The organism is Chitinophaga filiformis, from assembly GCF_021646545.1.
GTDB lineage: Bacteria > Bacteroidota > Bacteroidia > Chitinophagales > Chitinophagaceae > Chitinophaga > Chitinophaga filiformis_A.
Genome location: NZ_JAKIRP010000001.1, coordinates 1441786 through 1499456, shown reverse-complemented (window position 1 = coordinate 1499456; position 57671 = coordinate 1441786). Strand labels below are relative to the sequence as shown.

Annotated in this window: 49 protein-coding genes, 2 tRNA genes and 1 pseudogene (2 of these 52 only partly in view); 25 read left to right on the top strand and 27 right to left on the bottom strand. The window is 45.7% G+C overall.

Translation table 11 applies throughout. The annotated features are described in order from the left end of the window. Window positions 1-660, bottom strand: the beginning of a protein-coding gene (locus L3C95_RS06260; protein ID WP_236385934.1) for a phosphocholine-specific phospholipase C. It extends 1875 nt beyond the left edge of the window; the window shows 660 of its 2535 coding nt (coding positions 1-660); the start codon lies at window positions 658-660; its stop codon lies beyond the left edge, outside the window. A gap of 133 nt (window positions 661-793) precedes the next feature. Here L3C95_RS06260 and L3C95_RS06255 point away from each other — a divergent pair, with 133 nt between their 5' ends. After that, complete coding sequence (locus L3C95_RS06255) at window positions 794-2227, top strand: cation:proton antiporter (RefSeq protein ID WP_236385932.1); 1434 nt, start codon at window positions 794-796, stop codon at window positions 2225-2227. Between the two features lie 315 nt (window positions 2228-2542). Here the strand turns inward: L3C95_RS06255 and L3C95_RS06250 are convergent, their stop codons facing one another. The 9 genes and pseudogenes from L3C95_RS06250 to L3C95_RS06210 form a co-directional block, all read right to left on the bottom strand. Beyond that, entirely contained in the window at window positions 2543-3868 is a 1326-nt protein-coding gene (locus tag L3C95_RS06250; RefSeq protein ID WP_236385930.1) for a lytic transglycosylase domain-containing protein, read from the bottom strand. Between the two features lie 13 nt (window positions 3869-3881). Continuing rightward, window positions 3882-5321, bottom strand: coding sequence for an Asp-tRNA(Asn)/Glu-tRNA(Gln) amidotransferase subunit GatA (gene gatA / locus L3C95_RS06245; protein ID WP_262915819.1), 1440 nt, complete (start codon window positions 5319-5321; stop codon window positions 3882-3884). Window positions 5322-5522: 201 nt separating this feature from the next. Next, entirely contained in the window at window positions 5523-5708 is a 186-nt protein-coding gene (locus L3C95_RS06240; protein WP_044220993.1) for a twin-arginine translocase TatA/TatE family subunit, read from the bottom strand. Window positions 5709-5949: 241 nt separating this feature from the next. Continuing rightward, window positions 5950-6297, bottom strand: coding sequence for a 50S ribosomal protein L19 (gene rplS / locus L3C95_RS06235; protein WP_089834278.1), 348 nt, complete (start codon window positions 6295-6297; stop codon window positions 5950-5952). A 110-nt stretch (window positions 6298-6407) separates the two neighbouring features. Continuing rightward, window positions 6408-7079, bottom strand: a complete 672-nt coding sequence (gene trmD / locus L3C95_RS06230; protein WP_236385926.1) for a tRNA (guanosine(37)-N1)-methyltransferase TrmD — start codon at window positions 7077-7079, stop codon at window positions 6408-6410. A gap of 56 nt (window positions 7080-7135) precedes the next feature. Continuing rightward, on the bottom strand, window positions 7136-7657 hold the full coding sequence (rimM, locus tag L3C95_RS06225) for a ribosome maturation factor RimM (protein WP_236385924.1): 522 nt from the start codon (window positions 7655-7657) through the stop codon (window positions 7136-7138). A 273-nt stretch (window positions 7658-7930) separates the two neighbouring features. Continuing rightward, a pseudogene (gene rpsP / locus L3C95_RS06220) lies at window positions 7931-8182 on the bottom strand (30S ribosomal protein S16); the annotation flags it as partial. Window positions 8183-8314: 132 nt separating this feature from the next. Further along, window positions 8315-9640 (bottom strand): signal recognition particle protein, encoded by a 1326-nt coding sequence (gene ffh, locus L3C95_RS06215; protein WP_236385923.1) that lies wholly within the window; start codon window positions 9638-9640, stop codon window positions 8315-8317. A 208-nt stretch (window positions 9641-9848) separates the two neighbouring features. Further along, complete coding sequence (locus tag L3C95_RS06210) at window positions 9849-10718, bottom strand: RNA polymerase sigma factor RpoD/SigA (protein ID WP_044218015.1); 870 nt, start codon at window positions 10716-10718, stop codon at window positions 9849-9851. A gap of 369 nt (window positions 10719-11087) precedes the next feature. Here L3C95_RS06210 and L3C95_RS06205 point away from each other — a divergent pair, with 369 nt between their 5' ends. Next, window positions 11088-11468: an START-like domain-containing protein gene (locus tag L3C95_RS06205; RefSeq protein WP_089834283.1), complete on the top strand. Its 381-nt coding sequence runs from the start codon at window positions 11088-11090 to the stop codon at window positions 11466-11468. Window positions 11469-11472: 4 nt separating this feature from the next. Here L3C95_RS06205 and L3C95_RS06200 read toward each other — a convergent pair whose 3' ends face one another. Continuing rightward, window positions 11473-12084, bottom strand: coding sequence for a hypothetical protein (locus tag L3C95_RS06200; protein ID WP_236385922.1), 612 nt, complete (start codon window positions 12082-12084; stop codon window positions 11473-11475). Window positions 12085-12237: 153 nt separating this feature from the next. On the opposite strand from L3C95_RS06200, the gene L3C95_RS06195 reads away from it, so the two are divergent. From L3C95_RS06195 to L3C95_RS06185, 3 genes are all read left to right on the top strand, one after another. After that, complete coding sequence (locus tag L3C95_RS06195) at window positions 12238-13680, top strand: LptF/LptG family permease (protein ID WP_236385921.1); 1443 nt, start codon at window positions 12238-12240, stop codon at window positions 13678-13680. A gap of 158 nt (window positions 13681-13838) precedes the next feature. Next, complete coding sequence (locus L3C95_RS06190) at window positions 13839-14501, top strand: phosphatase PAP2 family protein (RefSeq protein WP_236385920.1); 663 nt, start codon at window positions 13839-13841, stop codon at window positions 14499-14501. 31 nt (window positions 14502-14532) lie between these two features. After that, a complete protein-coding gene (locus L3C95_RS06185; protein WP_236385919.1) occupies window positions 14533-16158 on the top strand; it encodes an ArnT family glycosyltransferase in 1626 nt (541 codons plus the stop codon). A gap of 69 nt (window positions 16159-16227) precedes the next feature. On the opposite strand, the gene L3C95_RS06180 is transcribed toward L3C95_RS06185, so the two are convergent. Continuing rightward, on the bottom strand, window positions 16228-16965 hold the full coding sequence (locus L3C95_RS06180) for a superoxide dismutase (RefSeq protein WP_236385918.1): 738 nt from the start codon (window positions 16963-16965) through the stop codon (window positions 16228-16230). Window positions 16966-17388: 423 nt separating this feature from the next. Between L3C95_RS06180 and L3C95_RS06175 the strand changes: the two genes are divergently transcribed. The 5 genes from L3C95_RS06175 to L3C95_RS06155 all read left to right on the top strand — a co-directional run bounded on the left by L3C95_RS06175 (window position 17389) and on the right by L3C95_RS06155 (window position 23020). Next, window positions 17389-18492, top strand: coding sequence for a ThiF family adenylyltransferase (locus L3C95_RS06175; RefSeq protein WP_236385917.1), 1104 nt, complete (start codon window positions 17389-17391; stop codon window positions 18490-18492). Between the two features lie 106 nt (window positions 18493-18598). Continuing rightward, on the top strand, window positions 18599-19309 hold the full coding sequence (locus L3C95_RS06170) for a hypothetical protein (RefSeq protein WP_236385916.1): 711 nt from the start codon (window positions 18599-18601) through the stop codon (window positions 19307-19309). A 20-nt stretch (window positions 19310-19329) separates the two neighbouring features. Continuing rightward, window positions 19330-21456: a 7TM diverse intracellular signaling domain-containing protein gene (locus tag L3C95_RS06165; RefSeq protein ID WP_236385914.1), complete on the top strand. Its 2127-nt coding sequence runs from the start codon at window positions 19330-19332 to the stop codon at window positions 21454-21456. Window positions 21457-21522: 66 nt separating this feature from the next. Beyond that, entirely contained in the window at window positions 21523-22620 is a 1098-nt protein-coding gene (locus L3C95_RS06160) for a hybrid sensor histidine kinase/response regulator (RefSeq protein WP_236385913.1), read from the top strand. Further along, window positions 22604-23020, top strand: coding sequence for a two-component system response regulator (locus L3C95_RS06155; RefSeq protein WP_236385912.1), 417 nt, complete (start codon window positions 22604-22606; stop codon window positions 23018-23020). The genes L3C95_RS06160 and L3C95_RS06155 overlap by 17 nt, the downstream gene beginning before the upstream one ends. 57 nt (window positions 23021-23077) lie before the next feature. Here L3C95_RS06155 and L3C95_RS06150 read toward each other — a convergent pair whose 3' ends face one another. Beyond that, window positions 23078-23812, bottom strand: coding sequence for an SDR family NAD(P)-dependent oxidoreductase (locus L3C95_RS06150; RefSeq protein WP_236385911.1), 735 nt, complete (start codon window positions 23810-23812; stop codon window positions 23078-23080). Window positions 23813-23979: 167 nt separating this feature from the next. Here L3C95_RS06150 and L3C95_RS06145 point away from each other — a divergent pair, with 167 nt between their 5' ends. Continuing rightward, the gene (locus L3C95_RS06145; RefSeq protein ID WP_236385910.1) at window positions 23980-24342 is read left to right on the top strand and encodes a winged helix-turn-helix transcriptional regulator; all 363 of its coding nucleotides are present in this window, start codon (window positions 23980-23982) and stop codon (window positions 24340-24342) included. A gap of 45 nt (window positions 24343-24387) precedes the next feature. Here L3C95_RS06145 and L3C95_RS06140 read toward each other — a convergent pair whose 3' ends face one another. From L3C95_RS06140 to L3C95_RS06130, 3 genes are all read right to left on the bottom strand, one after another. Then, window positions 24388-26679 carry a histidine kinase dimerization/phosphoacceptor domain -containing protein gene (locus L3C95_RS06140; protein ID WP_236385909.1) on the bottom strand — a complete coding sequence of 764 codons (2292 nt, stop codon included), beginning with the start codon at window positions 26677-26679 and terminating at the stop codon, window positions 24388-24390. Window positions 26680-27376: 697 nt separating this feature from the next. Then, window positions 27377-29809: a CshA/CshB family fibrillar adhesin-related protein gene (locus L3C95_RS06135; protein ID WP_236385908.1), complete on the bottom strand. Its 2433-nt coding sequence runs from the start codon at window positions 29807-29809 to the stop codon at window positions 27377-27379. Between the two features lie 273 nt (window positions 29810-30082). Continuing rightward, window positions 30083-30156: transfer RNA gene (locus L3C95_RS06130), tRNA-Ala, on the bottom strand. A 154-nt stretch (window positions 30157-30310) separates the two neighbouring features. Here L3C95_RS06130 and L3C95_RS06125 point away from each other — a divergent pair. The 3 genes from L3C95_RS06125 (at window position 30311) to L3C95_RS06115 (ending at window position 35763) form a co-directional block, all read left to right on the top strand. Next, the gene (locus L3C95_RS06125) at window positions 30311-30868 is read left to right on the top strand and encodes a GNAT family N-acetyltransferase (protein ID WP_236385907.1); all 558 of its coding nucleotides are present in this window, start codon (window positions 30311-30313) and stop codon (window positions 30866-30868) included. A gap of 31 nt (window positions 30869-30899) precedes the next feature. Continuing rightward, entirely contained in the window at window positions 30900-32225 is a 1326-nt protein-coding gene (locus L3C95_RS06120) for an amino acid permease (RefSeq protein WP_236385906.1), read from the top strand. A 223-nt stretch (window positions 32226-32448) separates the two neighbouring features. Continuing rightward, entirely contained in the window at window positions 32449-35763 is a 3315-nt protein-coding gene (locus L3C95_RS06115) for a carboxypeptidase regulatory-like domain-containing protein (protein ID WP_236385905.1), read from the top strand. Between the two features lie 321 nt (window positions 35764-36084). Here L3C95_RS06115 and L3C95_RS06110 read toward each other — a convergent pair whose 3' ends face one another. Beyond that, window positions 36085-38016 carry a gamma-glutamyltransferase family protein gene (locus L3C95_RS06110; RefSeq protein WP_236385904.1) on the bottom strand — a complete coding sequence of 644 codons (1932 nt, stop codon included), beginning with the start codon at window positions 38014-38016 and terminating at the stop codon, window positions 36085-36087. A 183-nt stretch (window positions 38017-38199) separates the two neighbouring features. Between L3C95_RS06110 and L3C95_RS06105 the strand changes: the two genes are divergently transcribed. After that, window positions 38200-38682, top strand: a complete 483-nt coding sequence (locus L3C95_RS06105) for a DUF4240 domain-containing protein (RefSeq protein WP_236385903.1) — start codon at window positions 38200-38202, stop codon at window positions 38680-38682. A 115-nt stretch (window positions 38683-38797) separates the two neighbouring features. Here the strand turns inward: L3C95_RS06105 and L3C95_RS06100 are convergent, their stop codons facing one another. Further along, on the bottom strand, window positions 38798-39157 hold the full coding sequence (locus L3C95_RS06100; protein ID WP_236385902.1) for a SnoaL-like domain-containing protein: 360 nt from the start codon (window positions 39155-39157) through the stop codon (window positions 38798-38800). 518 nt (window positions 39158-39675) lie between these two features. Here L3C95_RS06100 and L3C95_RS06095 point away from each other — a divergent pair. The 9 genes from L3C95_RS06095 to L3C95_RS06055 all read left to right on the top strand — a co-directional run bounded on the left by L3C95_RS06095 (window position 39676) and on the right by L3C95_RS06055 (window position 48484). Further along, window positions 39676-40680, top strand: coding sequence for a helix-turn-helix domain-containing protein (locus tag L3C95_RS06095; RefSeq protein WP_236385901.1), 1005 nt, complete (start codon window positions 39676-39678; stop codon window positions 40678-40680). A 17-nt stretch (window positions 40681-40697) separates the two neighbouring features. Beyond that, window positions 40698-41867 carry a M20 family metallopeptidase gene (locus L3C95_RS06090; protein WP_236385900.1) on the top strand — a complete coding sequence of 390 codons (1170 nt, stop codon included), beginning with the start codon at window positions 40698-40700 and terminating at the stop codon, window positions 41865-41867. Window positions 41868-41902: 35 nt separating this feature from the next. After that, on the top strand, window positions 41903-43102 hold the full coding sequence (locus L3C95_RS06085) for an MFS transporter (protein WP_236385899.1): 1200 nt from the start codon (window positions 41903-41905) through the stop codon (window positions 43100-43102). Between the two features lie 402 nt (window positions 43103-43504). Further along, window positions 43505-44422, top strand: coding sequence for an arginase family protein (locus L3C95_RS06080; protein ID WP_236385898.1), 918 nt, complete (start codon window positions 43505-43507; stop codon window positions 44420-44422). Window positions 44423-44528: 106 nt separating this feature from the next. Further along, a tRNA-Leu gene (locus L3C95_RS06075) sits at window positions 44529-44610 on the top strand. A gap of 233 nt (window positions 44611-44843) precedes the next feature. Continuing rightward, the gene (locus L3C95_RS06070; protein ID WP_236385897.1) at window positions 44844-46220 is read left to right on the top strand and encodes a trigger factor; all 1377 of its coding nucleotides are present in this window, start codon (window positions 44844-44846) and stop codon (window positions 46218-46220) included. Beyond that, on the top strand, window positions 46210-46911 hold the full coding sequence (gene clpP / locus L3C95_RS06065) for an ATP-dependent Clp endopeptidase proteolytic subunit ClpP (RefSeq protein WP_236385896.1): 702 nt from the start codon (window positions 46210-46212) through the stop codon (window positions 46909-46911). Before L3C95_RS06070 ends, clpP begins: the two co-directional genes overlap by 11 nt. 106 nt (window positions 46912-47017) lie before the next feature. Next, the gene (gene clpX, locus L3C95_RS06060) at window positions 47018-48253 is read left to right on the top strand and encodes an ATP-dependent Clp protease ATP-binding subunit ClpX (RefSeq protein WP_236385895.1); all 1236 of its coding nucleotides are present in this window, start codon (window positions 47018-47020) and stop codon (window positions 48251-48253) included. A gap of 21 nt (window positions 48254-48274) precedes the next feature. Continuing rightward, window positions 48275-48484: a hypothetical protein gene (locus tag L3C95_RS06055; protein WP_236385894.1), complete on the top strand. Its 210-nt coding sequence runs from the start codon at window positions 48275-48277 to the stop codon at window positions 48482-48484. A gap of 405 nt (window positions 48485-48889) precedes the next feature. Here L3C95_RS06055 and L3C95_RS06050 read toward each other — a convergent pair whose 3' ends face one another. From L3C95_RS06050 to L3C95_RS06010, 9 genes are all read right to left on the bottom strand, one after another. Further along, window positions 48890-50515 (bottom strand): NADP-dependent glyceraldehyde-3-phosphate dehydrogenase, encoded by a 1626-nt coding sequence (locus L3C95_RS06050; RefSeq protein ID WP_236385893.1) that lies wholly within the window; start codon window positions 50513-50515, stop codon window positions 48890-48892. A gap of 269 nt (window positions 50516-50784) precedes the next feature. Beyond that, the gene (locus tag L3C95_RS06045; RefSeq protein WP_236385892.1) at window positions 50785-51924 is read right to left on the bottom strand and encodes an acyl-CoA dehydrogenase family protein; all 1140 of its coding nucleotides are present in this window, start codon (window positions 51922-51924) and stop codon (window positions 50785-50787) included. Then, window positions 51921-52871: a ComEA family DNA-binding protein gene (locus L3C95_RS06040; protein WP_236385890.1), complete on the bottom strand. Its 951-nt coding sequence runs from the start codon at window positions 52869-52871 to the stop codon at window positions 51921-51923. The genes L3C95_RS06045 and L3C95_RS06040 overlap by 4 nt, the downstream gene beginning before the upstream one ends. Before the next feature lie 72 nt (window positions 52872-52943). After that, window positions 52944-53306, bottom strand: coding sequence for a hypothetical protein (locus L3C95_RS06035; protein ID WP_236385888.1), 363 nt, complete (start codon window positions 53304-53306; stop codon window positions 52944-52946). An 18-nt stretch (window positions 53307-53324) separates the two neighbouring features. After that, complete coding sequence (locus L3C95_RS06030) at window positions 53325-53687, bottom strand: hypothetical protein (RefSeq protein ID WP_236385886.1); 363 nt, start codon at window positions 53685-53687, stop codon at window positions 53325-53327. Between the two features lie 17 nt (window positions 53688-53704). Next, entirely contained in the window at window positions 53705-54061 is a 357-nt protein-coding gene (locus L3C95_RS06025; protein WP_236385885.1) for a hypothetical protein, read from the bottom strand. Between the two features lie 41 nt (window positions 54062-54102). Beyond that, window positions 54103-54867 (bottom strand): MBL fold metallo-hydrolase, encoded by a 765-nt coding sequence (locus tag L3C95_RS06020; protein WP_236385884.1) that lies wholly within the window; start codon window positions 54865-54867, stop codon window positions 54103-54105. Continuing rightward, window positions 54864-55208: a hypothetical protein gene (locus L3C95_RS06015; protein WP_236385883.1), complete on the bottom strand. Its 345-nt coding sequence runs from the start codon at window positions 55206-55208 to the stop codon at window positions 54864-54866. The genes L3C95_RS06020 and L3C95_RS06015 overlap by 4 nt, the downstream gene beginning before the upstream one ends. A 31-nt stretch (window positions 55209-55239) precedes the next feature. After that, a complete protein-coding gene (locus L3C95_RS06010) occupies window positions 55240-56793 on the bottom strand; it encodes a response regulator (protein ID WP_236385882.1) in 1554 nt (517 codons plus the stop codon). Window positions 56794-57087: 294 nt separating this feature from the next. Between L3C95_RS06010 and L3C95_RS06005 the strand changes: the two genes are divergently transcribed. Continuing rightward, on the top strand, window positions 57088-57671 hold the beginning of the coding sequence (locus tag L3C95_RS06005; RefSeq protein WP_236385881.1) for an HD domain-containing protein. Its footprint extends 643 nt past the window's final position; 584 of the gene's 1227 nt are visible here — the first part of the coding sequence; it begins with the start codon at window positions 57088-57090; the stop codon falls past the right edge of the window.

The following is a 57671-nucleotide window of genomic DNA, read 5'->3' as shown; positions in this document are numbered from 1 at the left end:
CCAGCTGGCCGGAACAGGATAATCCACTTCCGAATTACGCACATTAGGCGCAGCATCCGGACTTTGCTTTTCACGAATAGTGCCTGTCCAGAAGTACAGCCTGTTGGGAGTTGTACCGGTCAGCGAAGAACAGAAGTTCTGATCGCACACAGTAAATGCATCTGCCAGTGCATAATAGAAGGGAATATCTTCCCTTGTGAAATACCCCATTGTAAGTGGCAGGTCTTTATATTCTTTATTGCCGGATTGTTTTACGTCCAGCCACCTATCATACTTACCATCATTACGGGCATCCACCTGATTTTCCCAGGAATGCGGAAGAGAACTCATCCAGGTAACCTTAGAGTCCTTAATATCCAAACGGAAAGGAGCATACGTTTCTCCTTCAGCATTTGACTGCAGCCATACAAGATTTTTATTGGGCAGTGTAATCGCACGCGGATCATTAAAGCCTCGTACCCCTCTTAGTGTCCCCAGCGTATGATCGAAGGATCTGTTTTCCTGCATCAGCAATACAATATGTTCCGCGTCCAGAAAGGTGCTTCCTGCATCAGGATCAATAGCCAGCGCTCTTTGAATAGATGCAGGCAATACGCCCGCCAGTCCCGTACCGCCTGATAATAAGGCGGCCTTTTTGATAAAGTCTCTCCTTGTATCCATAGTATCGACAAGATACATAACCTCTGTCAAGCTGAAGCTATATGCCGGTAACTTTCAAAGTAATTTAATACTACCCTGCAGTAACGCACCCGGATATTATTATTATCTTTCGTACAACCAACCGGTACTAATTATGAAGAAGAGACTGTTGCTTTATCCGCTGATCATCGGCTTTTTCGGATGCTTGATCTGGTTTATTATCAGGCAGGGTAATCATCTGAAAATAGATCCAACCTCACAAACAAATAAGGTTGCAGTTACAGCGACACCGGCGCCTGCTGCCTCAGCAGAAGGTGTATGGACCTCGCTTATACATAATGTGCAACATCCTTTAGCGCTGCTCTTGTTGCAGATCATCTTGATATTACTGACAGCCCGGTTATTTGGGTGGCTGGCCAATAAGATCGGTCAACCCTCGGTTGTTGGTGAGATAGTAGCCGGGATTTGTCTCGGACCTTCTCTATTTGGTATGATCTGGCCTGGTGGAAGCGCGTTCGTTTTTCCTGCAGAGGGTTTTAAGAACTTACAGTTCCTCAGCCAGATAGGTCTCGCTTTCTTCATGTTTGTAGTAGGTATGGAACTGGATACACATAAGATGAAGAACAAGGCCCACGATGCCGTGATGATCAGCCATGCCAGCATTATTTTCCCGTTCTTCCTGGGTGTATTACTGGCATATCACATATATCCACAGTTTTCACCTGCCAACGTAAACTTCCTGTCTTTCGCTTTATTTATGGGTATTGCCATGAGTATAACAGCGTTTCCGGTGTTAGCGCGTATCGTACAGGAAAGAAAACTGAGTGGTACGCCACTTGGCCTGTTGGCTATTACCTGTGCGGCTGCCGATGATGTGACGGCGTGGTGTATCCTCGCTGTAGTAATTGCCATCGTAAAAGCGGCTAGTTTGTGGAGTGCTGTGATCACGATGGTCATGGCGCTTATCTTCCTTGGCGGTATGTTGTATGTACTGAAACCGTGGCTGAACAGAAAGATCCTCAAATTACAATCAACGAGTAAAGAGAAATCAGTTGTAGCACTCTCCTTCATGACGCTGCTGTTCTCTGCCTGGGCCGCGGAAGTGATCGGCATTCATGCGTTGTTCGGAGCCTTTTTGGCAGGTGTGATCATGCCTGCCGAGGTATCTGTGCAAAAACTGCTGACAGATAAACTGGAAGATGTAAGCGTATTGTTATTGCTGCCTATTTTCTTTGTCTTTACCGGCTTACGCACCCAGATCGGCCTGTTAGGCCAGGGACACCTCTGGGCTGTATTTGGGCTGATTATGCTCGTGGCAGTAGGTGGAAAGCTGGGTGGTAGCATGTTGACAGCGAAACTGATGGGACAGTCCTGGAGCGATTCGCTCGGAATCGGTGCACTGATGAACACCCGTGGCCTGATGGAACTGGTGGTGCTGAACATCGGTTACGACCTGGGCATCCTTTCTCCTGAAATCTTTGCTATGCTGGTGTTGATGGCATTAGCTACCACCTTTATGACAGGCCCCTTGCTCGATGTGGTGAAAAAAGTGGAGGAGAACCGCTTACATGCCAGCCAGATAGGATAATGCGTTGTACCAATATAAATCAGGAAAGCCGTCATATGCCGACGGCTTTCTCATTTATATCATTGGTCCAGAGTGTTCCTTAGCCCCAGATAGCGGTTGGGGCGGGCATTATAAAACAGGTTTCCACAAATAGCAATAACCAGCATTATCAACTCATGTACGAATCCCAGGATATCCCGCCTGGTTTCATCTTTAATGGCTTTAAACACTACACTGTATTCATGATTATATATTTAGACAAGTATCTAAATACAGACGTAAAAAAGAAAAAGCCTGATCAAATGATCAGGCTTTTTCTTTTTTTGTGAATTATGTTTAACGAAGTGTTGTCTTCTTTAAAGTCGTTTTTTTAGTTACCGGCTTTTTAGCAGTTGTTTTCTTCGCTACTGTTTTCTTATTAGCTGCTTTGACTGTTTTACCTTTTGCTGTTGCTTTAACAGTCCTGGTACTTTTAGCCTTGGAAGCTGTCACAGTCTTTTTGGTCTTAGCCACTGAAGGAGCAGCAATTTTAGCTGGCGCCGGGAAGCGGGATTTATCCAAAGTGGTCGCTTTATCATCCAGCATCATCTGTAAGGATTCTTTCAGGATATCCTCTTTTTCGGCCTGGAATTCTTTCATTTTTTCTTTAGGAATTCTCAGGTCGTAGCTGTTTTCCGGGCCTGCCATCATTTTGGCGAAATCCGGATTCAGGTGCTCAAGTTCTGTCAGTTCCATGTTCAGTTTCTTTGCAATAGCATCCAGGCGATATTTGCCGGAGATATTGAATTCCACCGTATTGAACATTTCTTCTTCTGTCAGTTCGGTAGACGCGTAAGCGGCTGGTGCAGCAGCACTGTTTACAACAGTTTTATTCATATCATCGCCTACACCGAAGAAGTTATTGAACCTATCAAGGATATAACCGGTAGCGATGAATTTGTAAACGTGATTGCGGGATTCTGCGGGCAGGAAGTACTGCATACCCCAGAAATCTGTACGGCCACTGGCGTTCATAGCACGTTGTACGCCGCCGGGACCACAATTGTAAGCAGCTACTACGAGCAACCAATCGCCGAACTGATTATACAGTTCATTCAGGAACTTGGCAGCTGCTACAGTAGACTTATAGAAGTCTTTTCTTTCGTCCACTTTTTTACCCACACTGAGACCGAAGATACGCGCGGTACCAGACATAAACTGCCAGGCTCCTACGGCTCCTACACGGGAACGAGCGTTAGTATTAAAGCTGGATTCGATTACGGCGAGATATTTCATTTCTTCAGGAATGCCATGCTCCCGGAAGATTTTCTCCACCATTACAAAGTAAGGCTGGCCTTTGGACACCATCACCTGCAGATGTTGGCTATACCTGCTGGCAAAGTTATTGATGTATCCAGCTACGATGTTGTTGTTGATCTGTTCATAGACCTTTGGGCTGCTGATGCTGGACGGTAGACTCTGGGCATTCTTGCGCACAGTCTGTGACGTTTCCGAAGGCACAACTACCGTGTCCTTAGGTAAACGTATTTTGTGGTTCAGTACCGTAGTATCCGGTCCTCCATAGGGAGTAACCATCTCTTTAGGTACACCATTGCCACCAATCGCCTCAAAATTCCCTGCACCCAAAGTTGGCAACAGCAGTAGTAAAAAGATTTTCCTCATACACATATTTATTTTAAACAGGAGTAACCCTCCGTATCTGCATTACGTGTTCCGCAATGCTTAACAGGTTTGCTTCGCTAAATTGCTTTGTGATGATCTGTACACCATATGGCATTCCGTTTGAATGCCGCTGCAAAGGTACGGAAATTGCCGGTACCCCTGCCAGATTTGCCAGTACCGTGTAAATATCTGCCAGGTACATGGCTATTGGATCGTCCGCTTTTTCACCTATTTTAAATGCCGTTGAAGGCACTGTTGGTATCATAATCGCATCATACTGGGATAAGATCTCCGACAATTTATCTACCACCAGTCTTCTAACCTGTTGTGCCTTAGTGAAGTATGCATCGTAATACCCTGCACTAAGTACAAAAGTTCCTAGTAATATACGTCGTTTTACTTCTTTTCCAAAACCTTCAGACCTGCTTTTCTTATAAAAGTCGGCCAATTCCAGGTTTTTAAGAGATGTTCTGTGTCCGTATTTTACTCCATCAAACCGGGAAAGATTCGATGAAGCTTCTGCGGTAGTAAGCACGTAATATGCTGGCACTACATAATCGAGATAAGCGAAATCGGCTGCCGTAACAGTATCCCCGGCAGCTTCAAGTTCTTCAAATAAGCTGGTGTATCCTTCCTTCATTTCCTCATCGAGGCCGGGGTGGAACAACGCGTCTTTTAAATACGCGATTTTCCAGGATTTATTGTGCACGATCTGGTAATCAGGTACTTCTTCTTTGGAAGCAGTACTATCATAACCATCGGGCCCTGCGATTATCTGTAGGACCCTTGCCACATCTGCAATATTCCTGCCAAAAATTCCTATCTGATCAAAGGATGAGGCATAAGCAATTAATCCATAGCGGGATATACGGCCATAAGTTGGTTTTAATCCCACAATTCCACAGAAATCAGCCGGTTGTCTTACAGATCCTCCGGTATCACTCCCCAGGCTCACCATACAAAGATCTGCCTGTACTGCTACTGCCGAACCACCGGATGAGCCACCCGGTACACGGGTATTGTCCAATGCGTTCAACACTGGTCCATATGCTGAATTCTCATTGGTAGACCCCATTGCGAATTCATCACAGTTGAGATTGCCAATAATAATAGCATCTTCTGCCAGCAGCCTTTCTACAGCTGTAGCAGAATACAGGGAAGTGAATCCCTCCAGTATGCGAGAAGCAGCGCTTACTTTATGTCCTTTATAACAGATAACATCCTTAATGCCTATCACAATGCCCGCAAGCGCTCCCACAGGTTCCCCGTTCTTTATCCGGGTATCCAGTGCATGCGCTTTCGCAAGGGCTTCTTCCTCAAAAACTTCAAGAAAAGCATTCAGGTGTTTTGTCTGTTCAATTCGGTACAGGTAATACCGTACCATCTCCGTACAGGTTGTTCTGCCGGCGTATAATGCTTCTTGAAAAGCCGATATACTGCTGAATTCAGACAAAGCCAAACCAGTTAATTTCTTATAAAATAATTGCTCAGGTCAAACTTGAAAGCCGGAACCGAATGACGGTTCAGTTGGCATACTGGTATATAGCAGCTAATAGAGTGATTGATGCAATCCCTTTCACAGGCACACTATTCCACTTCACGTTTGAATCAAAGAAACGAGAAATTCTAACTTTCCTGCAAGGCAGGATACCAACTAGGCATTCTTGTGGTCAGTCGTAGCTGGCTGATCTTTCATACCATCTTCGATCTCTTTACGCACATTATTCTTTGCGTCGTTGAACTCACGGATACCTTTACCAAGGCCGCGCATCAGTTCTGGAATTTTTTTACCACCAAACAACAGCAATACAACCAAAGCGATCAAAAGTAATTCTGTCATACCTAATTCCTGGAATAATAAAAGAGGTGATTTAACTATAACGGCAGTCATTTTCTCAGTTTTAAACGTTAAGCAAACAAAGATAGGTAAATATATTCGGGATTTAGGCATACCCTGAATGACCTGCAAAGTTTTAATTCTATTTTAAGAGTCTCCCCTTACGTGGCATCCGGTTTTCATAGACATGAAAAAAACGGGAACCGGAACGGTCCCCGTTATCACTAATTTCCCTGTATTTATACTAAACCCTTTTCTCTTTGATACGGGCAGCTTTACCAGCACGCTCGCGCAGGTAGAACAGCTTAGCCCTTCTTACTTTACCAACCTTATTCAGGATGATCCCGTCAATGTGAGGAGAGAACAGAGGGAATACCCTTTCTACACCTACACCATCAGAGATTTTCCTTACTGTAAAGGATACGGTTGCACCAGTACCCTGTACTTTCAAAACATCACCTTTGAAGGACTGGATTCTTTCCTTGTTACCTTCAACAATTTTATAGTTAACAGTGACGTTGTCACCGGCTTTAAACTTCGGGTAGGATTTCTTACCTGTCAGTTGCTCGTGAACAAAAGAAATAGCGTTCATCTTTCAAATATTTATCGGAGTGCAAAGGTAACTGAGAAATACACAACTTCCAAATAACAACTCCTTTTATTAAAGAATATTTTTTCAACGGATTGACTGTCAACCCTATTTTATAACAGATCCGGACGGCGTTCCTTTGTGCGCTCCAGCGCCTGGTCATGCCGCCAGTTATCAATTTTCTTATGATCGCCGCTTAACAGCACTTCAGGCACCTTCCATCCCCTGAACTCCTCCGGTCGGGTATATACAGGAGGCGCCAGCAGATTGTCCTGAAATGAGTCCAGTAAGGCAGAGGTTTCATCATTCAGTACACCAGGTATCAACCTGCCAATAGCATCCACCAGTACAGCAGCGGCCAGTTCTCCGCCAGACAGTACGTAATCTCCTATAGAAATCTCTTTCGTGACAAAGTGAATACGGATGCGCTCGTCAATACCCTTGTAGTGCCCACATAACAATAGCAGATTCCCTTTCAGGGATAACTGATTGGCGATCCGCTGGTTCAGGGTTTCCCCGTCAGGCGTCAGGTAGATCACCTCATCGTATTTTACCTTCGCCTGCAAGCTCTCAATGGCATTCACCACCGGTTCCAGCATCATTACCATACCCGCTCCTCCGCCAAACTGGTAGTCATCTACCTGCTGGTGCTTGAGCGTGGAATAATCACGCAGATTATGTGTATGTACTTCCAGCAGCCCTTTTGTTTGTGCCCGCTTCAAAATGGAATGCGAAAAGGGACTCTCCAGCAACCCCGGTTGTACAGTAATGATATCAATTCTCATATTTAGTGACTCAAGCAGCCGTTTTTACAGGCCATAATGAACAATAAATGCATCTCCTATTCCAGATAGATATCCAGCAAGCCCTCAGGAAGGTCCACGTGCACGATCTGCTGCTTTTTATCCACCTTTACAAGCGATTGCTCATTGAGTGGTAAAAGCATCTCCTTCTCCCGGAAAGTGACCTTAACCAGCACCTGCATCGGCATTTCTATGACTTCTTCGATCACTCCCAGTTCCCCCTGCTGTTTGTCATGCACCGTATATCCGAGCATAGACAATGGCGAGGAAGAGGCGGCCTGCTTTTTGAAATCATCTTCGCCCAGATAAACAGGTACCTGTACCAGTTTTCGTGCTGCTTCTTTGGTGTCTATTCCTTCCAGCTTGACAAATACATGCTCATGATCCTTCACACTGGTCTTCTGAACAAAGTACGGAATGAAGCTGTTCTTGCGTTCTTCCAGGAACAGTGCTTCCACTCCAGGCAGAGATGTTTTTTTCCCAAGGCTGTGCTTAAGGATCAATTCACCCTGTAACCCAAATACCGATACCAGTTTCCCTATGCTGAAGTAATTATTCATATACGATACGCGTCCTTCCGGCTATGAAAAAGGGAAATATTTGCGTACAAATATTTCCCTTTCAATATGATTCAAAAGCTTAGATTATGCTTCACCACCTTCTGGCTGAGCAGGACTATCTTCTACTCTTCTTACGATTGGAGTTGCAACTCTAGCTTTTTTGTGACTGTCACGACGGGCAGCAACTTTCTGCTCGTGTTCAGCCTGCCATTGTTCGAATTTCTGGAAAGCGGTAGGCTCATCAAACAGACCCAGTTTCACACCTCTCAACAGGTGTTTCAGGTAAAGAACACCTTTGAATGACAGGATTCTTCTTACAGTGTCTGTAGGTTGTGCACCTTTCTGCAACCAACGCAGTGCCTTTTCTGTATCAATGTTGATAGAGGCAGGAACAGTCAGCGGATTGTAAGTACCGATTTTCTGGATGAATTTACCATCTCTTGGCGCGCGAGCATCGGCAACTACGATAAAATAAAAAGGTCTCTTCTTAGCGCCATGACGTTGTAGTCTGATTTTTACTGGCATAAATAATTCGAGTTATTTTTTTGCGAGTTATGAAAAAATATTTAATTGGGGCAGCAAAGGTATTTTTTAAACTTGACAGTTCAAAATATTTTCTGTTAAAAGTCTACAAATTGTAGAATTCCCACCGAATTTTTATCTGCCAAAAGCTCTTAGTCCTTTACCACCAGCTCCAAACTTGTTCATCATCTTCATCATCTGACGCATCTGGTCAAACTGCTTCATGAACTGGTTCACATCCTGGATATTCTTTCCGGAGCCTTTAGCAATACGCTTGCGGCGGCTGCCATCGATAATATCAGGGTTGTTCCGCTCGTACGGCGTCATCGAACCGATCATCGCTTCAATCCCCTTGAATGCGTCATCACTGATGTCGATATCTTTTATAGCTTTTCCGACCCCGGGAATCATTCCCATCAGGTCCTTCAAGTTACCCATTTTTTTGATCTGCTGTAGCTGTTCGCGGAAATCTTCAAAGTCGAACTGGTTCTGACGGATCTTCTTCTCCAGTTTCTTTGCCTGCTCTTCGTTGAACTGCTCCTGGGCGCGCTCTACCAGGGTGGTGATATCACCCATCCCCAGGATACGCTGTGCCATACGCTCAGGATAGAATACATCCAGCGTGTCCAGCTTTTCACCCATGCTCACGAACTTGATGGGCTTTTCCACTGTATACTTGATAGTCAGGGCCGCACCACCACGGGTATCACCGTCCAGTTTGGTAAGTACCACACCGCTGAAGTCCAGGCGATCATTGAAGGCTTTGGCTGTATTCACCGCATCCTGACCGGTCATGGAGTCTACCACAAACAGGATCTCATTCGGTTTCACGGCAGCCTTTACATTAGCTACTTCAGTCATCATCACTTCGTCAACAGCCAGACGGCCGGCAGTATCGATAATAATGATGTTGTTTCCCTGTTGCTTTGCATGCTGGATCGCATTCTGAGCAATCTTTACTGCATCCTTGTTCTCAGGTTCGTTATATACTTCTACCCCTATCTGCTCTCCCAGCACTTTCAGCTGATCGATCGCCGCCGGACGGTAGATGTCGGCCGCTACCAGCAGCGGCTTTTTACCTTTCTTTGTTTTAAGGAAATTGGCCAGTTTACCGGAAAAGGTTGTTTTACCGGAACCCTGCAAACCTGCAATCAGTATTACAGTAGGATTAGCCTTCGTGTCCAGTTCCGCTTCAGTGCCACCCATCAGTTCAGCCAGTTCATCCTTCACGATCTTCACCATCAGCTGTCCGGGAGAAATAGCAGTAATTACCTTTTCGCCCAGGGCTTTCTCCCTTACACGGTCTGTAAAATCCTTTGCAATTTTATAGTTAACATCAGCATCTACCAGCGCCCGGCGTATTTCTTTCACTGTAGAAGCTACATTGATCTCACTGATACGGCCTTCGCCTTTCAGTTGTTTAAACGCCGAGTCGAGCCGCTCTGATAATGATTCAAACATTTTTGTTCTTGTTTAATTTTTTGCCGTTCTGCTATCCGTCCTGTGCGGACTCATAGCTTCAGGGGTTGCAAAAATAATATAAAGTAACTTCTAAACCACCAGAAGGCCGCAAATAACGAAAAAAGGTGAATATCTGCCCGATATTCACCTTTCTCTTATATAAAGTTCTTAATTTTTTATGCTATCACTACCTTGAAAACGATTGTAATCAACTTCCCAGGTAATTCCTCAGCAGTTTACTGCGGGAAGTGGTACGCAGCTTTGTGATCGCCTTGTCTTTGATCTGACGTACCCTTTCACGTGTCAGGCCAAATTTCTCGCCGATATCTTCCAGTGACATAGGATGCTCAACAGCAATACCGAAGTACAGGATGATTACATCTTTCTGCCTGTCTGTAAGCGTAGACAAAGAACGTTCTATTTCGCGGCGCAGTGAATCGTGGTGGTCCAGCTCTTCATCTGCATTTACTGCATTCGGATTAGCGAGTACATCCAGCAGAGAGTTGTCTTCACCGTCAATGAACGGAGCATCCATGGATACGTGACGGGCAGCAACCCCTAAAGTGGCTTCTACTTCTTCCGTGTTGATCTCGAGGATGGTGGCCAGTTCGTCCGGAGACGGCTCTCTTTCAAATTCCTGTTCCAGTTGAGAATATGCCTTGCTGATCTTATTGCTCAAACCCACTTTGTTCAGCGGCAGACGTACGATACGGCTCTGTTCTGCCAATGCCTGCAGAATAGACTGGCGGATCCACCATACAGCATAGGAAATGAACTTAAACCCGCGGGTTTCGTCAAAACGCTGTGCAGCTTTGATGAGGCCCAGATTACCCTCATTGATCAGGTCACTGAGCGATAAACCCTGGTTCTGATACTGCTTTGCAACAGACACCACAAAACGGAGGTTAGCTTTGGTAAGCTTTTCCAGCGCTCTCTGATCCCCCTGCTTAATGCGGATAGCCAGGTTCACTTCTTCCTCCGGAGTAATTAAATCCACCTTCCCAATTTCCTGCAGATACTTTTCCAGGGACTGGGATTCCCTATTCGTGATGGATTTCGTGATTTTGAGTTGGCGCATTGACATAAAGAATCGGAACAGTTACAGGTTAATAAAATGTTACCCTATTTGATGAATGCCAGACAAAAATAAGTTTTTTTAGATAGCTCCCAAAAAAAATAATTGGTTATTAAACCATTTTCAAGCAAAAACGTTTCATCATTCACAACTTATTATTGGAACCTTCAAATTAGGATTTTCCTACAAAAAGCCGTGAAAACAAACCGTGCAGATTGCTAATGTATTCATTATTTTCCTAATAGAATTGTTATTTATAAAGTGTACAAGATTTTCGTCAATTATTAAAAAAAATTGCAAAATAATTTTGACAGAATAAATAATTTTCTATAATTGCAGCCAGATGCTATTGATTTACTAATTACTTGAGCGATGTCTAAGAAAGTGCAATATGAGTTGGAATATCCGGTACGGTGCTCACCAAGTATCTTATACGAATTCCTTTCCACCCCCGCAGGTCTACAGGAGTGGTTCGCAGATAAAGTAGATTACAGGGACAGCGTTTTCTCCTTTTCATGGAATGGTTCCACTGAAGAGGCAGAAGTGCTGGAACAGGAAGAAGATGAATTTATCCGTCTGCATTGGAAACATGCGCCCAAGGAAGAATTCTTTGAATTTCGCATACAGATCTCCGAAGTGACCAATGAAACAATACTGATCGTTAAAGATTTTGCAGAAAAGAAAGAGATAGCCGACCAGAGTCAATTGTGGGATTACCAGGTGAAAGACCTTTTCCACAGGATAGGTAACTAACCGGTCAGTCAGTATTGACAAGTACCTGTAGCAAAAGAGCATAATCTCTTACTACCTCCGGAACTATCTTTCCCCATTCTTCAAAACTATAAGGTTTAGCAAGTTTAATAAAAGAACGCCGGGCGATCAGCTGCTTGAATTCCAGTACCGGTATGGCTGATATTAATTTGTAATTCCCATTTTCTAAATCGTGATGCCAGGGGTCTTCCTGAAGGTAGACCTGAAACTGATGCTCTGCCAGCTGCTGCCAGGCCGATGCAATTGCGTCACTGTACTTCTCCTTCTCCTCCCCTGCCAGATGCAGGGTAGCAACGAAGTAATGTCCCCACCAGAACATGGTGCGGAATGCGAAAATATTGTCCCTGCTGAAAAACCGGGGATAATCCAGTATGATATAGGGCAATTCCTTGTACCGCTCTCCACGGGATATTTTACCTCCCGCCTGCAGCGTGTGCTCCGGAAAAGGAAATGTTTTTGTTTCAGGTTGCGCTTCCAACACCTGTTGTAACTGCCCCATCAAGGTCATTACTTTCTGTAAAACATTGTTTTTCAGATATAACCAATCCGCATTAACTACGAGCGCCTGTTCTGCTGCTGTCAGTGAAATTATTTCCATCCCATAAATTTACGCCGGCAGGTCCCATTCAGGCGAAATTTAACTGTAATTTTAATTCTTACTTGATATCACTTTCGTAAATGATATTAAATTTGTGCGCTTCATGTACGAATTAACGTCCATGTAGCATCGAACTAACTTTATACGCAGTAAGTGAAAAAACTGGATAAGCTCATCATTAAAACATTCATGGGGCCTTTCGTGGCTACCTTCTTTGTTACACTGTTTGTACTGGTGATGCAATTCCTGTGGAAGTATATCGATGACCTGGTAGGTAAGGGTCTCGATACACCGGTGATTATAGAACTGATCACCTATACGAGCGCCAACCTGGTATCGCTGGCCCTTCCGCTGGCTGTGCTGCTGTCATCCATCATGACCTTCGGTAACCTGGGAGAAAGCTTCGAACTGGTAGCATTGAAATCCTCCGGCATCTCCCTCACCCGCTTTATGCGTCCGCTGCTCATCGTTTGTGCCACCATCGCAGTCCTGGCGTTCCTCTTCAACAACTACGCCATGCCAGTGGCTAACCTCCGGGCAAAGTCATTGCTGTACGATATTACCAACTCAAAACCAGCCTTTAATATCAAAGCCGGTGTATTTTATACCGACATTCCTGACTACACTATCAAAGTGGCGCAGAAAGAGAGCGACAATAAAACCATCCACCAGGTAATGATCATCGACCACACTCCCGGAGGAGGTGATAAGGTCATACTGGCTGAAAAAGGTACTATGCTGCTTTCTGCTGACAAACGTTTCCTGTACTTTGTACTGGAAAAGGGATGGCGTTATGAAGAACGCAATAACCGCAGTTCCACCACTCCGGGAGAATTGATCCGTCTCGGTTTCAGAGAATACAAAAAAGCATTCGACCTCAGCTCCTTCGCTTTCAGCAGGCTGGACATGGGCCTTTTTGCCTCCAACCAGCAAATGCTGAATGTCAGACAGCTGGATAAGGCCATAGATTCCCTGTACAAAGAAGAAAAACTGTTTTCACGCACGGTCAATGCCTACATCACGACCCGTTATCCTTTCTATAAATGGGAAGATACCGGCTGGCTGGCCAAAGCGCCTGCTTTAGCCGCTAATACCACATCCTTTAAGGATGTTATTCCAGAGAAATCGCTCCGTTATGTAATGGAAAGAGCAGAACAGAATATCCGTGACGGACAGAATAACCTGGAAGGACCCGCCCGGGAATTTGGCGATAAGCACAGTACCCTGCTGCTTCACAAAGTGGAATGGCAGCGCAAATTCACACTGGCATTCTCCTGTATCGTGATGTTTCTGATAGGCGCCCCGCTGGGTTCCATCATCAGAAAAGGTGGTCTGGGCACGCCTTTAATATTTGCTGTTGTGTTTTTTGTAATTTTTAACATATTTTTCATGGTCGGAGAGAAGATGGCCAGAAAAGATGTGATGACCACCTGGAGTGGTATGTGGCTCTCCAACATAGTCCTTATGCCTATTGCTATGTTCCTGATATACAAAGCATTGAATGATTCTCAATTATTCAACAAAGAGTTCTATTTCAGGATATTCAGTAATATAAAAAAGCTCTTTCAAAGATTTAATACAAAGCCTACAACTTGACAGCCATAAGCCACTAGCTATCCGCTTCAAGATTTTCAGCGTGCATTTTCCGGGCAGACCTTGCTTGCCGGGCGGGACTTCTCTGTGCCTGCATTAAAAGGAAAATGCCTGGACGTCCTGTGCTCAGCTCTTTCTTATGGGCGGTCGCAACCTAAACTATGAAAACACTAATTACACTGTTAGGGAAGAATGCCAGCTTCTTCTTGCCATTCCTTTTATGGATCGTTGCCGGAGCCTTACTACAGGCCTATTTTACACACGAAGAACTATTCCTGGCCATCAACCATGCACATGCCTCATGGGCTGATGTGGCTATGACGGGTATTACCTACATAGGAGATGGTATTGCCTTTGCTGTTATGTTGGCCTTTATCCTGGCCTTCAGAAAATTCAAACTGTTCCTGAGCGCCGGCACAATTCTGTTGCTGGTTACACTCATCGTACAGGTGGCCAAGCATTATTACAACAAGCCAAGACCATCCCTCTATTTTGCTGATACGGCGGCACTGGTACACACCGTAAAATGGGTATCTGTACACGGCAGCTGCAGTTTCCCGTCAGGGCATACAACGACTGCTTTTGCCATGTTCACTTTTTTAACGCTGATCTGCAGGAATAAATTAGCAGGATTTGCGTTCTTAACACTGGCATTATTAGCCGCTTACTCAAGAATTTACCTGGCACAACACTTTTTCGTGGATGTGTACACAGGAAGCATTATCGGTACCACAAGCAGCCTGGTTGTTTATACACTGTTCCACCAGAGAAGGCTGAAGTCATCTGCTGAAGTGGCTGCAGAACCAGTCATTGGTCTGACCTGATTTAGTTATTTTTGTTGACTTGGAATGATTTATGAAACACCTGTTGATTGCTATAGCAGCTGCCATTCTTTTTATACCCTTCCTCGGGGCCGTGCATCTGTTTGACTGGGATGAGATTAATTTTGCCGAAGCGGCAAGAGAGATGATCGTGAGCCATAACTATTCACAGGTGCAGATCGATTTCCAGCCTTTCTGGGAAAAACCGCCTTTATTCATCTGGCTGCAGGCTATCAGTATGCACATCTTTGGTGTGAATGAGTTTGCAGCACGTTTCCCGAACGGCGTTCTTGGTATTGCTACCCTGGTAACGCTTTATGCTATGGGCAAAAAGCTGGCTGATGAAAAGCTTGGTTTATGGTGGGCACTGGCCTATGCCGGCTCCTGGTTGCCTCACTTCTATTTCAAATCAGGCATCATAGATCCTACTTTCAACTTTTTCATATTTCTGGCCATTTATTGCGCCTTCCGTATAGCCTACGCCGCTAAGCCATCGCGAATGGCTATCCTTAGTGGCGTCTTCCTTGGTCTGGCAGTAATGACCAAAGGGCCGGTAGCTATCCTGGTCAGTATACTAACGCTGTTATTCTATTGGATATACAAAAAAGGAAAGATCGGTATCAGCCTGGCCAGAGTCGGACTGATCGCTCTCTCAGCGTTCATCACCACCGCCCTGTGGTTCGGGTATGAGCTCATCGCACATGGCTGGTGGTTCATCAACGAATTCGTTACCTACCAGATAAGATTGCTTACTACTCCCGATGCCGGTCACGGCGGATCTTTCTTTTACCATTGGATAGTATTGCTGATTGGATGCTTCCCCGCCAGCCTTTTCCTGTTCACATACATCAGGGGGCGAAAAAACAAATCTATCTATGCCGGTTCAGCACCAACGGAAATAAAGGACTTTAAAACATGGATGTGGGTATTGTTCTGGGTAGTGCTGCTCCTCTTCTCCATCGTAGAGACCAAGATCGTCCACTATTCATCACTCTGCTACTTCCCCCTCAGTTTCCTGGCTGCCTGGCAGCTATACCGGATCGCTGAAAATAAACTACAGCTGCACGCCTGGAATATCGTACTAATGTTGCTAACCGGCCTTGTGATCGGTATCGCCATTGCGCTTCTGCCTGTGGTAGGTCTTTATAAGGATGTACTGATCCCACATATCGGCGACAGGTTCGCACGAGCGAATCTCCAGGCTCAGGTCCCCTGGTCCGCCTGGGAAATTGCCTACGGCGCAGGCTATATGCTGCTAATCGTTATCAGTTGCGTGCTTCTATTCCAGAAAAAGGTAAAGGCTGGGCTATTATGTATGTTCCTGAGCACCATAGCAGCTATACAGATCACCATCGTGCATTTTACCCCGAAGATAGAAAGGTACTCTCAGGGAGCAGCCATTGACTTTTTTAAGACTTTTGAAGGGAAAGACAGCTATGTTCAGGTGCTGAAGTATCACAGTTATGCACATCTGTTCTACACAAAAAAACTACCGCCGGCCAACAAGAACTATTATAATACAGACTGGTTACTTAGCGGCCCTGTAGACAAACCTACTTTTTTTGTCTGCCGTATCACCGACAGCGAGCCATGGAGAAAAGACCCGAACCTGGAGATAATCGGTGAAAAGAACGGTTTCGTGTTCTTTAAAAGAAAATAACATGCATATATAAAAGAAAGGGCGTCCATTATAGCGGACGCCCTTTCTTTTATATACAATGTATACCGGCTATTTTACAGCGGCCGCATATAATTTATCCACTTCATTCCAGTTCACAACATTCCAGAATGCAGTAATATAGTCAGCACGAACGTTGTGATATTTCAGGTAGTAAGCATGTTCCCATACATCTAGTGCCAGAATAGGCGTACCACGCTCTTTTACGATGTTTTCCATCAGAGGATTGTCCTGGTTAGGTGTGGACACAACGGACAACTTCTTGCCCGGAGTAACGATCAGCCATGCCCAGCCAGAGCCGAATACCCCTTTTGCAGCGGCATTGAAACTTTCCTGAAACTTCTCAAAAGAAGTAAAAGAACTGTTGATAGCGGTTTTCACTTTATCCGAAGGAGTTGTTTTCTGTGGCGACAACAGCTTCCAGAATAGTGAGTGGTTATAATGGCCACCACCGTTATTGCGTACAGCTTTATCCTCAGCTTTTACTTTTGCGAGGATCTCTTCAAGTGAAAGATTTTCGTAAGATGATCCCTTTACAGCATCATTCAGATTCTTAACATAGGCGCCATGGTGTTTGTCATGGTGGATCTCCATCGTTGCCTTATCGATATGCGGCTCTAAAGCGTCGAAGCCGTAAGGTAAAGGTGGTAATTCAAAAGGAGCTTTTGCGTTGCCCTCTAAAACGGACACTCCTCTACGGGCTGCAGGAGCAGCCACTATACCGGAGGGATTGCCCAAAGCCGCTACACCAGCCAACCCGGCCAGCTTAATAAATTCTCTCTTGTTCATATACTAAGGCATTAAAATAATGATGAATAAAGAACTTCAATGGTAATTGCCAGAGCAGCAAATTCTACACCAATATTATAGAAATTTATTTCATGAGTTGTGCCGGCCATCAAACAATTGTCATTAAAACACAGATTCTCACTAAAATAACAGCTTCATTTCGCAATCTTTTCAAATTAATTGTTATTTTACCATACGCTTTCATGTGAAACTTTAACTTTTTCTTTACTTGTGTACTTAAAAACAACATTTATCCCGAACTACATAGTGAGTATATGATATATGTAGTGAACTAACGAGCTTGCCTTTGTCATCAGGCCCTTACCATGCCAGAATACACGTAAACATACTAACTAACTAATTGACCATACATATACCATTTCGAATTGCCATCATTGTTCAAAAAATTATATGCCAGGCAAAATGACAGAACTAGAGCATTATATCAATAAGCAACGGACCGAGCCGGATAATTATACACCAGTATTTTATCGATTGCAGCACAAAGAACAATATGCCGATTTACTGGCTTTATTAGCGGCGAATCCACATATACGCGTATATGATCAGATACATTCGCAGCTCAGGGAGCTGATGAAGATCCGTAATCCTACCAAACGACTTACGGAAGAAGAATCTGAACAAAAGATCAGCGAATATGTTGGTACTACACCGCTTCATGCCTTTGGCGTATGGGTTTATTACCCCTGGTCTCACAGGGTGGTACATATCGTGGACGAAAAGGATTTCATAGAACTGCGTACCAGCCGGAATAAACAAAAGATCACCGATGAGGAGATCGCCATACTGAGCGGTAAGAAAATAGGCGTTATAGGGCTTTCCGTAGGCCAATCCATCGCGCTTACCCTGGCGATGGAAAGAGTATGCGGAGAACTCAGGCTGACCGACTTTGACAAGGTTGAGCTGACCAATATGAACAGGATCCGTACCGGTATTCATAGTATACAGGTCCACAAAGTGGTGATAGCAGCCCGTGAGATAGCAGAGCTGGACCCCTTTATCAAGGTTGTAATTTATACCGACGGCGCCACCGAGGAAAATCTGGATGACTTTTTTACCAAAGACGGTAACATCGATATCCTGGTGGAAGAATGTGACGGCATTGATATAAAAATATTGAGCAGGATGAAGGCCAAGTCCCTGGGCATACCTGTTGTAATGGATACTAATGACAGGGGCATGGTGGATGTAGAACGTTTCGACCTGGAACCCGATAGACCCTTATTGCACGGTTTTATACCCGATATAGATCTTAAGAGCCTTCGCGGGCTTACAGATGCAGAGAAACTGCCCATATTTCGCCCTATGGTTGCACTGGATGACATGTCCGAAAGAATGAAATACTCTTTAGGCCAGATAGGGAAAACGATTACTACCTGGCCTCAGCTGGCATCCTCCGTTGTACTGGGCGGAGCTGTAGTAACGGATACCTGCAGGAGAATACTGCTCGGTCAGTTCAAAAGCTCTGGCAGGTATTATGTGGATTTTGAACAAATAATTGTTTAATAATCCGGGGTGAGCGGGAAAGATGTCATTTGCAATCAACATCGCAACGGCCGGTCCGCTCATATTCCGGCCTGATCTTTTTTAAGGAGTACCCAGATGCAATATCATGATTACTGTAAGGGCTTTTAAAGCGCCAGATGATCCGGAGGCCTGTCTTCGTTTTTATAATGGCCATCTCCGGTTATTGGAAATATACTTTGGCATTGCTAAAATCACATCCGGCAGTGCGGACTGGATGCACCATGAAAATAGCATCGTGATTATTGTAGAGGATGAAACTCGCACCAAAACATACGGCGGCGCCCGCGTACAGCTGGCAGACGGTATATTGCCATTACCAATAGAAACTGCTATCGGCAAATACGATCCGAAAATATACGACGTTGTCAAAACCGGCAGTGCAGAGATCTGTGCCATGTGGAATTCAAAAGAAGTAGCCGGCATGGGTATAGGCAGTCAGGTACTGGCCCGCGCAGGCGTTGTACTGGCTGCCCAGATGCCTATTGACAATTTCCACGTTTTATGCGCCCCGATCACCACCCGTATAGGCAAGAGGGTCGGCTTCTCTATCGATGAATCATTGGGCGATAAAGGCACGTTCTTTTATCCCAAAGATGACTTCATCGCCACGGCAATGGTTATTAACGACGTTAATAAACTGGAAAATGCAGATCCAAAAGAACGGGAGCTGATCTACGACCTGCGCGAAAATCTGATCCAAACCAAAACAGAAGTTGGACCTAAAGGTTCTTATGAAGTGAGCTATAACCTCGAAATTGCTAATTTGCAGTATTCCAATGTGAAGAGTGAACGGTGAATTTTCTATAAATTTAACGCATGTTCCGATTTATCGTTCTATTGCTCCTTACTATCTTTGGTTTCCAGCAACTGGAGGCAGCCCCTCCTGTCGTGTTTCGAAACAATATGCCCCTGACGCGGATCGGCAAAAACCTCGAAATATACACCGACAAGACTAATAAGCTGGATATCAATGCGATCACCAAAGCACCTTTTACATCTCCGGATGAAAATGTCCCCAATCTCCAGATCACGCCCTACACGCATTGGGTAAGATTTACAATTACCAATGAATCTGACCTGCAGGAACTGCTGCTGGAAGTGGAATACCCTACTATTGACGATATTACCCTGTTTGAGATACAGCCCGACGGCAGCTATAAAACGACCCATCTGGGGGAATTTACCAGCTACTCCAACCGGCCTGTCGATCATCAGAACTATATATTTCCCCTCGCCCTGCGGCCTCATACCTCCAGGCAATACTACCTGAGAGTTGTGGCAGGAGAACAATTGCAGCTACCTATTTCCATAGGTACCCGGGACCAGATCATGGAGAAAAATGACTACCGGGAACTCATATTCGGTCTGTACATCGGGGTTATACTGGCCATGTCCTGTTATAACCTGTTCCTCTACATATCCACGAGAGACACCAGCTACCTGACCTACGTATCCTATAACGTATTCGTAGGCCTCACCCAGGCTACCCTGCAAGGGTATACTTTCCGGTTCCTTTATCCGGGCAGCCCCTGGATGGCCCAGCATGCCACGGTACTGATACCCATACTGAACGGATTGACAGCACTCTGGTTCATCCAGCAGTTCCTGTTGACCAAACAATACTATAAGCCCGGACACAGGCTCATTAATATACTTATCTACCTCTATATCGGCTGTTTTATTCCCTCTCTGCTGGATATGTATATTGTTGCACAGCTCTGGGTACAGGCGGTAGTAGGTATCGCTGCCCTCAGCGTACTATATATATCAGCACGCATGACCCTTATGGGATACAGCTCTGCTAAGTTCTTCCTTATCGCCTGGTCCATATTCCTGCTCAGTGTACTTGTATTTGTGCTCCGGAATATGAATGTGCTGCCGTACAATGAATTTACCTATTATGCCCTGCAGATAGGCTCAGCCATGGAAGCCCTCCTGCTGTCCTTCGCACTGGCCTATAAGATCAACCTCTTCAAGGCGGAAGCACTGCGCGCATCCCAGGAAAACGAACGCCTGGTAAGGGAACAAAATATCATACTGGAAGACAAGGTGCACAAACGTACCGAAGAACTGCAAACCAGTAACGAAGAACTCAATGTGGCCCTCAAGAACCTGAAAGATGCACAGACGCAACTGGTGGAAAGAGAAAAAATGGCTTCCCTCGGTCAGCTGACCGCCGGTATTGCCCATGAAATAAATAATCCGATCAATTTTGTCACGTCTAACATAAAACCACTGAAGCTGGATATCCAGGATATCAAAACGCTGCTGGAAAAATATGACGCGCTGCCACAGGCGAAAGACATTCATGGCGCACTCCAGGATATTGCAGCCTTTAAAGAGGAAATAGATATCGACTACATTCATGATGAAATATCTTCCCTCATCAAAGGAATTGAAGATGGTGCTACCAGGACCTCGGAAATTGTCAAGGGATTGCGTACCTTCAGCAGACTGGACGAAAGCGATCTTAAATCCGTAGATCTGCACGAAGGACTGGACAGTACACTGGTACTGCTGAAAAACAGTATACCACCTAATGTCAAAGTAGTAAAGGAATATGGCTCTTTACCCAAAATAGAGTGCTATGCAGGTAAAATGAACCAGGTGTTCATGAACATACTGACCAATGCCTTTAATGCCATAAAAACAAACAACAAAGACCGCGAAGAGATGGTAACCATTACGACCAAAGAGGATAACGGTCTTGCCCTCATCAGTATAAAAGACACAGGCCCCGGCATGACAGAAAAAGTGAAAGAAAAGATCTTCGACCCTTTCTTTACTACCAAAGATGTGGGCGAAGGCACCGGCCTTGGACTTTCAATTGTGTTCAGTATTATCGAAAAGCACAGCGGGCGCATAGAGGTAATCACTGCCCCTGACAAAGGTGCAGAATTTATTATATATTTACCCATGAGCGTTACTGCCCATGCGTCTTAGTATACCCACGCAGGAAAATCCATTTGATCAACCTTACAGTTGAACCTGCGGACAAAACGAAAATGGATGAAAGACAACCGTATCAGGATTTTGTACATTGACGATGAAGTTCATAACCTCAATGCTTTTAAAGCCGGGTTCCGCAGAAGTTATGAAATTTATACCGCCAATTCTGCCCAGGAAGGCAAACAGCTATTGAAAAGCATTGATGTCCATATCATCATTGCCGACCAGAAAATGCCCGTATCTACAGGGGTTGAATTCTTTAATGAAATAAAGGATACCCTCCCCGACCCCATGCGTATCCTCCTCACTGGTTACACGGATGTAGAAGATATAATCGACGCTATCAACAAAGGACATATCTTCTCCTACATCAAAAAACCATGGGATGAGCATGAACTGCACCGTACCATCAACAATGCATTCGAAATATATTCTACCCGCAAACAGCTGAAAGAAAAGATCCTGGAACTGGAAAAGATCAATGATGAGCTGAACCGCTTTATCTATTCCACTTCTCATGACCTCCGTTCTCCGCTGATGTCGGTACTCGGTATTATCAATCTGAGCCGTCTCGACAACTCAGTGACCGACCCCAACGGTTATCTCAATATGATCGAAGCGTGTATCCTCAAATTGGACGGATTCATACAGAAGATCATAGAATACTACCGCAATTCCAGGCTGGATGTGGAATATGAAAAAATCAACTTTGAACATCTCATCCAGGAGTGTATTGCGTCATTCCGCCATCAGAACACGGCCATCGAGTTCCAGGTGAATGTTGATCAGCCGGTAGATTTCAAAGGAGATACTTTCCGTATCAGTGTTATTTTGAATAACCTGATATCTAATGCGGTGAAATACCAGAAACCGGACGAGAGCAATCCGAAAGTGACACTCTCAGTGAAGGTAGAGCCGCATAAAGCCACCCTGTCCATCGAAGATAACGGGATAGGTATACTTAGTGAGCACCTTAACAACATCTTCAAGATGTTCTTCCGTTCAAAAAATAATAATAAACCAGGAAGTGGTATTGGTTTGTATATTGTAAAAGAAGCGCTGAATAAAATTGGCGGTACTATCAACGTTGAATCAAAATATGGAGAAGGTACACAATTTGAAATAAGCATTCCCAACAGAAATGATTTCGATTCCTGATTTACGTGTGATACTGATAGATGACAATGAAGTAGATCTGCTGCTGCATGAGCGACTTATTACGCTGCAACAGATCAGCAGAACTGTGCTTGCCTTTAACAACGCAAACAAAGCGCTTGAGTTCCTGTCTTCCAATATCACCCTGCCTAAAATACCGCCAACCGTATTGCTGCTCGACATACAAATGCCGGAGATGGATGGTTTTGAATTCCTGGAGGCATTTTACAGCTATCCTGCCAGGATTAAGTCACAATGCCATATTATCATGGTGTCGTCCTCTCTCGACTATGGTGACCTCAGCCGTACCTATGCCAACCCGATGGTGCTGAAACTATTAAAGAAGCCTTTGCTGGCTACAGAACTGAAAAACGCCATCACCGAAATTTTTAAGGATATGTAATACTTGTTTGAAAATAAAAAGCCCCTGCAGTGGCTTTTTATTTTCAAACAAGTATTACTACCAGGGCAGCGGCTTCCCGTCACGGAAAAATCCTCCCGTAGGGCCATTTGCCGGTAATGTAGCTGCCCATACAATGCTCTTTGCACTCTCTTCTACCGGTCTTGCACCTTGCTCTTTCAATCCTTCATAAGTGGCCGTAAAACCCGGGCATACCGCGTTCACTAATATCTTTTTGTCTTTCAGTTCTTTCGCAACTTTTACCGTCAACGCATTGAACGTAAGCTTCGCCAGTGCATATGTTGACAGTACACCAGGGAAATGATTTAATCCAAAATCAGGATCGTCATAAGAGCCCATACCACTGGTGACATTTACGATACGTGGTTGAGCACTCTTCCTGAGCAACGGCAGGAATGCCTGTGTTGTCTGCCAGGGACCAAACACATTACTGTCAAAACATGATTTTACCACGCCCAGGTCTGCCGTCGCGATAGTAGATGTAAGATCTGTCATGGCGCCTGCATTGTTGATCAGTACATCCAAATGGCCGAATTGCGCTGTTACCTGTTGCACACACTTCGCGATGCTGTCTGCATTGTTAATGTCCAATTCCATAGGTACAATATCTAACTGATCCCCTTGCATGATTGCCGCTAGCTGCGTTGCTTTCTGGTAATCCCTCGCAGTAATGATCACCTTATACCCCTGCTCTGCCAATTGTCTGGCAGTTTCATATCCCAGACCTTCTTTTCTGCTTACACCTGTAATTAAGACAATGTTCCTCGTTTCCATAATTAGATTTATTGAGGCGCAAACATAGAACAGCGCGATGGTTTGGGTAAGTACGCGGGAAATTGTTAATTACTTACTAAACAGTAAGAATTGAAAGCATCGGATACTTTATAGTTATCTTTGAAGAGCAGGATTAAAATTGTTAATTACTGACAAATAAGTTAGAAATGAAAAAGGAGTCTTCGACCAATACACTCAATGCGCAAGAGCTGTATGAAACATGTGGAATGGCTATCGCATTGCGGATACTCGGAGGTAGATGGAAACCAGGCATTATCTGGCACCTTGGTCACAGCAGAATGCGGTACAGTCAGCTAAAAGCCCTCATTCCGAATATTTCCGAGCGCATGCTGGTACAACAATTAAAAGAACTGGAGAAATATGGTTTCGTTGAACGCTTTGCTTTTCCGGAAGTGCCCCCGCGTGTAGAATACGCCCTGACTGACGAGGGGAAAACATTGATCCCTATCGTTCAATCACTGAACGAATGGGGGAACGGTCAACGTGAAAAAATAAAATTACCGGTATAATGATATACCGGTAACAAGTCTTTCATCTGTATTTCTTATATCCAATCACACATAAGTTGCCACCTTCTCATCGAACTCTACAGGCTTATCAAAAGTTTCCTTCTCCTCATATCTGAAGCTAACCGTGATAGTGACACCGCCACGGCTCTGAATCTGTAAGCTTCCATCTAATTGTTCCGCCAGTGTATGCATCAGCATCATACCCATTGAACCTCTCTGAGTAGGTATTTCACCTTCAGAAAAACCCTTTCCGTTATCGGCGATAACAAGCTTCAGATAGCCGGTATCTGCAGGTTGCAGGGAAACAATGATCGTTCCCTTGCCGGTAAACGCATACTTGATAGCGTTGGTGATGGCTTCATTCAGGATCAGTCCTACAGGAACAGACTGGGATACGTCAAGTCGCACCGGAGCTATCTGCAAATCGAAATTTATCCTGTTGACATCTGAGAATCCATCTTTCAGAAAGATCACCAACTCATTGATATAAGTGCGCATATCTATCCGCGCCATATTGTCTGACTGGTAAAGTTTCTGATGGATAAGGGAGATCGCCTGCATGCGGTAACGGCTTTCCCTGATTGCATTCAACGCGTCTTTATCATCAAGAAATGCGGCCTGTGTATTCAACAGGCTCATAACAATCTGAAGGTTGTTTTTAACGCGGTGATGAATCTCTTTCACCAGCCATTCCTTCTCACCGAGCAATTTATTCTGTGAGGAGATGAGCTCCTCCAGCGACTGATTTTTACGGTTAATCTCATCCTGCTGTTGTTTCAACTGCCGGTTGCTGCGCAATTTCAACTGATAACGGTTGTAGCCTAACAATAGCAGTGCCGTCAGCATACCAGCACCGCCAATGATCACATTCCTGGTAAATCGGGCTGCCTGTGCTTCCTGCGTGAGCAATTCAATGTTCCGCTCTTTCAGCGTCAGCGCCTGGTCTTTCTGCTCTGTTTCGAATTGCACCTGTAAATAGCCGATCTTCTGCATTTTGGCTATGTTAAATAAGGAATCGTTCGCCAGTTTAAACATCCGAAAATGCTCAAACGCTTCTTTATAGTTAGCCATGGCAGAATCTGCGCGATAAAGAAAAGAGCAGGATCTTGCCCGAAAAGCCAGGTTCCCGTTCTTGCTGGCTACCGTCAGCATTGTCTGGGCATACTGGTGTGCCGTATTGTACTGGCGAATGCCCAGGTAATAGTTGACCAGCGCAGTATAGACATATTCCAGATAAGCATCGTCGGGATACATTGTGCGCCGCATATCTTCCAGCTGCTGCGCATAGGGAGCTCCACGCCTGAAGTCACCCAACAAGCAGTACGCATTTAAAATACTTTCAAACATCAGTATCTTGTTCTCCGGGCTTTTTGGCGGATAATAACGCTCTTCCTGTTTCAGCACTTTCAATGCTTCTTCGGGCTTATTCATTTTTTGATAAGCCTGGCCAACATTACGGGCCAGTATCTGCATAGCTGGAGTGTCTTTTAATCTCAACGCGATTGCCTGGGCCTTTTGAAAGCTTTGCATTGCCTTAGGAATATCTTCCACCCTGATATAGATCATCCCTAATCTGTTATAAATAGTACAAAGCTGCGTTGTGCTATCTCCGACTGCCTGCGCTGTTTTTAATGATAGTAAAGCATATTTCAGCGCATTGTCGGAATCGCCAAGCTGGTTACACATCGCACCTAACAGGTTATATATCCCTTGTAGTTCCTGAACATGTAACTCCTGAAAGAGGGCTAGTGATTGCAACAGTACTTTTTTCGCCTCATTATAGTCAGGAAGAAAGGAATAGTAATCACCAAGCCTGTAAAGCGTGTTCGCCTGTTTTAATTTCAGCCCTAACTCTCCATAAAGGGCCGCAGCTTCACGGTAATACTTAAGCCGCGTGTTCAGACTTTCAATATCTACCGGCGGGTAGTAATCACACAGCTCCATATATGTATCAGCAAGCGCTTCCTTTTCCTTATACTCCTTAAAAACGGTCTCCGCTTTCAATGCATAATTCTTGCCTCTCACAACATCGTTCTGTTCGCGTAAGATCTTTGAAAAGAGTAAATAACTTTGACCTTCCCACATATGACTGCCTATACTTACGGCTGATTTAAGCGCTTTTGCTGCGCATAGTGAAGCAGTATCTATATCGCCCGGCTCAATGCCTGGCCTGTTGATATATGAAATACCTGCATTGAACAACATCCGCAGATCAGCTGTATCCGGACGTTCCTTCTTCAGCAGCTGCTGCAGTGTTAAAGGCGGCACATTATCCTGCGCCAGACAGGGGATCAAACAACTCATCATACAATAGAAGAGCATGAATAATCGGTTCATAACTTAATTTATTTTTACATCTCTATTAGGTCAGTTGGTAGCGTGCCGCAGCCTTAATCGCCTTTCATACAGTTAAAAAGATGGCATTTGCCAGGGCGGTCTGCGAGCTTAACTTCATGCTAAGCTTCTCGTCTCCTACAGCTGTGGTTCGGTTCAATGAAAATGTTAATCTGCTCTGTTACGTCATATCAGGATTGTCCCCAAGGTTGCCTGAAAAATATTGCTATAAACTGGACATCAATATTTCCCATCGACATGTGTATCAGATCTCCTGTAACCCGTTTTTGTATTGGCATATATCAACGTGGCCGGATTAGTGAGCTATGTATGTAGTTGTTATACATATAGTTTGTGATTCCTGACATCCCGGGTGCCATACTATGGTTGATGATCAAAAATTCCTGCAAAGTCTCTCCCGATTTTTGGAGAGTCTCAAGATATAATTACCCAGATCGCACTGAAACTCAATTATTAGGGCTGAAGATACAACTCTCTTCGAAATTTTTTATCCCTTCCTCATCACACAGCTTATCGTGTTTGTAAAAATAGTCATCTATTCTTCTCAATTAATGAAACCCAACAAGGTGTATCCATATGATGCAACTGTTCAGCTGCCCCTGGATGACACTTGCCTTATATGCAAATAAAAAGCCCTGCAAATTTCTTGCAAGGCTTTCGTTTAGCATATCGCAGTCTCTTATTGCACTAAGGTTACTACGCCTTTCCGCTCTACTTCACCACAAAGTGTTTTAGCTTTTACATAGTACACGTATGAGCCTACAGGCTGTAATACACCTTTAAAAGTGCCATCCCAGCAGGCACCTGCGTCTTGTGAACTGAACACCAATGTTCCCCAGCGATCATATATGCTGAACGCCAGAGACCTTACGCCTCCCCAGTATTTCAAACCAAAACAATCATTCTTTCCGTCGCCATTGGGTGTAAACGCTGATGGCATCGGATAGACACTTAGCCCGGCGCTTAAATCAACCGACACAGTGATCGAATCACGGTTAACACATTTATTATCATCCGTGATAGTCACATAATAGGTTGTTGTTGTTGTTGGAGCTACTACCGGATTGGCAATCTGCATATCACTGATCCCCGCGACAGTGTCCCAGACATAACTTGTTCCTCCGGTAGCAAGAAGCATGGACGAACCATGGGAACAATCAATATCATTCGTGCTTGTAACGGCCGTAGCAGGCAGTGCATGCACGTTTACCGGTATCACGAAATTCTCATTTGCACCGCAGGTGTTATTAACAATGTTAACCGAATAAATGGTGGTCTGATCAGGCGATATGGTAATAGCATTACCTGATTCCCGTAACACTATGCCATTTTCCAGCCATTCATATGTATCTCCTCCTGTTGCCTGTAAAGTGAGTGAAGTTCCCTCACAAACAGCGGTATCTCCAGGTGTTACTGACATTGGGGTTCCCAAAACACTGATCAGTACCGAAGACTGGCTAATACAACCGGTACCATTATCCGCAGTAACAGTATAACGGGTGGTAGTGGTAGGTGTTGCTACGGGAGATAATATATCAGCGTTATTCAGTCCTGTTACCGGCGTCCAGCTGAAAGTCGTACCATTATCAGAAAGCGTAGTCAACTGCACCGGATTGCCAATACAAACTGTTGTATCAACGCGGGTAACAACATCTGCCATGTCATTTACAACCACCCGCACACTCGCTTTTCCTCCGCATCCACCTGCGTCTTCCACTGTGACTTCGTAATCGGTAGTGGTGGTGGGTGAAGCGATAGGACCAGCTATAGTTGCATCGGATAATCCGGCACTTGGGCTCCAGCTGTAGGTACCACTCCCCCCTGCCAGCAACTGCACAGAACTACCTGCACAAATGGAACTTGCTGTGGGATTAGTAGTGATAGTACATGGAGAATTTACCCGCGTCATATAATCTTCCACCTCCCCATCCTCTGCGGCAATGGATACATCCTGTGTAGCAGCACGGTTTGAAGATAAACGAAACCTGAAAGCAAACAGCCCTCCAGTACCAGTTGTAAACTTAGCTGGTAATCCTGTCCAGTTTAATGTGGCCACTGTTGCATTAGGCGGTACGACAACCGTCACTGCTTCATTCACATCAAACACCCCATTTCTGTTATAGTCAAAACTACCCGTCAGCCAGGCATCAGCGCCTGTTATATTAGCCAGCGGCAGCTGTAGGCTGTAGATGCCATTGCCGGTGTAATCCGGGAACGTTGTAACAGCATCTTCATCAACACCGTTAAGATTATCGTCTGTATTATCAGCCCCATCTGCATCTCCTGCTCTACTTCCTAGTCTCAGACTTTCATCCTGGGTAAGGGCAGGAAAAGGAGGATTGAAATTACAGCCATTACTACGTACAAATTTTAACAGGTGCCTTGCATATCCGTAACCCGCAGGCAGATCACCTCTGTCCAATGGTGCATAAACACCAAATGCCACGCCCATTCCACCCGGCACCGTCCTTTCCATTTTAACATCTACTGTCAACGTACCATTAGCGGGAGCTATGGTGGCCATTAAAGGGTTCTGTCCAACAGGTGAGCCATCCGGAGAGGCGTGTGTATCTGTAATAACGATCTGCTGCGTACCACACCCTGTCACAGGATTACCGGTCTGTGATGAATTTCTGAAGAAATCCAGGAAACTCCAGTTTCCGCCACTGGTAGTAAAGGTGGTATATTCTACCGGACTCAGACTGCCCTCTGCATCTGCGGCCAGAAAGGTGAAGGGTACCGGCTGACCTTCGCGTGTAGCGGTAATAGTCATGGTAAAGTAAGAGTCCTCTCCCTGGGTTAAATTATATAAAGCTGGCATCGTCGCCGGGTCAGAGAAATCGTATAGATAATGCAGTACCGCTCCCGACCAGGTATCCATCACCCTGGGAGCAAGCGACGGCCCGCTTACCTGCGAAAAAGTAATTTTTACCTGCAAGCCATCATCGGTAGTGAAGTCACGGGATGCACCATTAACCAGACTGAATCCATTCCAGTTAAACCACCATACGTAACTTTTAAGATCACCACTACCCAGATTCGCATACTGAGCGGAGGTATTTGTAATTGCACTTATAGCGAGAATCAGGAGAAGTATAATTTTTCTTAACATTTGAAACAAATTGATAGGGATATATCGGGCCGTCTCGATTAACAGCAAAACAATACAGGAGAAGTTTGTCCAAAATCAAAAAAGTATACCATCATTAACAGACACAAATGCCCCGGGGATTAAACATCATTCTCAAATAGACTCAGGGACCGCACTGACACTTGGGAAGCAAGCCAGTACCTCGTCAGATAGGTATAAGGAAATTAAAAAGCTGTACAAACAAAAAAGCCTTCAAAATCCTTACTACTAAGAAATTTTAAGGCTTTTACCTCGTGGAGAATACCGGAGTCGAACCGGTGACCTCTTGCATGCCATGCAAGCGCTCTAGCCAACTGAGCTAATTCCCCGCATAATTGGAGTGCAAATGTATACTTTTTCCCGAAAACGTCAAATTTTACCCCAAAATTCCATTTCCCCCCCAAAATACCTTCTGCCCTATTAGGGGATATGCTATTCCCGCCCATTTTTGTTTCTTTACACCATCGGAAACCAGCATAATCTATGTACACAACTAAATTTATCAGCTCAGACGACGAATTAAGGCAGGTAGCAGAACTATCCAGGCTGAATTCAACGGAGAGCCTTACAGAGGACGTGAAAGCCGAACAAGGCTATGTTTCCTGGAAATACTCTTTCGAAGACCTCAAAGCGTTACATGACATCGCACCATCCGCTATAGTAAAAGACGGTGACAAAGTAATCGGCTACCTGCTGGTACTGGTGAAAGAATCGGCTACTGTATATGCGCCGCTCAAAGATGCCCTGAAACTGTTCGACGACCAGTTTTACAAGGGGAAAGCACTTCTTGACTACAACGTCTATTTTCTGGGACAGACCTGCATTGACAGCAACTACCGTGGCAAGGGCCTCCTGCGGCAATTGTATCAGTTTCATAAAGATAACTTCGAGTCGGTGTATGACTTTGCCCTTAGCTCCATAGCCCGGGACAATCCCAAGTCGCTGATCATACATACTAAACTAGGCTTCCGCACGCTTTTCCCTTTTAACGATGGAGAAAAGGATTGGGATATTGTAATGTGGGATTTTAACCTGGGATAACGATCTTTACACCCAATCTATACCCTGCCGTATGAAAGAAACAGCTAAGGAAAGAAACAAACTGGGCCTCTGGACAAGTACTTCACTCATTGTTGGTAATATGATTGGAGCGGGTATATTCCTCGCGCCTGCTGCACTTGCCTCATTTGGCAGTGTCAGTCTGCTGGGATGGGTGATCTCAGCCATCGGTTGTTTCTTCCTGGTAAAAGTGTTCGGAAATCTCAGTAAACTGGTACCGAATGTAACAGGCGGTCCATACGCCTACACCCGCCGCGGCTTTGGCGACTATATGGGCTTTTCTATTGCCTGGGGGTATTTTCTGGCAGTATCCTGCGCCAATGCTGCTATTACCATAGGCTTTGTCAGTGCACTAAGTACCTTCATCCCGGTATTGTCCACCAATACTTTAGGTGCGGTATGCACCGGCCTCGGTACCATCTGGCTGCTGACCTGGGTCAATAACAGGGGCATCAGAACTTCCGGTTCCGTACAGATGGCCACTACCATACTCAAGCTGATACCGTTATTGCTGGTGGCTTTCGGAGGCCTGTTCTTTATTAAAGCAGCCAACTTCCCGGCGTTCAATAGTAGCGGCACCTCCCTGTTCACAGCACTTTCAAATACCGTTACCTTCACCATGTTTGCCTACGTCGGTATTGAATCGGCTACCATTCCCGCCGAGAAAGTGCAAAATCCTCAGCAGACCATACCACGGGCTACCTTGCTGGGACTATTGATCGTTACAGTAGTCTATGTGTTAGGAACTGTCAGTGTAATGGGCATCATTCCATCCGCACAACTGACAAAAACGGTTACGCCTTTCGCGGATGCAGCTGTTATTATGTGGGGGAATAATGCCCGCTACTGGGTAAGTGCAGGTGTGGCCATAGCAGCATTTGGAGCACTGAACGGCTGGATGCTGATACAGGGACAATTACCTTACGCCATTGCGAAGGACAACCTGTTTCCGCAGATATTCAGCAAAGAGAATAAAAGAGGCGTGCCCTATGTAGGCACCCTGTTCAGCAGTGTATTGATTTCCCTGCTCATGGCTATGAACTATACTAAGGGACTGGTAGAACAGTTCAAGTTCCTGGTTTTGCTGTCCACCTTGTCTGTGCTGATACCCTATCTGTTTTCAACAGCTGCTTATTTTATGCTGAAGATCAAGAGTGGCCCCCTTAAAACAGCTGAGTGGCTGCAATGCATAGTGCTATTCGCCATTTCGTTTAGCTATGTACTCTGGGCAATTGCAAGCGCGGGACAACAGACTATATATTACGGCTTCCTGCTGCAAATGATCGGTATACCTTTGTACTTATGGATGGCGGCCAAAAAAGAAAGGACTACTGAGTAATTGGATAAATACTCATAAAAATACACCACTCAGCGACGTACTTCCTCTTCCCGCCGATTTACCGTTAACGCCCCTCCGGAATCAGGTAACTTGCCTCCAAAATCTCTTTCGTAGGCGCAATTCTGAAGACATTCTGTCGATTTAAAATCTAAATAATTTGTTAACGCACCAACGTCCGTTTTGTGCGTTTTTTTTGAGTATTTCGAACCATAAATCTAACTGCATGCTTTTTAAAAAATGTCTGTCGGCCATCATTGGGCTGATAAGCCTACCTATGCTATTACTCGCCCAGGAAACTACCTCCGAGATCCATGGGCAGGTTAAAGATGGGCAAACGGGAGTACCCGGCGCTGTCATTATTGCACTACACAACCCAACTGGTACAAAGTACATGACCACTACCCGTAAAGACGGGCGCTACAACGTTCCAAACGTTCGCGTGGGAGGACCTTACACCATTTCAGTATCCTACATCGGATACAAAGACCAAAAGATCGAGAACGTCACACTCTCCCTGGGACAGGAGTATACGGGTGACTTCAACATTGTACCTGACACCAAACAACTGAATGAAGTGGTGATAAAATCAGGTAAACAGGACAAAACATTCAACAACAACCGTACAGGTGCACAGGAGATCATCAGCCGCGATCAGCTGGAAAAACTGCCTACGATCAACAGGTCTGCACAGGACTTCACGAGACTGGAGCCAACTGCGTCCAGCCCCATCGGCGGACAAAGCTTCGGTGGTCGTAGTAACCAGTACAACAACTTCACCGTAGATGGCGCCAACTTCAATAACTCATTCGGGTTATCTGGCACACTCGGCGGACAAGCAGGTGCACAGCCTATCAGCCTGGACGCAATCGACCAGATCCAGGTGAATCTTGCACCCTACGACGTACGCCAGGGTGGCTTCTCCGGCGCGGGTGTAAATACCGTTACAAAAAGCGGTTCCAACACTTTCAGAGGAACGGTCTACACCTACTTCAAAAATGAAAACACACAGGGCTACAAAGTAGGGAACACAGTTGCACCAAAGACTGATCTCTCCTTTAATATCCGTGGTGCTTCCATCGGCGGACCAATCATCAAGAACAAATTATTCTTCTTCGTGAATGGTGAATCCTCCCGTCAGACCGCCCCAGCTACCAGCTGGATTCCTTCCGATGCTTCACATGCACCCAACCCAGGCGGTGTCTCCACAGCCAATGCAGATACTTTAGCTGCGCTGGCTACCTTTTTAAAGGATACTTACGGGTACGATCCCGGAGCCTATTCCGGTTATTCCTTCAAGACCAACAGTGATAAGATCACTGCCAAGATTGACTGGAATATCAATGACCATAATACCCTTACTTTAAAGTACAACTACCTGAAATCAATGACCGACCAGTTTGCAAGCACCAGCAGACCTGCAGGTCAGACAGGCGGTCAGCCAGGCTTTAACAGTATGCCTTTCTATGGAAGCGGATATGTGATCAACAACAACTTCAATATCTTCATCGCAGAACTGAACACCCGTTTCAGTAACACTGCATCCAACAAGTTCCAGGTTGGATACACTGCACTGCGTGATTTCCGTAGTCCCCACTCCAGCTCATCTACAATGCCACTGGTGGACATCCTGAACGGCAATAACATTTACACGACCTTTGGTTATGAACCATACACTTACAACAACACGCTGAATACTGACGTATTCCAGATCTCAGATATCTTCACCTTCTACAAGGGTGCGCATGAGATTACAGTGGGTACACAGGATTATTACAGGAAATATAAGAATGCATTTGCTCCAGGCTACCAGGGCGCCTATCAGTTTGCCAGCCTCACTGATTTTTACAACAGTGCTAAAGACGGCGCACTGAATGCAAAAAGCTATTACCTCCAGTATTCTGCACTATCTGACGGGTCCTTTCCATGGGCATACGCAGGTTCTACAGAGTTGGGGTTATTTGCACAGGACAAATGGCGTGTATCAAACAACTTCACGCTTACCTACGGCCTGCGTCTGGATATGACTATCTACAAACAGGACTTTGAAGACAATCCAGCGTTCAATGCACTGAAGTTTAAAGATGGTAAGAGCTACGATATCGGAAAAGCTCCCGGTAATGCATTGCTGATATCGCCGCGTGTGGGCTTCAACTGGGATGTACTGGATGATAAAACCTTACAGGTTAGAGGCGGTTTAGGTATCTTCTCCGGTCCTCCGCCATTTGTATGGATCAGTAACCAGGCGAGCAACAATGGTGTACAGTGGGGCTCCTTCACCAGAAGCGGTGTAGCATTCAGCCCTGACCCTGATCAGTACCGTCCTGAATCAGCATCTGCCAACACATCTTATCTGGTTGCACTGACTGATAAGAACTTCAAATATCCTTCCGTACTCAAGACAAGCCTTGCAATTGACAAAAAACTGCCAGGCGACTGGATATTTACAGTAGAAGGAACTTACTCTAAGGACATCAACGCTGTGTATTATCAGAACATCAACCTGAATGAAACAAATGGTTATGCACTGACTAATGGAGGTGATAACAGAATGCGTTATAACACATCATTCACGCCGGTTAACAACAACAGCAACAAATACTATTCCGCAGGTACTTCCCTGGCCGATCCTAATATTGGCAACGCTATCCTGATGAGCAATACCAGCAAAGGGTATGCTTACAATGTGACCGGTCGTGTGCAGAAAACATACAAGAACCTGTATGTAAGCGTTGCCTATACACATGGCGATGCGCGCAATACAGCAGAAACCGGCAGTACTGCTTCTTCATTGTGGAGCGCCCGCGCTGTAAGTGCAGATCCTAATGCAGCAAATCTGACATATGCGTCTTACAGACTGCCTAACCGTATTATCGCAATGGCTTCCTACAAAGTATCTTATGCGAAACACTTCGCTACTTCCTTTGGTCTGATCTACGAAGCAGCACCGGCAGGTGTAACTTCTTATATCTATAACGGCGATTTGAATGGCGATGGTTTCAACAATGACCTGATGTATATTCCTACCTCCGATAAAGATATTAATCTGATCAACGTAGGTTCTTACAATGCTACTACCCACACCGGTAGCACCACAGGTACTGCAAATGATCCGAGAACTGCTGCTCAGATCTGGACACAACTGAATAACTTCATCAGTCAGAGCGACTACCTGTCTTCTCACCGTGGACAAGTAGCAAAAGCGAATGCGGTAACTTTACCATTCTTTAAAAAAGCGGATGTTAACATCACTGAAGACATCTCTGTTAAAACCGGTAAAGAGCGCCATACACTGCGCCTATCCCTCGATATCATCAACGTGGGTAACCTGCTGAATAAAAACTGGGGTATCGTTAAGTCTGCGGCAGTAACTAATCCGCTGAAGTTTGAAGGTATTGCTGCCGATGGCAAAACGCCGCTGTTCTCTTTCCCTTATGCGGATCCTGCTAACCAGGTACACTACTCCAACAGCTTTGCCAACAACACAGGTATCACTTCACGCTGGCAGATGCAATTTGGTGTAAGATATCTGTTCAATTAATATCTATATACACTGAAGATAGAAAGCCGTCTCATTCTCATGGGACGGCTTTTCTTATTATGGATATGGCGAAAAAAAACAGTCCCGCATAAATGATGCGAGACTTTTGATCTAATTCAGGATTGTTTAATTTGAGGTTGAACATACAATACTCTACAACTTGTTCTTACAATTTTTACCAGTTGATTCATACAGTTGAACACTGTGTTAATTGCTGATACAAAAATCATAAAAACCAATGCCCGTTCAAATGATCTAAGACAAGAAAGCCACTTGACATTTATCAAGTGGCTTTCTTTATTTACAAAGATCATACGCAAACTACCATCCAATGCCGTAATCCTCTCCGTGATTACTGCTTCCTCCCCATAGAGAACCGTGCTTACTATCCAGAAAAATAGCATTCACAGGACCACTTGTACGCTCACCGAAACTGGTGATATATCCCATTTTCTTTAATGTTTCTCTTACTGATTCCGGTGTATTATTATTCAGTAATATGCTACCCGGATGCGGCATACGTTCTTTTATGCTGGTGCCTCCCAGGGATAACCACAATTGATTGGTATTGATGTTGGCAGCTTCCGTCGCCTGTTGTACTGTCATGCCAAATTCCACCACATTCAGGAAGAACTGCAACAGGTTCTGGTCCTGGGTATCTCCGCCCTGCACCGCAAAAGAAAGGTATGGTTTACCATCCTTTAATGCCATAGATGGCGTCAGGGTCACCCTCGGACGTTTTCCGGGCGCGATCACGTTGAAAGGGCATAAAGTGCTGTCCAGTACAAAACTCTGTAAACGCTGACTCATGCCCACACCGGTATGTCCTGCGATGCATGCCGGCGTCCAGCCACCACTTGGTGTAACAGATACCACCCACCCCTCTTCATCGGCTGCTTCTACGCTGGTAGTACCTCTCCACAGGCGGTCCATATAGAGGCTGTCTGTATCATTGGCGGCATACATCTGATCCGTAGCCGGTACATTCAACAGGCTTGTAGCATCATGCTTTGGCACAAAACCCTCCGGCTTTTTCTGGAGGGACGTGTCAGTCAGTGAGCCGCGTTGCTTTAATAACCGCAGGTAAGGATTCGTTTTGCCCTCAAAAGGATAGGGATCGCCCGGAGCTGCAGCGGGGTCATTATGATCAGGATTGATCTGTTTCGCCCTCTCCTTTGCATAGGCTTTGCTCAACAGTCCTTCAATGGGCGTTTTAGGTGTGAAATAAGGATCGCCATAATAGAAGTCCCTGTCTGCAAAAGTCAGGTTCATCGTCTGATACAGGGTATGTATATATTTGGCGGAATTGTACCCCATGCCCTTCAGATCGAAATTTTCCAGGATATTCAGGCTTTGCAGCAGCATAGGTCCCTGTGTCCAGGATTGCAGTTTGTACACTTCGATTCCCTTATAGTTCACATGCAGCGGCTCTTCTTCTATTGGTTTCCACTTTGCCAGGTCCTGCTCAGTGATCAGCCCTCCCTGTTCCTTGCAGCCGCGTACAAATTCCTTTGCAATATCGCCCTTGTAAAAGCGGTCATAAGCAGCCATAATGGCCTCCTTACGGGACTTTTTATTCTTTAGTGCCGTTTGCTCCGCCTCTACCATTTTGGTGAGGGTAGCCAGCAGGTCTTTCTGTACAAAGATCTCTCCTGCTTCCGGCGCCTCTCTCTTCTCTCCCGGATGGGTCAGGAATACAGCCTTGCTGTAGGGCCACTGCTTCAGTCGGTCTTTGCTCCTTTCCATACTGTTGGCTGTCTGGGCCTCAATAGGGTAACCCGCGGCCATTTCCATTGCAGGAGCGAGCACCTCTTTCAGACTCATGGTGCCATATTCTGCCAGCATATAACACAGTCCTCCCGGCGTGCCTGGCGTTACGGCTGCCAGCGGACCATATTCGGGCGGGAAATTGTACCCTTTGCTTTTGAAAAAATCTACCGTAGCCCCGGTTGGCGCCACTCCCAGTGCGTTGATAGCAATAACTTTTTTGGTTTTGGGATTGTAGATCAGCGCTTGTGTTTCCCCTCCCCAGCTGAGTACATCCCACATGGTACAGGTGGCAGCCAGCATGGCGCAGGCCGCATCCACGGCGTTACCGCCTTTCTGGAATATCATCGATCCTGCTGTAGCTGCCAGGGGCTTACCGGTCACCGCCATCCAGTGTTTGCCATGTAATGGAGGTTTTTGAGTTTGCTGTGCTCTCGTTGCCTGTCCCAGGGAAATAAGGGCGGCAAGAAAAAAAAGACGTTTCATAAAATAATACGCGATTTAGAAGTGTTATTATTCTGGTCATCGACAAAATAGTAAAATCGGAGGTATACCAGGAAAATATGGGATGAACTTTGCTATTACTCCGTTGTTATAGTAAGGGTGCCCACGTAAATACATTGATTATGACTGGCGCACTTATTCCACGACATCATAAATCTGTCTATTATGAACGCAACAAGATTCTGGGAAATCATTGAAACCGCGTGGACAACAGATAGAGATTTATTTAATTTAAGAGAAACAGCGCTTACCACCAATGATCCCGTTTTAATCAGGCAACTGGGAAATATCGTTTCCAATGACATTGCCAGCCATATCCGCCAACAGCTCCTTTATATGGATGAGCGGGAGCTGACCAGGTTCAATCATGTCATGGAAGAGAAGCTCTTCCATATAGACCGCGAAGAAATACATGAACGTGTCAATGGGTCAGATGAGGGATTCCTCCACCGAAGATGCTTTATAGTCGGTATGGGAGAACGGTACTATAATATGATTGATGAAAATCCGGCCGCAGCTACGATGAATGTATCTGCAGGGGATATAGGATTCATCGGCTACCAGGTATATGAAGAAAAATTCGGCGAAGAATTTGAACGATATTGCCTGCATTGTATTGAATCCGGCTCCAATTCGAGGGGCTGGTAACACGAGAAATGGGCCGCGCTGATCTGCGGCCCATTTTTTTATTCTATTCTTTCAGCAACATCGCTCCCGCCCCAGGCCGATCAACAGGTTCAGATGCGATGTGTTTACATCTCCGCTACATGTAGAACTGTTCCGAAATCACCTTTCCATCTTTTGTCGTGTATACACAAAGTTCCTGCATGTTCATTCTGTCCTGGCCTTTCATTGTCATATCCATCTTCAGCACAAAGGCAAAAGAGTTGCCCGCAATCAATGGTTCAGAAACATCTATTCCATGTACTGACTCTACCATGGACATAAATTTGTTTCCCTTCTCAAAGATGTTGTCAAGTCCCTTTGTTTCCTTTGCAAATTCGGGCGTATCCTCAGGCTCGATACTGATTGCATCCTGGGCAAACAATTCTTTTTGCGCAGTTTCAAATTCTCCTTTTTTGCAGAGCTCCGCAATGCGGGTTGCGATTTCTTGTGTAGTCATGATGGTGGATTTTGGAGTTTGAGTTAAGTTAACATATTCCCGGGCGTTATTGTTGTGTTGACTAAATACATTATGTGCACAAAAGACGCGCCAGCACTTTTACCTTAGATCCTCTCCATTGATGTTCCCATCGTGACGTATCACTTCAAAAAGGTTGTACGGCGCCGTAATAAAAATTCTATTAATTGTACTGATGACATTATTCGCCACACGCAGGAAAGTAGTATTTCGTCACAGCCACCCACATGTACCATTACGTTGTATAGCCGCTTTACCAAAGGAGACAATATTACGTCATCACAAAAAGCAATGTTGACATCTGGAACTGTGAAAACAATGAGCTTGTTGTGCTCAGCAGGAAAGCGTGGGACAGAATCCAAAAAGATCAGGCGAAAACGCACAGTAAAGAATAAGCCGTCTCAATCTGAAGTTTCATCGCAGTACCGGGACATATATTTGGGTAGTAACCTGAATTTATACAACCAGAATTATTACAGTCACCGGTTAAATGCCTGAACATGACCTCCAGCTTATATCCCCCTGCGCTGCACTTTGGGATCCCTGAAAAAATGCAGCCACATGTCCGGGTGTCCGCTAGCCTGCCGGACAGATATCAGCAATACCGGATCGCACAATCAACAGATACCACGTATGTAGAAGCACCTTTCGGCAGTTATATCACACAGGAGATAAGAGATCCTGACTGGATTATCAGCTGGCAACAATGCTTTGTAAAAGAAAAGATCAGATTGCGCCCCTCCGTCACACAACCCATGCTCGCAATGTGCTGCGTACTGCAGGGTAATGTTTCCTGCCGTTTGCAGGGAAAAGGAAAACTGATGCTGATTGAAAAGGAATTTGGTATCTATTACCTCCCTTCTCATTCCCAGAACATTGCAGACCTCCGGCCCGGATATTATGAAATGATCTGCATCTCTTTTTCCCCTACCTTCTTCCGGAAGTTCATTGCTCATCATCCCTCCTTTGAAGAAATTTACCAGCACCAGCAACGGCAGGCCCGCAGAGCAGCTTTGCTGCCTGCTATCAGGATGGATGTATCAGACCTGAAAGTATTGCATGAAATGCGCCATGCGCCCGAAGCAGACCAGGAACTGAAGTCCTACCTCGAATCAAGGTTGAATGAATTGCTGTCCCTTTATTTCAGTGCGCTCACGCCCAAGTATCTGCAGAATGGCGATCAGGCCCAGAAGCTGCGCCAGATATGCATATACATCCAGAATCACTACCATCAGCCGCTGAGCATAGCAGAACTGAGCAAGCAGGCCGGTATGCATATCAACACTTTTGAACGGGCTTTCAAGGAGCTGCTCAGCGTTTCTCCCCGCGGGTATATTGAGCACCTGCGATTGAAAAAAGCGGCCTCTCTCCTGTCGCAGACCACGCTCAGCATCAAAGAAATCAGTTACAGCACCGGTTACCGGGGCGCCAATTATTTCACCGCTGTTTTCCGTAAGCGTTACCGTTGTTCTCCCAGAGAATATCGGAAAAACCGCTTAACTTGACGGAAAATAGCTGATAGATGGATGCACACTTAAAGGACAGGCTTATTGATATCAGAAGACAAATTCATGCGCAACCAGAGTTAGGATACGAGGAAGAACATACTTCCAGCCTGGTGAAACAGGAACTGGACCTGCTGGGAATAGACTACATCTCCAATATCGCGGGCACCGGCGTCATTGCCTCTCTTACACGGGGAAATGGTCCCTGTGTCGCTATCCGTGCAGACATGGATGCTTTACCTATGCAGGAGGAAACAGGTCTGCCCTTTGCCTCGAAGGTGAGCGGGAAAATGCATGCCTGCGGTCATGATCTCCATACAACGATGCTGATAGGCGCCGCTGCGCTGCTAAAACAAACTGATTTCCAGGGAACGATAAAACTACTCTTCCAACCTTCCGAAGAAGGTCCCAGCACTGATCCGGAGAAAAAGAGCGGCGCACGCCGCTTTGTTGAAGCGGGACATTTGGACGATGTACAGGCCGCATTGGGCCTGCACGTAGACCCGTCTCTGCCAGTTGGTCAGATCTCATACGCTATCGGCCCTGCCCTGGCGTGTACAGGATTTTTTACCATAGAAGTGAAAGGCAAGGCGGCACATGCAGGCGCTTCTCCCCAGCTGGGTATTGATGCAGTGGTTATTGCCTCTCAGCTGGTACAGGCCGCACAAACGATCGTGTCCCGGCATACACCTCCGATGGAAACGGCAGTACTCTCCTTTACCAAAATCAATGGCGGCGTCGCGCCCAATGTTATTGCCGACAGAGTGGTGCTGGAAGGAACCATCCGGGCGCTCAATCTGGACGTTTACGAAGAGGTGATCGGCCGCCTTCAAAAGCTCGGTGAAGGGTTGGGGCTCATTCATCAGACAGACGTCATTTTTGACCTCTATTTCAGTATTCCCAGCGTGCTCAATAACGGAGATGTACATGGTAAGCTGCAACGGAGTCTGAATGGCGTTTTCGGACAGCAGAACGCCCTCGAAAAGATTCCCTTACTGGCAGGCGAGGATTTTTGCTATTATTCCAGGAAGGTTCCCTCCATGTTCTACCTTCTGGGTGCACAAGACCCACTGTCTCCCGGCTATTATCTCCACCACCCTAAAGTGATCTTTAACGAACAATGCATTCCCCTGGGAGCATCTTTCCTGGCCCAAGGGGCTGTTGAGCTCCTCGAAGGCTTCCGCTAATTGTTGTAACTTGCGGTCTCATTGATCGAAACAGAATGGAGCAGAAACACTTAGGAAAGGGAGATACGGCGTTTATGGCGGCTTGTGCGGGACTAATCGTTGCCAACATTTACTATTGCCAGCCACTGATCGTTTTAATTTCGAAAGAATGGGGATTACATGAAAGCGTAGCCGGCAGGGTTACCTACCTCACCCAGATCGGATATGCACTCGGACTATTACTGATCGTTCCGTTGGGAGATATCCTGGAGCGGCGGAAACAGATCCTCGTCAGTACCGGAGTAGCCGTACTGGCATTATTACTGGCAGCGAGCGCCACCAATTTTGTTGTCTTACAGATTGCCAGCGTACTTATTGGCATTTCCTCCATCATTCCACAGCTTATTCTGCCACTGGCCGCCAGTCTGACACCCGACAACAAACGGGGCAGTACCATCGGCACTGTTATGGCAGGTTTACTGGTTGGCATCCTGGCCTCCCGCAGTCTCAGTGGGACTGTGGGTTCTTTCTATGGTTGGCGGGCCATGTATTACATGGCGGCAGCCATATGTGCGGTACTGATGATATTCATGCGACTGCGCTTCCCTAAGAGTCAGCCATCGTTTAACGGACATTACGGGCATCTGATGAAGTCAGTGGCCCACTACGCCATGACACAGCCGCTATTGCGGCAGGCTGCCGTTACCAACGCGTTGTCATTCGCCGTTGTAAGCGCCTTCTGGGTCACCATGGTGCTTTTTCTGTCTGTGCCTCCATTTGGCTTTAAATCGTTCGAGATCGGCCTTTTTGGCCTGGCTGGAGCAGCCGGTGCCCTCGCCGCTCCCCTGATTGGTAAGATCAGTGATGGCCGCGATCCCAGGTACAACATCATCATAGGGCTGATCTGTGAATTACTCAGTTTTATAGGATTCTATTTTACCGGCAGTGGCATTTTCCTCTTACTGGCCGGTATTATCATACTGGATGTAGGCCACCAGTCCGTCCAGGTCACCAACCAGACCATCATTTACTCTATTCTTCCCGAAGCCAGGAACCGCTTTAATACCGTCTTTATGACCTCCACCTTTGTAGGAGGTGCCACGGGCTCAGCTTTCGGGTTGTTCCTCTGGAATATCGGTCACTGGCCGGCAGTTTGTGCCGGTTGCAGCGGAGTTGTCCTGATAAACATCTTCCTCTTTTTCAGAAATAAGGCAAAATCCGCCCGTAACGCGGAACTCGCCGTTCAAAAAGCCTAAAAAAAAACAGCAACGTTTGCCAACCAGGGTCCGCTCTGGTATTGGTCTGATCGTGCTTCCTCAATATCACTTCACCATCATTTCCATATCACTTCACCGTCATTTCCATATCACTTTACCTACATCTCTATATCGAAGGGATATAGATATGACGGTGAAGTGATATCCAGATGATGGTATAAGGATATGGAGATATAGGAATCAAAGCGAACCTATAGCCTGTCTACGTTTTCCACAAATGACGTTTTACCCGATGGGCGGGGTTTCCCGCTACAGGCCATTTTTCATTTTTTATGTGGTTCGCGGAAATTTCTGCGGACTGCGTCCTCGTTTTACCAGAAAGCCCTTATCTTCGGTTTACAACCAATTATTTGCCCCAAAAGGATTCAAAAACGATCACCCATGCGCCATTTCATGATCATTGAGGCCCCATCTAACCTCGGTTTGAAGGAATTACGCCAAGGTGTGGAACCAGGTGTCAGACTGCTGCCCGAGGCTCTGCGTAAAACAGAGCTGGCCCTTGAAGCCGGCATTAACCATGTCATTTGTGTACCGACATTGCCTTACAGCATGGACATTGACCAGGAAAGTGGCGTACGTAATGCGGAAGCTATAGCACACTATAGCGAGAAACTGGCCGCCAGGGTCAGGGAGGCCGTAGAAAAGGATATTATTCCCATTGTAATAGGCGGAGACTGTAGTATACTGATTGGCAACACCTTAGGACTGAAAAGTACCGGAAAGCACTATGGATTGTTTGCCATGGACGGCCACCACGATTATATGTGGCCTGAACATTCAGGCACCGCCGGAGCTGCGGGAATGGCACTGGCCATTGTGGCGGGTAAAGGACATCCGAAACTGACGAACATCCGGCAATTAAGTCCATATATAAGGGAAGAACACATTTATGCATATGGCAACAGGGAGCTGGATGCCGCTTATGTGCAGCTGATCGCTGATAGCCGTATTCATTATTACGACCTGCCAGCCATCCGGCAGATGGGTATACATGCCATCACCAGCAGTTTCCTGACAATGATCGGTCATGCAGGACTGGATGGCTTCTGGATCCACCTGGATGTGGATGTACTGGACAATGATGTGATGCCCTGTGTTGACAGTCCGCAACCCGGAGGACTGTCTTACCGGGAATGGGAAGAAACCCTGCAACCGCTGATTGCCTCCCGGTATTTTAAGGGCATGAACATTACCATCCTTGACCCGACGATGGACCGGGACAACCGGTACACAAAAGCCTTCTCGGAACGGTTGGCGGGTCTGTTAAGACCTGCAGTTAAGGGTTTGAGTAGCAATTAAAAAAACTAGGCGGTACGATTTTTTTAATAAATAAAAAAACAATACCTTCGCAGTCCTTTTCTCAACATGTGCATGCTGGGAAATGAAGTTCTTATAAATATTGATTGCGGGTGTGGTGAAATTGGTAGACACGCCAGACTTAGGATCTGGTGCTTCACGGCATGTAGGTTCGAGTCCTATCACCCGCACTTTTTTTTGACGCTTAATGCCCGATGCTGACCGCTTAACGCAGACTCTGCCTCAGCATTAAGCGTTTTTTTTATCCGCAATCCGCGGTACCCGGCTTCAAATCTTGCCATTAAGGCGCTAAGTCACCAAGTAACTCCCACATAGCTGCCATTCCTTCGTGCCTTTGTGACTTCATGGCAGAAAACTCAAACAAGGAATTATTATTGCTTCATACAAGAACATTTAAACTATTATGGCAACCGTTACCAGAGAAAACATCGGTTTATTGAATGATAAGATCACTGTGAAAGTGAGCCAGGAAGATTACCTTCCCAATTTTGACAAGGCAGTAAAGCAACTCAGCAAAACCGCTAATATACCTGGATTCCGTAAAGGCATGGTGCCTGCTGGCATGGTGAAGAAAATGCACGGTCAGGCCATCTTTGCAGATGAAATACTGAAAACAGTAGAAAAAGAGCTGATGGGATATCTCCAGACCGAAAAAGTGGAAATATTTGCCCAGCCGCTTTCCCTGGATAAAGAAGCTAAAACTTTCGACCACAATAATCCATCTGAATACAACTTTGATTTTGAAATCGGTCTGAAACCTGCGTTCGAGGTTACTCCGCTGGAGGCTGGTAAAACTACCCTGACCCGCTATAAGATCAAGGCTACTCCCGAAATGCTGAACGAAGAGATCGAGCGTCTGCAGTTAAGGGGTGGTAAATCAACTGAAGTTGAGTCCGTTACCAGCGCTGATAACGTTCTCGGCCTGAATGTTGTTGAAACAGATGCTCAGGGTACCGCTGTGGAAGGTGGTCTTCAGAAAGACATCACTTTCCTGGTGAAAAATTTCTCTGCTGCTACTCAGTCCCAGTTGCAGGGTAAGAAAAAAGACGACAGCATTGTAGTACAGGCTTCTGCTGCCATTGACGCAGACAAGCTGAACTGGTTCCAGCACGACATACTGGGTCTGCACGAGGATATCGCTGCGAAATATTACAAACTGACTATTACCAAGGTAGAATTAATAGAAAAAAGAGAACTGAACGAAGAGTTCTTCAAAGAAGTGTTCCCTGCTGAAGAAATCACTACTGAAGCAGCCTTCCGCGAAAAACTGCAATCAGAAATAGAAAAATCCTGGGATGCCGAAAGCCGCAACCGCCTGCATAACGACCTGTTCGAAGTGCTGGTTCACGAAACGCCGATAGAGCTGCCTAAGGATTTTCTGAAACGTTGGCTGCAAACCGGCGGTGAAAAACCAAAAACCGCTGAAGAAGCTGACAAGGAATATCCAGGTTTTGATCATCAGTTACGCTGGACATTAATCAGCGATAAACTGATCCGCGAAAATCAGCTGGACGTTTCTTTCGACGAAGTGAAAGAAGCAGCCAAACAGAAAGTATTGGGCTATTTTGGTGGCGCAGCCGCTACAGATGGTGCAGACTGGCTGGATAGCTACCTGGAGCGCCTGCTGCAGGATGAAAAATTCGTGGACCAGACCTACCGCGAGATGGTGACACAGAAATTGTTTGATTGGGCAGAAAATAAGGTAAATGTGAAGGAAGAGGAAGTAACAGCCGAAGAATTTGCTAAATTACCTAATAAACATCACCATCATGAACATTAATAACGAATTCAGGAAATATGCCATCCAGCATAGAGGGATCAGCAGCCTGGTAGTAGATAGCTATACCCGTCATCAGATTAATGCCTTAACGCCAAACATCATCGAGGAACGCCCGATGAACATGGCGATAATGGATGTGTTCTCGCGTTTGATGATGGATCGTATCATTTTCATGGGAGACCCTGTAAATGATTACGTAGCCAATATTATTACCGCACAGTTGCTGTTCCTGGAATCTACCGATCGTACCCGCGATATACAGATGTATATCAACAGCCCCGGTGGTAGCGTTTATGCAGGTCTTGGTATATATGACACCATGCAGATCATCGCTCCTGATGTAGCTACTATCTGTACCGGTATGGCCGCTTCTTTCGGCGCCGTATTGCTGGTAGCAGGTGCAAAAGGTAAGCGTACTGCACTGAAACACGCCAGGGTTATGATTCACCAGCCTCATGGTGGTGCAGAAGGCCAGACTTCCGATATCGAAATCACTGCACGTGAGTTCGTTAAGCTGAAAAAAGAGCTGAACGAGATCATTGCCAGCCACTGTGGCCAGCCAGTGAAAAAAGTTGAGAAGGACTCTGACCGCGACTACTGGATGACAGCGGATGAAGCAAAAGAATACGGCATCATCGATGACGTACTCAGCAAGAATCCAAGAAAACAGCAGGAAAACAATCCGCAATAACAGATTACGGAAAAAGCAAATTGAAAAAGGGTGCGAAATGTCTTTTTTGCACCCTTTTTCATTTCGGGAAGTCCCCTTTCCCCCATTTAATGTACCTTTGTAAGCTATGAAAGAGTCTAAAATCCGTTGCTCATTTTGCAACCGTTCAAAAGATGAAGTGCAAATACTGATTGCCGGTGCAGAAGGTCATATCTGTGAGAACTGCGTAGCAAACGCGCAGGAGATCATAGAACAGGAGTTGTTTCAGCAACAGGGCAAAAAAGCCCCCTCCCACTTTGTTCCTAAAGTGGCAAAGCCCGTTGAAATAAAGAAGTTCCTGGACGAATATGTGATTGGTCAGGATGATGCTAAGAAAATACTGGCAGTAGCCGTTTATAACCACTATAAACGCCTTAACCAACAGGTTGGGGATGACGATGTGGAGATCGAGAAATCAAACATCATCATGGTAGGTGAAACCGGTACAGGTAAAACCCTGCTGGCTAAATCCATCGCCCGCCTGCTCAATGTTCCTTTCACTATCGTAGACGCTACCGTGTTTACAGAAGCCGGTTATGTAGGTGAAGACGTGGAAAGCATCCTCACCCGCCTGCTGCAGGTTTGTAACTACGACGTGGAAGCTGCCGAAAGAGGTATCGTATACATCGATGAAATAGATAAAATCGCCCGCAAGAGCGACAACCCTTCCATCACCCGCGACGTAAGCGGTGAAGGTGTTCAACAGGGACTCCTGAAGCTCCTGGAAGGTACAGAAGCGCTGGTTCCCCCTCAAGGTGGCCGTAAACACCCCGAACAGAAACTTATCAAGGTAAATACACAGAATATCCTGTTTATCTGCGGTGGTGCGTTCGACGGTGTGGATAAGATCATCAGCCGCAGGGTACAGACCCACTCTATCGGTTTCAACGTGAATACTGACAGAGAAGAAGAAAGCAAAAAACACATTCTGCGCTATGTGAATTCTCAGGATCTGAAAGCCTTCGGATTGATCCCTGAATTGCTGGGACGTCTGCCGGTGGTAACCTACCTGAACTCTCTCGACGCCGATGCACTGAAAGCGATCCTGACAGAACCAAAGAACGCCCTTGTAAAACAATACAAGAAACTGTTCAAGGTAGAAGGTATCGAACTGATGATAGAAGATGATGCCCTGGATTATATCGTGGAGAAAGCAATGGAATATAAACTGGGCGCCCGCGGCCTCCGCTCCATCTGTGAAGTGGTGCTCAGCGACGCAATGTTTAACCTGCCTTCTTCCAGCGAAAGTACGTTTGTACTTACAAGAGGTTATGCAGAGGAAAGACTGGATAAATCCACACTTGTACAGCTGAAAGTGGCTTAAAATAACTCAAAGCAATACGATATGGACCTCTTAAAAGAACTTCAGGAAAAAGCTGGGCTCTCCAATGAGCAGGCGTTAAAAACCTTCGAGATCCTCAAAGAATATGTGAGGGGCAAAGTACCCGGTTTTCTCTCAGGTACTGTTGAAAAATGGTTTGCTGATATAGAAAAAAGAGCAGGCGCCCAGGGCTCAACGGAAGAGAATAAAGACAACGACTTCCTGGAGCACTAGAAAAATATTCAAAAGTAAAAAGGCCGATCTGTCTATGACAGGTCGGCCTTTTCATTTACAGTGTCCGGTCGTAAATAACATACCAGGGACAAATTGAACAGTTGGAAATCGTTGACAGATTTTCGCCTTTTAAAAAAAACATCCGCTTATGCAGCGGATGCTTTTCTTGGGTTGCGTAAAAATGTTTCGATTGTCTTTCTTTGTTGAAGGTTGATAAATGGTAAAGAGTGATGAATTAACCCAAATTTAACGTTCTTAATCCACAATTCCATCACCCAAACCAACTAATACTCATTTTTCTGTAAAAAATTATGAAAGGCAACCTTACATTAATATTTTATCACATAGCTAAAACGCTCGTGTTTAACTCCGTAATTCGCTTTTCTGCCACTAATATAATCTTGACTAAAAGATATATTTTGTTGACAAAAAGTTTGAAGTCTGATCATTTACGATCTTATTCAGAAGATTTTTATTCTGTTCAGTTTGTTTTGTAGCCACCATCGAACGGATAGAGAATGCACGTAATGCATCGGGTACACTCAGCGTTCCTTCTGCAGAATCCTTACGACCGGTAAACGGATATACGTCGGGACCACGCTGACACTGACAGTTGATATTTACACGGCTTACCTGGTTCACCAGCGGATCTATCAGCGATGCCAGTTCGTCTGCATCATTGGAGAACAGGCTTACCTGCTGCCCGTGGTCAGATGCTATCAGGTACTCGATCGGTGTTTCAATATCATCGAAGGGCAATACCGGCACCAGCGGTCCGAATTGTTCTTCCCTGTACACCTTCATCTTATTATTTACAGGATATAAAACCGCCGGATATACGAAAGATTCGAATATTGCTCCTCCGTTCTCATTGATTACTTTAGCACCGTTGGCGATAGCATCATCAATACACTCTTTCAGGTAGGCTGGTTTCTGCGGCTCGGGTAATGGGGTCAGGAACACGCCTTTCTCCCATGGCATACCTATTTTCAACTGACTGATAGCAGCGCTCAGTTTCTGCAGGAATACATCTGCTACCTTGCTGTGCACAAAAACGATCTTTAGAGCCGTACAACGCTGTCCGTTGAAAGATAATGAGCCAAGTACCGTTTCCTGTACTGCAAGGTCAAGATCGGCCTTATCTGTGATAATAGCAGCGTTCTTGGCGTCCAGTCCCAGGATAGCCCTTAGGCGGTTCACCTTCGGATGCATCTTCTTCAGCTGATTAGCTACCTTGCTGCTGCCTATCAGTGTCAGTACGTTGATCTTCCCGGACTCCATCAATGGCCCGATGATGACATTACCACGGCCGTAGATGGTATTTACCACTCCCTTTGGAAAACAGCTGGCAAATGCTTCCAGCAGCGGGTAGTGTAATAAAGTACCGTGCTTCGGCGGTTTGAACAGCATGGTATTACCCATGATCAGCGCCGGGATCAGTGTAGTGAAGGTCTCATTCAACGGATAGTTGAATGGTCCCATACAGAGCACCACGCCTAAAGGAGAACGCCTGATCTGGCCGATGATACCCTGCTGGATCTCAAAACGGCTGGAGTTACGGTCCAGGTCTTTTAACGCATCAATTGTGGTATTGATGTATTCTACTGTACGGTCAAATTCCTTGATGGAATCTGTGTATGATTTACCGATCTCCCACATGATCAGTTTTACGATCTCTGCTTTCTTCTCGATCATCTTGCCGGTAAACTTCTCCATGCAGGCAATACGTTCAGATACCGTCATTGTCGGCCATTCCCCACGGCCATCATTGTAGGCCAGTACTGCTGCGTCCAGTGCTGCCATTGCTTCTGCCTCACCGCATAAAGGGTAAGAACCAATCACCTTTCTCTCCAACCCTTTCGGTGTCTGTATACAAATTGGAGACAATACCGTATGCACATCGCCATTCCATGGTTTCATTTCGCCACCTGACAGATATTCCCGCTGATGTACTTCTGCCGGCAACTGGTATTCAGCCGGGATAGCATCTGCTGTGGGGAACATGTGGTGTAATTGTTCTTCAAAGCTCATGTCATAGTTATTTAATTGGTTGAAAGATAATAAAAGGACTTCTAAGACTATGGTACTCAATTAACCGTCTTTGAAATTCATAAGAAAATCCTTTTTATATACAACCAGGGCCAAAGATACGCGTGCTTCAGGAATGGAAGAGATAGCAAAAATTGATAGGCCTATTGATTTAATCAGATAGCAAAAAGAAAGCCCGTGAGTAAATTCCCACGGACTTTCTTCAACATATGAACAACGAAATATTTTAACCCTACAGGTAGACCTGTCATTTATTTCAGTGCCTCACGCGCAATAACCAGCTTCTGTATTTCCGAAGTGCCCTCTCCTATTGTACACAACTTCGAGTCACGATAATATTTCTCTACAGGAAAATCTTTCGTATAGCCATAACCTCCGAAGATCTGCACAGCGTCATTGGCAGTCTTTACCGCTACTTCAGAAGCATAGTACTTGGCCATGGCCGCCTGTTGTGTAACCACGCCCCCCCTGGTTTTGGTATCTGCAGCCTGCATGGTGAGCAATTCCGCCGCCATGATCTCCGTGGCCATATCCGCCAGCTTGAAGGATATACCCTGAAAACTGGCTATTGGTTTATCGAACTGGTGACGTTCCTGCGCATATTTCAGCGCTGCTTCATAGGCGCCTTTCGCAATACCAAGAGACAAAGCTGCAATAGAGATACGTCCGCCATCCAGCACCTTCATGGACTGTATAAACCCTTCGCCTTCATTTCCCAGCATGTTGGCGGCTGGTATACGGCAATTATCAAAGATCATTTCAGCTGTTTCGGAGGCGCGCATACCGAGTTTATTTTCCTTCTTGCCACCACTGAAACCAGGCGTTCCACGCTCTACCACAAAGGCAGTCATACCATGGCTGTCGCGAACATTGCCGGTACGGGCTATCACCACTGCCACATCTCCGCTTTTACCATGGGTGATCCAGCATTTTGTGCCATTTATGACCCACTCGTCGCCATCTTTATGTGCCACACATTTCATATTCATAGCGTCAGAACCGGTATTAGGTTCTGTCAGGCCCCAGGCGCCTATCCATTCGGCACTGGCCAGTTTGGGGAGGTAACGTTGTTTCTGCTCTTCTGATCCGAATTGTAAGATATGGCCGGTGCACAATGAGTTATGGGCGGCCACGCTCAACCCGATAGCGCCACAGATCTTAGCGATCTCGCTGATGACAGTCACATATTCCAGGTATCCTAGTCCACTGCCGCCATATTTTTCAGGTACCAGTACCCCCATTAAGCCAAGTTCGCCCAGCTGCTTGAACAAAGGAGCTGGAAAGGTCTGATTTTCATCCCATTCCAGTACATAAGGTTGCATGTGTATTTTTCCAAAGTCGCGTATCACTTGTGTAATCTGTCGCTGCGTTTCAGTAGGCTCAAAGTTCATAATGGGGAATTTTCTGTTTTGATGTAATGTTCAATTTTACGATAAATACTATCATCTACCAATGGTATGCCAAGAAGGTCTTCCGGTTGCCTGAAAGGCCCGTGGTTATTGCGATACAGTACTATTAACCGCGCCAGTTTGTATCGTATGTATGGATGTTGTGCCAAAGATTTTTCATCTATGTGGTTGAGGTCTATTTTTTTTAGCGAAACCTTAGGCAATCGCAGAGAAGCTTGAATTTTATTAAATGTACTGTCTGCCAATCCGTAGGTTTCTCCTACCTGACTGATAGAGTAAAAGCCTCCTAGCTTCTCCCGGAATTTTACAATACGGGCGGCCAGCACAGGTCCGATTCCCGGCAGGGATTCCCACAACGCGGAATCTGCTGTATTAATATCGAGCACAGGTAACCTGTTATTGTATGCTTTTCTGCGGGCCCCATCGTCCGGTTCCCGTGGCACATATCCGGCATAACGCCGGAATGTATCCGGCTTATTCTGCTGCCCGGCGATCCGGACGTAAGGCATCAGTTCATTATATAGCTGTGAAGACAAGCCATAAATCCTTTGCAGATCTTCCTTCCGGCGGAATCGCCCACCTTTGGCCAGGTACCGTTGTATATTATTAATCACTCTTTTCTCCAGTCCCAAAGCCTCCCATTCCCCGGTGTTACTTGTGTTCGGATCGAAGGTGAACCGGCGGAGGCGTACGCCACTATCAACATTCCCCGGAAAAACCCTTCTGCTACTCAGCAGCGCATGACGGAGCGCTGCTACGTCGGCACACAGCACACTGTCAGTTGTATACATGGCTGTGGGAACGGAAATGAAACGCTCCCACAGCGCGGGCATTATCATACTGATGCCAGTCAGTAATAACAGGAATAAAATACCTCGCCTTTCCTTTCGTGAAAAGCTATTGTAAGCTTTCCATAACGCCTGCTTCATGGGTTAACATTTAATTTAAGGCCCGGCAAGTTATAGCATAAACACAGAAAAAGGGTTAACGCGAAGTTAATCTCATCGAAGTCTTATCGTCACCGTCACTGAAGGGCTACAGTCGTTTACTTTACACCTGTTAATAGTTTCATCAGGCATTACATCAAAGTAAACGATATCTCCTGTTTTCAATACCTGGTCAGTATGTGGCAGGTATGCATCAAATACATTTTCATAACGTTGTTGATTGTGGCAATTGGTCCAGGACACGCCCATATTCCGGTTAGTGACCCTGATAACCGTTGTTGCACAGGATGTATAGACAACAATCCCTTTCAAGCCAGTGGCATAAGGCGTACTACGTATGTCTTCTTCTTTTTTCCGGCAGCCGCAGAAATACATACACAGGCATAGCGTAAATAGTAAAACAGACCTTGGTTGCATAGTATGGGTTTAAATTCATTAGTCTCCCGTAATCACGATGGTAGCCAATGTCGGAGGATTGCAATCCAGCATATCGCACTTGAATTGCGGCTCATCAGCAACTATATTGAAACTGAATTCTACACCTGCCGCTATGCCATTCCTGTTCACAATATTGGCGTCAATCACATGTTCATACATTTTTTTGTCCTGGCAGCTGATCCAGTCTGTACCGATATCCTTGTTAAGTACCTGGACAGCGGTGGTGGCACAGGAAGAATACAGGATCTTTCCTCTCAATCCTTTTTGCAGGATCGGTCTTCCGCTTTCTTCATTTTTCCGGCAGCCGGCTGCAAGTATGAACAGACATATTGAACAGAGTAATACAGGGACAGGTTTCATGACAGCGCATATTTAAATCAATCTTGTATAATAGCAATAGCAACTGATACGGAAGGCCCGCAATCTGCCATATAGCATTTGGCACGTGATTCATCCGCTATAATGTCAAAGGAGAATTCACCTTCAACCGGCCATGCAGGGGGCTCGGGGATGACAACGTCAATCATATTCTGATACGTTTGCTGATCGTGGCAGTTAGTCCAGTCAGAGCCAATATTTCTATTTAAGACCTGCACCGCAATAGTAGCACAGGAAGCGTATATGATCTTTCCTTTCAGGCCCTTTTGTAATACGAGCGTATGGTCATCTTTTCTGCAACCACAAAAAAGGATAAACAGGCATGTTGCAGATAACAATACAGATGTAGATTGCATAAAAGGGGCTTTCCTGTGAAACGGCGATCTCCCGGTAAAAGTTACAGTATAACTTCCAGCCCATCATAGGCCAATGCCATACCAGCAGGCAATTCTGCGGTAATTTCTTCGTGTTGACCCAGCTGGTGACTGATATGGGTAAAATAGACCTGTGGGATCTCCAGTTCACGGCCAATGGCAATCGCTTCGTCCAGCGTAAAATGGGAAATGTGTTTCTCCTTTCTCAGGGTATTGAGTACAAGCACTTTAGACCCTCTGATCTTCTGCTTTTCCTCTTCCGCTATAAAATTGGCGTCTGTGATATAGGTAAAATCATTGAAGCGGAAGCCCAGCACCGGCATACGATGGTGCATGACATTGACCGGAGTGATATCCAGACCGTTCACATTAAAAGGCGCTGTGCCAATGGTGCGAAGGTTCAGTTCCGGAATACCCGGATATTTCTGTTCCGTAAAAGCATAGGAGAATTCGTTACGGATGACCTGCTGTGTAAATTCCGTGGCATAGATGTCGATAGCCCGCTGCTGGAAATAATTAAAGGCACGGATATCGTCCATGCCTGCAATATGATCTTTATGGGAATGGGTGATCAGCACCGCTTCGAGGTGTTTTAATCCTACCCTGAGCATCTGGTAACGGAAATCGGGCGTTGTGTCGATAACGATGTTACCGGCGGGTGTGTCAGATATCAGGATACTGCTGCGCAGGCGCTTATCTCTCGGATCGGTTGAAGTACAGACCCGGCAACCACAAGCTATAACGGGCACTCCCTGCGAAGTACCTGTTCCTAAAAAGGTGACTTTCAATTCTCTGTAGGTTGTTCTGGTGAAGGTGGTAATGGTGTCTCATCAGCGCTGTCGGCCGCCGCCGCATTTGTCGCGTTCCTGTTGTCGACAATCTGTCTGTACAGCTTCAGCGACTCCGGAGTGAGCATGCTCTCATCCAGCGTCATCGTAGAGAGGATATCCAGCAAGGTATTGATACGTCCCTCCAGATTCAGGAATTTATTGATAACAACCACCTTCTTGTGTTCAAGTACACAATAGCCGGAGTTGAACGTTCCTTTTTCGAAACGCAACTCGTACTTGGCCTCTCCAAAGATCTTTTCGAGGCGGGTCAGGTTATTGGGTGTGACTTTAAAGTTCATTCAACAAAAATAAGGAAAAAGCCCGGAGTCCCTATTTACTCACCAGCCTTGCCACCGGCACAATCACTTCTTCCAGTGAAATACCACCATGCTGAAAAGTATTCCGGTAAAAATTAACGAAGTAATTATAGTTGTTCGGATAACAGAGATAACCATCCTCTTTGGCGAAGATGTAGGAAGAGTTCACGTTGGGCCTTGGAAGACCAGCTTCCTTTGGATCGCGGAAGGCCAGCACTTCTTTTGCATCGTAGTTCAGGTTACGGCCATGCTTATACCGGAGGTTGGTAGTGGTCTGTTTGTCGCCGATCACTTTTACCGGTGTTTTCACCCGTACGTTGCCATGGTCGGTTGCCACGATCAGGTTAATCTTTTTGTCTGCCAGTTTACGCAGTGCCTGATGTAACGGAGAGTGTTCAAACCAGCTGGCGGTAATGGAGCGATAAGACATCTCATCGGCCGCCAGTTCTTTCAGCACCTCCATTTCTGTACGGGCATGGCTGAGCATGTCCACGAAATTATACACGATCACATTGATCGGATATGACATCAGGTTATGAACATTGTTAACCAGGTGTTGTCCATCACTGTGGGTGGTCACTTTAGTATAAGAGAACCTGGCGTCCAGTTTCAGGCGGCGGAGCTGGTCGGCAAAGAAAGTTTCTTCATGCAGGTTCTTCCCTCCTTCCTCGTCATCATTTTTCCATTCTTCCGGGAATCGTTGTTCTATGTCCACCGGCAACATACCGGAAAAAATAGCGTTACGGCTGTACTGGGTCGAAGTGGGCAGGATGCTGTAAAAAGTATCTTCCTGCACCAGGCGGTAAGATTCCAGGAAGATGGGCAATATTGCTTTCCACTGGTCCCAGCGTAGGTTATCTATTATAATGATAAAATTAGGTACGTCGTTGTCCAGTGCCGGCAGTATCTTGTCCCGGAAGAGAGTATGAGACATCACCGGCGCCTCTTTCGATTTCGGGCTTACCCAGCTGGCGTAGTTCCGGCTGATGAATTTGGCAAACTCGGTATTAGCTTCTGCTTTCTGGGAGTTCAGCACTTCCAGCATTTCCGGGCTGTTGGTTTTCCCCATTTCCATTTCCCAGTATACCAGTTTCTTGTAGATGTCCATCCACTCGTTGTAGTCCGGGTTAGAGTTCAGGGCCATGAACAGTGTACGGAATTGCTGCTGATAGGCAATGGTTGTCTTTTCGGCCACCAGGCGTTTATTGTCAATGATCTTTTTCAGGGAAAGGAGCACCTGGTTGGGGTTCACCGGTTTGATGAGGTAGTCGGTGATCTGGGAGCCGATAGCGTCGTCCATCACATTCTCTGCCTCGTTCTTGGTGATCATCACCACAGGGATCTGCTGATCGATTTCCTTGATCTTTCCCAGGGTTTCCAGACCAGTAATACCCGGCATAGATTCATCCAGCAGCACAACGTCAACCACCTGGTCACGCAGGAATTCAAGGGCATCGTATCCATTGGTGAGGGCCGACACTTTGTATCCCTTGGTCTCCAGGAACATGATCTGCGATTTCAGTGATTCTATTTCATCATCTACCCAAAGTATATTTATTTGACTCATTCAAGTAAGGTGTTTATGATAAAGCAAATTTTAGTTGGCAGTGACAACTATTCTACTCAAGTTACGATTCTAAGTTGTCAAAAACCGTTCCCGGCAGCTCATCCGGACACAATAAATTGTTAAAAAACAATATGTTCTATGACCAGTGATTAAATATTAATAATTTCGATCATAAAAATAGGGAAAATCGTGTGGAAGATAGGGGGATTCCCTTCCTCCCGCGTCTATACATTAGAAAAAGTTACAGATAATAATTCCTTAACGTAGCTTTGTCTAGCTAAAGGAGAACGGTAAATGGCAGAACGCAAGCGTAAAATTGTAAACGATCCGGTATATGGCTTCATTACGATAGACCATCCGCTGATCTTTACATTGATCTCCCACCCATACTATCAGCGTTTGCGCAGGATCCACCAGATGGCCCTGGCACACCTGGTATATCCGGGCGCCATGCACACCCGTTTCCATCATAGTATGGGCGCCTATCATCTCATGTGTTTTGCCTTAATGGAACTTCGGGCCAAGGGGGTACACATCACGGCAGAGGAAGAGGTTGCTACAAAGATGGCCATACTTTTGCATGACATAGGTCATGGACCTTATTCACATGCGCTGGAGAATGGCATTATTGAAGGGGTATCCCATGAAAAGATCAGCCAGTGGCTGATGGAAGAGCTCAACAGGGAAATGGACGGGGCGCTGACACTGACGATAGAGATCTTTAACGGGCGTTATCACAAAACCTTTCTGCACCAGCTGGTTTCCAGCCAGTTAGACGTAGACAGGATGGATTATCTGAACCGTGACAGTTTTTATACAGGCGTCTCTGAAGGAGTAATTGGATACGACAGAATAATAAAAATGCTGACAGTACACCG

What these genes read in the sequence shown, in the direction of transcription:
- L3C95_RS06255 (WP_236385932.1), top strand. Translation starts at nt 794, where the DNA reads ATGAAGAAGAGACTGTTGCTTTATCCGCTGATCATCGGCTTTTTCGGA.
- L3C95_RS06250 (WP_236385930.1), bottom strand. Translation starts at nt 3,868, where the DNA reads ATGAGGAAAATCTTTTTACTACTGCTGTTGCCAACTTTGGGTGCAGGG.
- L3C95_RS06240 (WP_044220993.1), bottom strand. Translation starts at nt 5,708, where the DNA reads ATGACAGAATTACTTTTGATCGCTTTGGTTGTATTGCTGTTGTTTGGT.
- rplS (WP_089834278.1), bottom strand. Translation starts at nt 6,297, where the DNA reads ATGAACGCTATTTCTTTTGTTCACGAGCAACTGACAGGTAAGAAATCC.
- trmD (WP_236385926.1), bottom strand. Translation starts at nt 7,079, where the DNA reads ATGAGAATTGATATCATTACTGTACAACCGGGGTTGCTGGAGAGTCCC.
- rimM (WP_236385924.1), bottom strand. Translation starts at nt 7,657, where the DNA reads ATGAATAATTACTTCAGCATAGGGAAACTGGTATCGGTATTTGGGTTA.
- ffh (WP_236385923.1), bottom strand. Translation starts at nt 9,640, where the DNA reads ATGTTTGAATCATTATCAGAGCGGCTCGACTCGGCGTTTAAACAACTG.
- L3C95_RS06210 (WP_044218015.1), bottom strand. Translation starts at nt 10,718, where the DNA reads ATGCGCCAACTCAAAATCACGAAATCCATCACGAATAGGGAATCCCAG.
- L3C95_RS06205 (WP_089834283.1), top strand. Translation starts at nt 11,088, where the DNA reads ATGTCTAAGAAAGTGCAATATGAGTTGGAATATCCGGTACGGTGCTCA.
- L3C95_RS06200 (WP_236385922.1), bottom strand. Translation starts at nt 12,084, where the DNA reads ATGGAAATAATTTCACTGACAGCAGCAGAACAGGCGCTCGTAGTTAAT.
- L3C95_RS06190 (WP_236385920.1), top strand. Translation starts at nt 13,839, where the DNA reads ATGAAAACACTAATTACACTGTTAGGGAAGAATGCCAGCTTCTTCTTG.
- L3C95_RS06185 (WP_236385919.1), top strand. Translation starts at nt 14,533, where the DNA reads ATGAAACACCTGTTGATTGCTATAGCAGCTGCCATTCTTTTTATACCC.
- L3C95_RS06180 (WP_236385918.1), bottom strand. Translation starts at nt 16,965, where the DNA reads ATGAACAAGAGAGAATTTATTAAGCTGGCCGGGTTGGCTGGTGTAGCG.
- L3C95_RS06175 (WP_236385917.1), top strand. Translation starts at nt 17,389, where the DNA reads ATGACAGAACTAGAGCATTATATCAATAAGCAACGGACCGAGCCGGAT.
- L3C95_RS06170 (WP_236385916.1), top strand. Translation starts at nt 18,599, where the DNA reads ATGATTACTGTAAGGGCTTTTAAAGCGCCAGATGATCCGGAGGCCTGT.
- L3C95_RS06165 (WP_236385914.1), top strand. Translation starts at nt 19,330, where the DNA reads ATGTTCCGATTTATCGTTCTATTGCTCCTTACTATCTTTGGTTTCCAG.
- L3C95_RS06160 (WP_236385913.1), top strand. Translation starts at nt 21,523, where the DNA reads ATGAAAGACAACCGTATCAGGATTTTGTACATTGACGATGAAGTTCAT.
- L3C95_RS06155 (WP_236385912.1), top strand. Translation starts at nt 22,604, where the DNA reads ATGATTTCGATTCCTGATTTACGTGTGATACTGATAGATGACAATGAA.
- L3C95_RS06150 (WP_236385911.1), bottom strand. Translation starts at nt 23,812, where the DNA reads ATGGAAACGAGGAACATTGTCTTAATTACAGGTGTAAGCAGAAAAGAA.
- L3C95_RS06145 (WP_236385910.1), top strand. Translation starts at nt 23,980, where the DNA reads ATGAAAAAGGAGTCTTCGACCAATACACTCAATGCGCAAGAGCTGTAT.
- L3C95_RS06140 (WP_236385909.1), bottom strand. Translation starts at nt 26,679, where the DNA reads ATGAACCGATTATTCATGCTCTTCTATTGTATGATGAGTTGTTTGATC.
- L3C95_RS06135 (WP_236385908.1), bottom strand. Translation starts at nt 29,809, where the DNA reads ATGTTAAGAAAAATTATACTTCTCCTGATTCTCGCTATAAGTGCAATT.
- L3C95_RS06125 (WP_236385907.1), top strand. Translation starts at nt 30,311, where the DNA reads ATGTACACAACTAAATTTATCAGCTCAGACGACGAATTAAGGCAGGTA.
- L3C95_RS06120 (WP_236385906.1), top strand. Translation starts at nt 30,900, where the DNA reads ATGAAAGAAACAGCTAAGGAAAGAAACAAACTGGGCCTCTGGACAAGT.
- L3C95_RS06115 (WP_236385905.1), top strand. Translation starts at nt 32,449, where the DNA reads ATGCTTTTTAAAAAATGTCTGTCGGCCATCATTGGGCTGATAAGCCTA.
- L3C95_RS06110 (WP_236385904.1), bottom strand. Translation starts at nt 38,016, where the DNA reads ATGAAACGTCTTTTTTTTCTTGCCGCCCTTATTTCCCTGGGACAGGCA.
- L3C95_RS06105 (WP_236385903.1), top strand. Translation starts at nt 38,200, where the DNA reads ATGAACGCAACAAGATTCTGGGAAATCATTGAAACCGCGTGGACAACA.
- L3C95_RS06100 (WP_236385902.1), bottom strand. Translation starts at nt 39,157, where the DNA reads ATGACTACACAAGAAATCGCAACCCGCATTGCGGAGCTCTGCAAAAAA.
- L3C95_RS06095 (WP_236385901.1), top strand. Translation starts at nt 39,676, where the DNA reads ATGACCTCCAGCTTATATCCCCCTGCGCTGCACTTTGGGATCCCTGAA.
- L3C95_RS06090 (WP_236385900.1), top strand. Translation starts at nt 40,698, where the DNA reads ATGGATGCACACTTAAAGGACAGGCTTATTGATATCAGAAGACAAATT.
- L3C95_RS06085 (WP_236385899.1), top strand. Translation starts at nt 41,903, where the DNA reads ATGGAGCAGAAACACTTAGGAAAGGGAGATACGGCGTTTATGGCGGCT.
- L3C95_RS06080 (WP_236385898.1), top strand. Translation starts at nt 43,505, where the DNA reads ATGCGCCATTTCATGATCATTGAGGCCCCATCTAACCTCGGTTTGAAG.
- L3C95_RS06070 (WP_236385897.1), top strand. Translation starts at nt 44,844, where the DNA reads ATGGCAACCGTTACCAGAGAAAACATCGGTTTATTGAATGATAAGATC.
- clpP (WP_236385896.1), top strand. Translation starts at nt 46,210, where the DNA reads ATGAACATTAATAACGAATTCAGGAAATATGCCATCCAGCATAGAGGG.
- clpX (WP_236385895.1), top strand. Translation starts at nt 47,018, where the DNA reads ATGAAAGAGTCTAAAATCCGTTGCTCATTTTGCAACCGTTCAAAAGAT.
- L3C95_RS06055 (WP_236385894.1), top strand. Translation starts at nt 48,275, where the DNA reads ATGGACCTCTTAAAAGAACTTCAGGAAAAAGCTGGGCTCTCCAATGAG.
- L3C95_RS06050 (WP_236385893.1), bottom strand. Translation starts at nt 50,515, where the DNA reads ATGAGCTTTGAAGAACAATTACACCACATGTTCCCCACAGCAGATGCT.
- L3C95_RS06045 (WP_236385892.1), bottom strand. Translation starts at nt 51,924, where the DNA reads ATGAACTTTGAGCCTACTGAAACGCAGCGACAGATTACACAAGTGATA.
- L3C95_RS06040 (WP_236385890.1), bottom strand. Translation starts at nt 52,871, where the DNA reads ATGAAGCAGGCGTTATGGAAAGCTTACAATAGCTTTTCACGAAAGGAA.
- L3C95_RS06035 (WP_236385888.1), bottom strand. Translation starts at nt 53,306, where the DNA reads ATGCAACCAAGGTCTGTTTTACTATTTACGCTATGCCTGTGTATGTAT.
- L3C95_RS06030 (WP_236385886.1), bottom strand. Translation starts at nt 53,687, where the DNA reads ATGAAACCTGTCCCTGTATTACTCTGTTCAATATGTCTGTTCATACTT.
- L3C95_RS06025 (WP_236385885.1), bottom strand. Translation starts at nt 54,061, where the DNA reads ATGCAATCTACATCTGTATTGTTATCTGCAACATGCCTGTTTATCCTT.
- L3C95_RS06015 (WP_236385883.1), bottom strand. Translation starts at nt 55,208, where the DNA reads ATGAACTTTAAAGTCACACCCAATAACCTGACCCGCCTCGAAAAGATC.
- L3C95_RS06010 (WP_236385882.1), bottom strand. Translation starts at nt 56,793, where the DNA reads ATGAGTCAAATAAATATACTTTGGGTAGATGATGAAATAGAATCACTG.